Raw genomic sequence first — 57,671 nt, forward strand, 5'->3', positions numbered from 1 at the left:
GCAATTTTTTTGAATAACCACCGTGGCGCCCCGCTGTGCTGGGGAAGGACCTAAAAGAAGCAACCCACAAAACAAGCCGGAACCGACGGGTTACTAAAAATCTTTGGAAAAGCAGCCACCCCGAACATCCGTTTGACAGAATGCTACGCGCCTGCCGGGCCTTAACTTATAATTGAGCGGCATGCACTCCGCCTGCTAAGTTCCTGATAATATCCATTTTTGTCCAATGATTTATCCTGAGGCCGGGAAGGGCGATATTATCCGGAATACTTTGTGACTTAAATCCTGATAACACCTCCTGATAATATTATTTCAAATATATATGTAAGGATGGGCCGGGTAAAGACTCTTACTGGTAGATGAATGATCATAAAAGGAGAGTGGAGGTTAAGATGAAGAATGCAAGAGCACTGAGCATGCTCAGTACCGAGCTGAGGCGGCGCAACTACAGCTATCGTACGGAAAAATCGTATGTGCAGTGGGTTAAACGGTTTTTGCTGTATATTCAGAGGCATAAGGGGAATATCATCAATGAACAAAGTATTACGGCCTATCTTAATTACTTGGCTGTGGAGCGGAGGGTGGCAGGATCTACACAGAACCAGGCCTTGTGTGCGATTATCTTTTATCTTGAAAAAGTACTGCATAAGCAGGTCCCTGAGCTTGTTAATCTGAAGAGAGCCAAAAAGTCTGATCATTTACCGGTCGTCCTCACAAAGGCTGAAGTCAGGCGGGTTTTGGAACTACTGCAAGGGGTAAAACAGCTGGTAGTGCAGTTGCTCTACGGGTCGGGACTCAGAATATCTGAAGCCCTTCGGCTGAGAGTGCAGGACCTGGATTTTTCCTACCGGCAACTATTTGTACGCAATACGAAGGGGCGTAAAGACCGTACCACGATACTGCCGGACCGATTGGTAATGCCCCTGAAAAGACATCTCCGTAAGGTTAAGCGTCTGCATGACAGAGACCTGGACCGGGGATGGGGCGAGGTTATTCTTCCGAAGGCCCTGGACAAAAAGTATCCGAGTGCAAACAGGGAACTGAAATGGCAGTATGTCTTCCCATCCAGGAAGAGGCGCAAGGATCCACGGTCAGGCCGATACCAGCGCTATCACCTTTCTACATCCACGGTGCAGAAGGCGGTACGCAAGGCCGTCCGCAGGGCAAATATACAAAAGCATGCAACATGTCACACCTTCAGGCACAGCTTCGCTACTCATCTATTGGAAAATGGCTATGACATAAGAACGGTTCAGGAATTATTGGGACATAAAAGTGTAAAAACCACGCAGGTGTATACCCATGTCCTCAAGAGGGGAGGGCAGGGGGTCAAAAGTCCCCTGGATGGCTGAGGTACCAAGATGCGGGGAGTACGGTTCGGAATGTTGACTCGTTACATGTTCTGTTGCCTCTATACTTCCGGCAGTTCTTTTTGAGCGTCCTTGAACGCTTTGCGAGGCGTAAGACCCGGGATCTCGACTATCTCTATATCCTCAATGAGGATGCCCAGGGGACAGCACACCTTTATATTTATGACGGTAATTGTTAGGACCATATCAAGTACGTGTAAAATCATTGGCCGTACGGGCACAGCTTCAGGCAGCGTCTGTCAAAAACGGGTGCTGCCGGTGAACCGTGGCGGCCTGGTAGATAAGCTCCTTAAGCGGGCGGTGATAACTACCGGAAATTCCGGCGTTGGTCCAGTCGTTTCGTATTTTTGCCATCACCCATTTTCGTAAGGATCGGTATGGCACAACGCGGTTAAAGCCAGGGGGTGATGAACTGATACTGCAATGCCCATTCCGGGGGCAGGATGGGGCTGGGCGGTATCGGCTGTCTGAAATGTGCTGCGTCTCGCCCAGACTATTGTCAGTCTTGAGCCTTTTTGATTATATTCGAAGGCATGAAACTATTCAGGTATTTAAAAAAATACTATATCAAAGGCGTTGTGCGGGGGCGCCAGCTGTATAAGATTTACCGCAACCGCTTTAAAGGGGTAGAGGTAGAGCTATATGACCTGAATAAAAAACTTCATCCCTACTTCAAGGGGCTCAGCATCTCCCTGATGCTGCTGGCGCTGCTCAGCCTGGTGGCATCGTTTGGGTTTGAGCTTCCGGAGGAATATTTCAGGCTGAACGAATACCTCGAAATTGTGATCATCCTGGGCTTCTTCACACTGTTCCTGAGCCGCATCATCTTTACCTCCCGGCGCGGTGAACTGGTCAGGAGCCATTTCCTGGAAGCCCTGCTCTTCCTGTTGTTGTCGGTGGGCATGGTGCTCTACCTGCTGGGTCTTGAAAGTGTGTTTCGGGTATGGGGCTCCCTGCTGGGCATTGAGGATACGTTCCCGCTGCTGGTGCTGCTCACCAAGGTCTACCTGGTGCTGCTGGTGGTGGCGAAGACCATCCAGGCGGCCCCGCTGCTAATCTCCCTGCAGCGTCACCCTGCACGGATGATTGTGGGCAGCTTCGCCCTGCTCATCCTGTTTGGGGCCCTGCTGCTGATGATGCCCCGTACCACGGTCGACGGGCAGGGTCTGGATTTTGTTAACGCTCTCTTTACCTCCACCAGCGCGGTCTGTGTGACGGGGCTGATCGTGGTGGATACGGCCACCCATTTTACCACCCTGGGGCAGTCGATTATCCTGGTGCTCATTCAGCTGGGGGGACTAGGCATCATCACCTTTGCCACGCTTTTTGCCCTGCTGGTCAGCGACCGCCTGGGGATCGGACAGATGGTCTTTCTGAAGGATGTACTCAGTCAAGACCGGGCCCAGGAAACCTTCCGGACAGTCAAGCGTATCATCGCCCTGACCTTTTCGGTGGAGGCGCTGGGCGTAGCGGGCTACTACCTGAGCTGGACGGGCCTCTTCCCGGATGCCGGCACCCGCCTGTACCACTCGCTGTTTCATGCCATATCCGCTTTTTGCAATGCGGGCTTCTCAACGTTCACCAACAGCCTGGCTGATTCGGGCAACGCCCTGAACAGCGGGGTCAACATTACAACCATGTTGATGATTGTCCTGGGCGGGCTGGGCTTTACCACCCTCTGGGAGCTGGTGCGGGGAAATCCGAGGCGTAAAATACGCAACCGGAAGCTCTCGGTGCATACCCGACTGGTGCTTATTACCACGGCCCTGCTGATCGTGGGCGGCACCATCGCCATTACCGCGCTGGAATGGAACCATACGCTGCAGGGCTTTGCCGCCTCTGACAAGTGGATGATGGGGCTGTTCCAGAGCGTGACCACGCGTACGGCGGGTTTCAATACCATTGATATCGGAGCACTCAGTTCCAGCACAACGGTACTGTTCCTGGTGCTCATGGCGATTGGCGCTTCGCCGGCGTCCACGGGAGGGGGCATCAAGACGACAACCATCGCGGTGCTGCTGCTGACGGTATATGCAACGGTGCGGGGCCACGACCGCGTGGAGTTTTCCCGGAAGACCATCCCACAGGTCACGATCTATACAGCGATAACGGCCTTCACACTGGCAGCCACGAGCCTGTTCGTGTTCACGCTGCTGCTGACCTTCACCGAGGACCTGCCATTTGTGGACCTGCTGTTTGAGGAGTTTTCAGCTTTTGCCACAGTGGGACTGTCGCGGGGTATAACGGCGGATCTCTCAACGGCCGGCAGGATCATTGTCACCGTCTCCATGTTTATCGGCCGGGTGGGGAGTGTAACAATGGCGCTGGCCTTCGCCAAACGCATCCACAAGCGCCAGTACCAGTATCCCAAGGAGAGTGTGATTGTTGCCTGAGTAGCAGGATCTTCATAGACTGAACCTATATTTTAGAATAAAGCGGGTTAACGTTATCCTTAGAAAAAGAGATTAGACTTATGGCCAAGAATGGAAAGGAGCAATTTTGTGTAATCGGACTCGGAAGCTATGGAACCTCGCTGGCCAAATCCCTGTCGGAGCTGGGAGCGTATGTCATGGCGGTGGATCATAATATTGAGCGGGTGGAGGAGGTCCAGCAGTTCGTCTCGGAGGCTATCATGTTTGACGCCACGGACCCGGCGATGCTGGCCGAACACGGGGTCTACGGAGCGGATGTGGTAATCGTGGGTATCGGTGAGGCCTTTGAGCCGGTGGTCCTGATCTGCATGGAGCTGTTGAAGGCGGGGGTGCCGCGCATCATCGCGCGGGCGGGCAGCGACACCCAGCAGTCGATTCTCAACCGTATTGGCATCAAGGAGGTGATCCACCCGGAGCGGGATGAAGGGGCCCGCATGGCAACACAGCTGATGCACTCGTCGGTGAGCAACTATTTTGAGCTCAGCGAGGATATTGCCATCTATGAAATCGATGCGCCCAAGAGCATGCATGATTTTACCCTGGCCGAACTGAAGCTGCGGGAGCGCTACGAGGTAAACCTGTTGACCATAAAACGGCCCCGAAAAAGGAAGGTGACCCTGGAAGAGGGAGTGGAACACGAGGAGCTGGAAGTGCTGGGCGTACTGGACGGGCAGGCGGTAATCCGTCCCAACGACCGGCTGGTTGTCATGGGGCGCCATGAGAATATCAAGAAACTGATGGACACCAACCAGTGATGGGGGAGATGGAACACACGGGAACAGCTTCATTCGAGATCGATGTGCCGTACCGGCTCTTGGAAAGAGGGGCAGGGAGGGAGAAACCGCTGATTATCTACCTCCATGGGTTTGGTCAGCATATGAACAGTTTCCAGAGCCAGGTGGCGCCCCTGACAACACTGTCGGCCTACCATCTTTTTGTTTCCGGACCCTATCCGATCTACGACCGCCGGCGGAAGAAAAAGGTGGATGAATGGGGTCGGGCCTGGTATCTCTACGACGGGGAGCAGGAGCAGTTCGAGCGTTCACTGGAACAAAGTGCAGCCTTCATCGAGGGGGTGCTGGACCAGATCGGGGATGATATTGCGGCGACCCGGATGGCAGTGATGGGCTATTCCATGGGCGGCTACCTGGCAGGCTATTTTGCTCTGTCACGCCCCGGCAGCGTCGATGAGCTGGTTGTGATGGGCAGCCGGATAAAGACGGAGCTGTTTGAAGACCGGCCGGGCAGCTATTCACATCTTAGTGTACTGGCCCTGCATGGACGGAAAGACCGGCGTGTAAAAAGCAATCCTCAGCGTCTGAGCTGCGAGAAGTTGTCCAAATGGGGTGCCACGGTCACATTCAAAACACTGGCCGCGGGTCATAAACTGGATCCACCCTACATTTCAGCCGCTAAAGAGTGGCTGATGGACCACGGCTACGGCTGAGCAGAATACCGACAGGGTCCCTATGCCGGATATTGGCCGCCCTGGATGTATTGCCGGAGGTTGGAAATTTCGCCGCGCTGCCTGGAGATGATCGCCTTGACCAGGTCGCCGATGGAGATCACGCCCACCACTGTGTCGTTCTCCATTACCGGCAGGTGACGAATCTTTTTATTGGTCATGATCGACATGCAGGAATCCACCGTGTCGTCGGGAGATACATTATAGACCTTTCCGGTCATGATGGTGCTTACTTTTGTTTCTTTGGAAGTTCGTCCTTTTAGGATAACTTTGCTGCGGTAGTCGCGCTCACTTAAGATGCCCAGCAGCTGTTCGCCATCCATAACGACCAGGGCCCCGATGTCCAATTCATCCATCTTGGCTATGGCTTCAAATACGGTTTGATTGGCGGAGATGCTGTATACGTCGTATCCCTTGGTTTTTAATATGTCCCTAACGAGCATATTTACCTCCTTTTTTTTATGGAAAAATGAAATGACAAAAAGTATTATAACATTTATCTAAGATTAATACACATTAGCAGATTATTTTTATGGATAATGCCCTCAAAGGAGCAGTGACCGGTCATTTACTGCAATTCATCACCGAAGATCGCCGCCGGCGCATCAATGAGGTGCTTGATCAGCGAAGCCGTTTTCTGTCGGTGGTCCTGGAAGACCTCTATCAGCCGCACAATGCCAGTGCAGTACTTCGCAGCTGCGACTGCTTTGGCGTACAGGATGTTCATATTATTGAAAATGAGAATCGGTTTAATCCCAGCAAAGGGGTCACGATTGGCTCGGATCAGTGGCTTTCGCTGCACAAATACAATGCTTCCGGAGATGGGGAAAACACGCGGCGGTGTTATCGGCAGCTTCGGGAACAGGGGTACCGGCTTGTCGCGACAACTCCCCACGAGGATGATGTGACCATCGACCAAGTGCCGCTGGATCAAAAGACGGCCCTGGTGTTTGGATCAGAGCTGACGGGCCTTTCGGATGTGGCCCTGGAGGAGGCGGATGCCTATGCCCGGATTCCGATGGTGGGATTCAGCGAAAGTTTCAACATATCGGTAAGTGCAGCCCTCTGCCTGTATGAGCTTTCGACCCGGCTGCGCAGGGAGGGCACGGGCTGGGAATTGACGGAGGATGAAAAACGGGACTTGCGGCTGGAATGGGTCCGCAAGTCGGTGCGTGCAGCCGACAAGATTGAAGAGCGGTTCCTGGCTGAAAGGCAGTCATCAGTTGATAACTGAAAGAAAGGGCCGCGAAACCGGCCTTCTGTCTGCGAGCCATAGAGCGTATCTCCGGGTTCGGGTCAGCGCGGCAGTCGTTCCGGCATATCAGCGACCACATACGCCATAACAGCCATGGCGGCAATGCATTTTTTGTATTCCTCGGGGTCCAGCTTGTCGATGGTGTCGGCGGCTGTATGGTGATACCAGAAATAGCGCGAGGAGTCGACCAGAAGGCCCATGCCGGGCACGCCTTCGCGCATGATGGGGCCGATGTCAGCTCCGCCGCCTCCACGGGATATGTTGTCGGCATCGATGGGCTGCAGTAGTTCTCCCACGGCTGAGATCATGGCATAAGCCTCGTCGGAACCGCTGAAACCGAACCCCTGCGGATCAAAAACCCCGGCATCCGACTCAATGGCAAGTACATGGTCGTCGATGGATCCGTCAGCCTGGACGGAATCGCGATAGGCTGTTGCGCCGCGGAGGCCATTTTCTTCATTGGTCCACATGACCACGCGTACAGTGCGCCTGGGCTGAAGTCCCAGTTCTTTCATCAACAGCAGGGCTTCCCACGCCGCGAACGAACCGCCGGCATCATCCATCACGCCCTGGCCAACATCCCAGGAGTCAATATGTCCGCCCATAACCACGATCTCCCCGGGTTTTTCAGAGCCTTTGATTTCAGCTATAACGTTTCGGGAGCGGGCGTCAGGCAGGGTCCGGGCGTTCATCTCCAGGTGCAGGCGGATCGTTTCTCCCCGCTCCTGCATGCGCTGGAGCATGGCGGCGTGTTCGGTAGTGATGGCGGCATGCGGGATCTTCGGAGTGTCTTCCTGGTAGTTGGAGGTGCCGGTATGCGGGGTCTTCATGGAATAGGGGCCGACTGAGCGTATCAGGCTGGCAACCGCCCCTGCCTTGGCTGCTTCGATTGCTCCGTTCATACGGTACTGCACGGTTTCCCCGTAGGTGACGAACGGGACATTATAGAGTACAATTTTGCCGCGTGCCCGGTCCGCTTGGGACTTGAGCTCTTCAAAACTGTTGACGACCAGCACTTCGGCCTGGAGCCCGCCATCCGGCGTGCTGATGCTACCCCCCAGCCCCAGCATCGGCAGATCCATGCGTCGGGGGCGTATAAGGGTGGCCGATTCTTCACCGCGCACCCAGTGGGGCACCATGACGGGATGGGTTGTCACCCGGTCCAGGGGCTGCTCCTGCATGCGTTCCACAATCCAGTCTATTGAATGCTCCAGGCTTTGGGAACCGCTGAGGCGGTGACCAAAAGTATCAGCAAAATAGGTAAGCGTTTGAAATGCTTCGTCATCCTGCAGGGCTGCGTCGATAAGGGTCTCGGCTTCTTCCCGGTATTCCGAGAAATCGTAGGAAGTCGACTGGCCCCTTGCTGTGACGGAGAGTAGAAAAGGTAAGGCAAAACAGAGAATGGGAAATCGTAGGTTGAGCATAAGTGCATAGTTAGAGAACTGGCCATTTTGTGAGGTGGTAGATAGAAAATTATTCTATAAAATAACAGGCCAAATACGGACGGCAGGCAGCAAATGGAAGGAAAGCGGCAGGCTTGTGGGATATGGCGTTACCCCTTGGACCAGCTGCGGAACGGACTGGTGGAGAGTCTGCTAATCCATTGATCTATCACTGGACTCGGCAGCAGCCTTGTACATTTCGTACTCCTCGGGCGAAACATCCACGAAAAGATAGTGCAGGGGATCAACGGCCTCTCCGTCCAGATGGACCTCGTAATGCAGGTGGGGCCCGGAAGACAAGCCGGTGTTGCCGGAATAGCCGATCAGCTGGCCCCGTTTTACCCGTGTTCCGGGCCGGATGTCTTTGGCAAAAGAGGAGAGGTGTGCATAATAGGTTTCATAGCCAAAATCGTGATCGACAATCAGCAGCCGGCCAAAGGTTCCCTTTCGGGCGGCGTGCTTGACGACACCGTCGCCGGTGACGAATACCTTGCTACCCACACTTGCACTGAAATCGAGTCCGTCGTGCTGACGCCGGTACTTCAGGATAGGATGGTACCGCTTGCCAAAACCGCTCACGATACCGCCGCCGGTGGGCTTGATAGCGGGCAGGTGAGCCATTTTTTTCTGGTTTTCATTATATGCCGACTTGATGTCTTCAAAGCTCGACTTCTGGATATCTATACTGCGCTCCAGTCCCTCGAGGTTCTGGGCTGTCTGCTTCAGAATTTCAGCCGTCCCTTCGCTGTACATGTCAAATTCGCTGTATACATCGGCACCACCGGCACCTCCCTGGCGTTCATCCATGGAGATGGTTTCCATGCCCAGGAGCGATCGATACATTTCGTTGTCAACCTCGGCGAGCTCGTCAACCTGCTGGTCAAGATTCTTGATGCTGGTCTGGGTAAGCCGCAGCTGTTCCTTGAGGGCCTTGTTTTCTGCTTTCAGGGCAATTTCGGCAGGTGTCCCAATGGAAAAAGAGAGAATGGAAATGCCAATTCCTGCTAAAACCACACCGCATAACAGCCAGACGGAGGCGGTGTAGACAATGCGCTCTAGCTTATTGTACTTGACGGGTACGAACTCGCAATTCTGCTCGTCGTAGAAATAGTAGTTTTTTAAAGACATGTTAAATGTGCTGGTATCGGAAATCTCTCCGAGGTAACGCTGTGAATATCAGTCTTACGGTAATTAAATGGGCTAATAATACCTATTAAATGGGTGAAATCAAAATAAATCGTTCTTATTCTACATCTCCTTCAAAGTAATCGATGGCCCTGCGCGGCGCCGAGGATCTTCTTTTCTTCTTTTCGGCAATGTGCTTCTTCACCTTGCCCTGGAATGCTTCGGCAGCATCATAGCCGTAGTGGCGCAACAGGTAATTCATGGCAATGACTTCCGCAATGACGGTAATGTTCTTGCCCGGTGTGATGGGCAGGTTGATAAAAGGGATATCGATATCCATGACGGAAGTCGTGTCGCGGTTCAGACCGGTGCGTTCGATATTCTGTGATTCCTCGTCCCACAGGGAGAGTTCGAGTACGACTTCGAGCCGTTTCTGATAGCGAATGGCCCGTACACCGAACATCGACATGATATCGATGATACCGAGTCCCCGTATCTCCATAAAATGCTTGTTCATTTCTGTGGCGGAGGTCATCAACACATTATTCTTCTTGGTGAGAATGACGGCATCATCGGATACAAGCCGGTGACCACGTTCCACCAGGTCAAGGGCCACTTCGCTCTTGCCAATGCCCGATTTTCCCACAATGAGAATGCCCACGCCGTAAACGTCAACCATCGAACCGTGCACAATGGTCTGCAGGGCAAACTGGTCTTCAAGGAATTCGCGCAGCAGCTGCAGAAAGCGCGTGCTTGCATAAGGGGTTCCGTAAACTGGTATGCCTGCCTCTTTGGCCATTTCAAGCAGATGGTTCGGCAGGCCGTTGTTGTTGGTTACAAACAGTACGGGTATCTCAAACTGGACGAGATTCTTAAAGGCTTCTTTCTGCTCGGCAACGGAAAGGTTTTTGAGATAGCGGCTCTCGGTATTGCCGATGATCTGTATGCGCTGGTGCGTAAAAAGCTTGACAAAACCAGCCAACGCCAGACCGGGGCGGTGGAGATCCGCCTCGGTGACGTATCGCTGGGTGTTATCGCATTCGGCCACGAGGACGTTAAGTTCCACATTAACGCGTTCGCGCAGCTTTTCTATAATATAGGCTACGCTTATCTTTTCTTTTTTTGGTATGGATTTATGTGGTCCGAATGACATGAGTCAGTGTGTTACCGCTGATGGAGAGTTATTTTTTTATATTTTTTCAGTTGACGGATAATATTGTCGATAACCATGTTGATGGCTTGTTCATAAGAGGAAGCTTGTTCCTTGGCGTTCAATAATTTCTGAGGTACTTTTACATTCAGCTCAGCCTGCTGGGGGGTGTCATCACTGGCTACCGGCTGCAGGATGATGTCACAGGTAATAATACGATCATAAAATTGATCCAGTTTCTGTACGGCATCTTCAGCGTAGGCATGAAGTTCCGATGATGGATCAAAATGGCGTGCTGTGAATGTAGTTTTCATAATGAGTCCTCTTAGTTAAAGTTTAGGTTTTAGCTCTTGGATGTGCTAACTCGTAAACATTTTTCAAACGTTCAACGGATGTATGAGTATAAACTTGTGTTGCCGAAAGATCCGCATGTCCCAATAATTCCTTAATTACACGGATATCCGCACCATTGTCAAGCAGGTGGGTGGCAAAGCTGTGCCTCAGCACGTGCGGGCTTTTCTGGGTGACTTCGCTGGCACGCTGCAGAAAATCCTTGACCATACGCTGCACAGCCCGGGCATAGATCCGCTGTCCGCCGGCTGCCAGAAATACGGCGCTGCGGGCATCCGCGTCAGTTTTTGGTCCGTAGAGTTCGGCCACGGTGTCCAGGTGCCGTTTCAGGGCTTCCCGGGCCCGGCTGCCGAGGGGCACGATACGCTGCTTGGCCCCTTTTCCCAGCACTTTGATCTGGTTAAGCTTGATATTGACATCCTCCCTGTTGAGCTGCACCAGTTCACTGAGGCGTATGCCGGTACCGTAGAACAACTCCAGTATCGCCCGGTTCTGGGCCGAACGCGGCGTATTGCCGGGAGCAAGCTCCATCAGTCGCTCGATGTCGGCCGGAGAAACCGTTTTGGGCAGTGGGCGATCTTTTTTGGGTATCACGAGCAAGTGTGCCGGGTTTCGTTCTGTAAGTCCTCGTTTATAGCAGTATTTAAAAAAAGAACGTACGGCAGCCACTTTTCGTGCAATTGAACTTTTGGCAAGATCCCGTGCGGATAGCTCACCCAGCCAGAGCCGGATCGTTATGCGCTCAATACGGTTGATATCCGGATCCTCTTCTTCAAAATGGGCCTGGCAGAAGGTAGAAAACTGTCTCAGGTCATTTTCATACGAAGTAACAGTATGCGGGGAGGCATTACGCTCAATCTTCAAGTAGCGGAGATATTTATCTACAGCATTCTTCATCTACCGCAATATGGATACTTTCCGGGTAAAAATAAACACCAAGTTGCAGGGAATCGAGTTTGGAATCCGGCAGCGGCAGCCGTATTGCTGTTGCATAGCCGAGCAGGGAGTCATGAAAAGTCTCAGGTACTACATCGTAAACCTTTCAGAGGGGGCGTCCTTTCCACTCGGGGGCTTCCCGGCTCAAATGATCCCGTAGGACCTGAATACCCAGAAGTTGAAACCAGCCGACCCCCAGTGGGTGGAGCAGTGCATAGTACATCGGCCAGTCAAACCAGCGGTTGATAATCATGCGCTGGAGGAGCATCAGCAGTACCGCCGCAGAAAATAGGAGCAGGAGCTGATCCCGGTCATAGAGGAGGGGAATGGAAAGCACGGGAAGCAGGAAGACGACGGCATGCAGCAGGGCCATGAACATAAAGGAAGGGATATGATGGCTGAAACCGGCCAGGAAATTTTTACGGAGCCCCTGCCAGAGCTCCTGGGCCGTCCGGTACATCCGACAGCTGACAACCCTGCTGCCGTGGTACATGTTCATAGCGAGCCCGGATCGCTTTATATTCTTTGCCAGCGCCACATCTTCCACAATCTCATCCTTGACTGAGCGGTGGCCGCCGACCTGTTCATAGCTCTCTCGTTTGAAGGCCATAAATTGGCCACAGGCTGCTGCAAAGAGAGGTGCCACGGTTTTTCTGAGAAAAGGGGGGATCCACCTGGGCGCCCGGCGTACGTAGCGAACAGGCAGCAGGGTCAACAGGGCCATGTAGATCAGCGGGATGACGTTCTTCTCCCAGAAAGTACCCAGCTCCTGGGAGGGCCAGAGCGTGATAAAATCCAGCACATCCTGTCCCATGGTGCGGACGGTTTTGGACAGTGCCGAGGGCTCCAGCCAGGTGTCGGCATCGATAAAGAGCAGGATCTCTTCGCGGGAAGCTTCGGCCAGTTGATGACAGGCCCACGGTTTGCCCAGCCAGCCATCGGGTTTGGGACGCCCCCGTAGAACCGTCAGCCTGTTTGGAAATTGGTCTTTCAGTCTGGCCAGGATGGTCCCCGTAGCATCGGTGGAGCCGTCATCGAGCACATATACCTGGAAGTCGGGGTACTGCTGGCTGACGGCCGAGCGCACGCAACGCTCCACAGAGGCCTCTTCGTTCCGGGCGGGGATGCAGATACTTGCACTGGGGGCCTGGCGGGCAAAATAGGAGGGAGGCACGGATTCCAGCGGCTTGAAATCACGCCGGTTCATCAGCAGGACGGCGGAGGTTATCAACAGGTATCCCAGGGCTATGTAGGCGACTGTCAGCATGGCTGAAAGTTAGCAGGGAAAAGAGGAAGATCAAACTGATCCGCAAAAGGGATGGCCGCCTACTTTCCAGAGGGGGGAGGGGTACGGTGTGTTTCAAAAAGGCAATGATAAGTTGTGAGATGACCCCCACCGTTGGTAATTTCCGGAAGTCAGGTTCAGAGTTGCAAAACATCCTGTAAAGCTATTTATTAGCGGTCTATGAATATCTTATCGGATCCCAGCCACGATGTCCGAACCCCCGGCCAGCCTTCCGGGGGATATGAATGGTGGTATTTTGATGCCATTTCTACCGACGGCAGACATAGTTTTGTGATCATTTTCTACGAGGGAAATCCTTTTTCAGGGCGTTACATCGATGCGCTCGAGGACGAAACGCACCCTTCGCCGGCCCCTTCGCAGTACCCGGCGGTAAGCATCTCCGTGTACGAGGAGGGGGAACCCGTATACTACAGCTTTACGGAGTTTGATGAAGAAGAGTGTCACTTCGGGGAAAGCGACCCCTCGGTGCAGGCAGGCCCCCACCGGATGGAGAGAAAAGGGGATGGCGGGCTGCAGTACTTGCTTGAAATGAATGAACAACTGCCCAGCGGCGATTGGCTGAAGGCGGAAGTAACATTTGCAAGCGATGACATGACCGGCTCCCTTTTTGAGGAGGAGCATGCGGCATCGGCAGCGGGGCACGACTGGAATCTCGTACAGCCCCGGGCCGAGGTGGAGGGTACGATTGCCATAGGAGTGAGGGGGGAGGCCATGCAGACGATCGCTTTCCGGGGTGTGGGATATCATGATCACAATACCGGCCGTGAACCCATGCGCAATGAGTTTACCGACTGGTACTGGGGGCGTTTCCATTTCGACCATGCGACGCTGGTCTACTACGTGATGAACCGGAAGAACCAGAACCGGAAGCACCGGGCCTGGTTGATTGACCGGTCAAACAGCCGGCTCCTCAGATCATTCGATACCATCGAAACAACTGACAAGAGTTGGTCGATTTTCGGGCTCCGCTCAGCCCGTCAATTGACGTTTCAGGCCGACGGTACTGAAGTACGGGTACAGCAGTCCAATCTCGTGGATAACGGGCCGTTCTATCAGCGTTTTCTGAGTGATGGCTTCCTTCGGATGGCGGGGGAACGGCCCGCTGTTGAGTCGGCGCGGGGAGTAACGGAATATATTTATCCCGCTCGCATTTACAGTCGCCTTTTCTGGCCGCTGGTTCGAATGCGTGTGCGGCAGTCGGGCGGGCGCCCGCACTGGGTGCAGCGTTCCGGGAGGCTGTACCGGTGGACGTGGTGAGGCCCAGCCTGCAAGGAGCGGGTCCGAACAAAGATGGGACTATAGAAAGCGCTCATATATGGAATCATTGAAGCCGGCATGCTGCCTGAGATCAGCAATGATGGTTTCCAGTTCCTGTTCAAAACGATGAGTCCGTTCCTGGGTTGAGAGGGTGGGGGGCGGCTCTACGGGAGATCCTACCTGCAGGTGCAGTTCGGGTTTGTCGCGGCGGATGGTGTGCATATAGATACCGATGGGCACAACATCCACTTGTGGAAGCTGCTGGCTGAGCCAGGCCAGCCCCCCTTCAAATTCAAGCGCAGATCCGGCCGGGGTGATGGTTCCTTCCGGGTAGATAAAAAGACTGGCGCGGGGACGCTCGAAAGAGGCCACGGCATAGCGAAGGGAGCGTATGGCCGACCGCCGGTCGGCACGGTTGATGGAAAAGGCCCCTATTTTCTGGAAGAACCTGTATGCTCGCATCTGTTTGTCTTCCATCAGGGCCCTTGCCTGTTGATGAAAACGGTATTCATTAAGCAGAAAGGGAATAAGTCCGTCCCACCAGGAATGATGGTTCAGGTAGTAAATGGCTTTGGAGCGCCTGCCCGGGGAGTAGCCCTGTTTAAGCCATACGCGGCTGAACCGGCGCTTGAAGAGAAAGCGGGTATAGTACCGGAAGAGGGTAATGAAAAAAGGAGACTCTTTTGCAGGGATGAAATCCACGGATAAAATATTTGTTCGGCATTCGCTACCTGAATATCTTCAAGCTCTGTTAAAGTTCCCAATTTAATATGGTTCTCACGGCCTTGTCGTCCGTGACTGGGGCATGGGAAACAGAATAGAACGACAGCAGAATCATACCCATTCAAAAATTTGTTGCTTATGATAGACAAGTCTGCAGAGGAATATGCCATGGCGCATACCACCGAAGACTCATCCCTCGTCAAGGCCCTTATCAGAGCTTCAGAAGAGGAGCTGGAGTACACCGACATGCTGAGCGGCCGACTGGTGGGGCGGTTGCTGGCGATGCTGATCAAGGTATCCGGGGCCCGTCGGGTACTGGAGGTGGGTACATTTACGGGCTACTCGGCACTGACTATGGCAGAGGCGCTTCCCGACGACGGCATCCTGTTTACCTGTGAATATAATGAGCGGTACGAGGAGCTTGCCCGGAAATTTTTCGAGCAGAGTGAACAGTCGTCCAAGATCAACCTGCTGATGGGCAAGGCGCTGGATACCATTCCCACCATTTCCGGCAGCTTTGATTTCATTTTCCTGGATGCTGACAAGATAAACTACCCGCAATATTATGACCTGCTGCTACCGCGGCTTGTGCCCGGAGGACTCATGCTGATCGACAACGTGCTGTGGGGTGGGGCAGTTACCGATCCACAAACGGACAAGGCGCATGCGATCGACCGGATGAACAAACAGATTGCCGACGATGATGCGGTAGAACAGGTACTGGCGACGGTGCGGGATGGGGTGGTACTGATCCGTAAAAAATAAAAAAGCCTGAACCCGGATCCGGATTCAGGCCTGGTAAAATTCGATTGAGGCTTAGCCTTGCAGCTCAACAAGCTCAATGTCGAAGGTCAAGTCTTTGCCCGCCAGCGGATGGTTGGCATCAAGCTTAACGTAATCATCTTCCACAGCAGTAATCTGGACAGGAATAGCTTGTCCATTTTCCTGTTGCATCTGCAGTTGCATGCCTTCCTCTGGATCGATGTTGTCGGGCAGATCACTTTTTGAAACTTCAAGTTCCAGATCTTCGCGACGCTCGCCATAGGCATCTTCAGAGGTGATATCGATAGTTGTATCGTCACCTTCTTCCATACCGATCACTGCTTCTTCAAAACCGGGGATCAATTGCCCTTCCCCCAGCGTAAACTCAAGCGGTTCACGATCGCGAGAACTGTCAAAAACAGTTCCGTCTTCAGTTAGTTTTCCAGTGTAATGAACTTTTACGGTGTCACCGTCTTTTACTTTTGGCAAAATACTATCAGTTTTTCTTGTTCTTAGAATGTAGGTCAATATAAGGATTTTTGAGGAGAAGTGAGACTTTGATTGCTAATTAAATGATCGGGTGATCAATTGTGACTTGTCAAAGGTGGTGTCATGGACAACTTCAAAGTCAATTTCGCCCAGCACGAGCCCCTCGATGGTGGTTACATTCACCCGCCAGTGGCCCGGTCGTATGTTGGTTTTATAAGTATAGCCCCGGAATCCTCCCCGGCGTCCCCCGATAACCTCGTAACGTATAACATCGCTGGTTTTCCAGCTTTTGCTCTCAGGGTCCAGCCACTGCCACACATGCTGTACAGACTTTTTAAGGTCGGTGGGAGCAAAAATGGAGGTATAGACAAAAACGCTGTCGCCCGGGCTGTAGTTGAAGGTCTGGTTATGCGTCTCCCAGATGCGGTAGAAATTCCGGGGTTTTTCGTAGGTGACCTCAAACGTATGATCCATCTTGCGAACATCGTAGGCCGGGATCCCCGATTGCAGCGACATGGGAACGGGCGGGATAAGGTTAAAATAGTAGCAGCCGTTGATAAAAAGATAGATGGTGATGATAAGGACCGAAATTTTCCATCCTGTAATTTCGGCGCGGGTGGAAGGACTTTTGAAATACAGGTACGAAACGAGTATGATGGTGGAGCTTAGCCCCAGCAGCCCTGAAATGATAAAAATGGTGGTGCTCATCTCGCCGATGACGATAGGGAGAAAAAAGGTGAAAAAGGTAAAGGTGACGAAGAAATAGGCCCCGAACTGTAAGTATTTGTTGGATATCCGGTGTTTCAGCAGCTCGTTGGACAGCAGGAGGACCACCAGGATAAGAAAGAAAATCATGGTCTTGGTCAGGCTGACACTCTGAAAAAAGAAAATCACATAGGCGCTCGAGAGCCCCCCCAGAAAGAATTGAATGGCCAGGGGGGCATACTCTTCATATGGCTTGATGAAGGTATTGTCCCAGTAGTTGTCATCCGCCAGGTTAAAGATAAAGAGGCAGACAGTAAGTCCGATCAAATAGGTGAACAGGACGGTATTGCTGTACCAGCCGTCAATGCGCCCGAGTGTGAGGCTGTCCCAGATAAATCCACCGATAAAAAAAAGAACAGGAGCATATTTTCTGTGACGAAGAAGAAAGGATTTGACTCGTGAGACCATCTACGAAATATTTTTTTAAGGGTGTTCCTGTTCGGGAACGGGATCGGGGAATCCAGAAGATTGTGATATCAGTTGCAGTTAACGGTTGCTGGCCGGCAGTAGTATCGAAGCCTAAAATAAATCAAACCATTTAATTTTCTTAATGATAATACTTCGGATGACAGGAAAGAACTTCTTTTGCAGTTCTCCCCAAGGCTGTTAAATTGTGGCATTGGTCTATGCATCAAACTGAAGCAGGCTGTTAAACAGGAAACAAACGGTTGAATATAAGGTGATGACAAAAAGGATTGGTATTTTGATATGGACGGCGCTGTGGATGGGGACGGTGGCCTGCAGCAGCAAGAAGGCCCCGAAACAACTTTTTAACGGTTCAACCTTGGAGGGCTGGCATATGGATGTTCCAGCCATGGACGAGGATTCCACCCTCGCAGATCCGTTTATCGTCCGGGATGGCATGCTCGTCAGCCTTGGCGAGCCACGGGGACATCTTATAACAGACGAGGTTTACAGGAATTATCGACTGGAAGTTGAATATCGGTTCCCGGGGGAGCCCGGCAACTGCGGAGTGCTGGTGCATGCCTCAACGCCGCGTGCCCTTTACGATATGTTTCCCCAGTCAATTGAGGTGCAGATGATGCATGAACATGCGGGTGACTTCTGGTGTATTGTGGAGGATATCAGTGTTCCGGATATGGAAGAGCGAAGGGGGCCCCGGGACGAATGGGGCATCAGGGAAGGTGAGAAACGCAGGATCCTGAACTTGACGGACGGCTCGGAAAAGCCCCTGGGCGAATGGAACAGGATGGTTGTCGAAGCGGTTGATGATGAAGTCAAGGTTTGGGTAAACGGAGATATGGTCAACCACGGTTATGATGCTACGGCGACCGAGGGACAGATTGCCGTACAGGCGGAAGGGGCGGAAGTGGAGTTTCGGAAGCTGCAGCTGACCCCCATTTCTTCGCTGAGTGAAGGAAATCCATGATTGGGAAAATGCATAAAATTTGAAAATCTGAATGGAATCCGGCCGCGCAGCCGGGGTGCAAAAGAACAGGTGTTACTGGGCATAAATCAGCAAACAGACAAAGATATATTATGGTTACGAATTATTCGGACATTCTCTCAACGGCAAAAACCATAGCTATTATTGGATGCTCTGCAAATAAGTACCGCACCAGCTATCATATTGCCAGCTACCTTAAAGAAAATGGTTATCGTATTATTCCGGTCAATCCGAAATATGAGGAAGTGCTGGGCATACCATGCTACGACGAGATGACCGATATCCCGGAAAAATATACGGTGGATATTGTCAATATATTCCGCAATTCAACGCATACGGCGGATATGGTACGCCAAATTATTGACTGGACCCAGAAAACGGGGCAGGAGCCGGTGATCTGGACCCAGCTGGATGTCTCTTCGGCCGAAGCCGAGGAACTGGCGGAGAAGGCCGGACTTGCCTACGTGAAGAACGAGTGCATGATGGTTCAGCACGAAAGGATAAGCTGAGGTGAGCTCAGGAGGCCTTGTTTATTTTTGCCAGCTTCTCTTTGCGTTCCTCTTCGTGCTCTTTCAGCTTTTTGCCCAGCAGCCGTTCAATGAAAAGGTGATCCTCTTCCGGCACAGCGGTGACAAAGTCGGTCAGGTTGCCCTTGGGCGTCAGGTAATCGATCTGGATCGCCTGCTCATCGTACCAGCGATAGGCCACCACTTCTTGCCAGGGCACCTGTTGGTCAAGGATGAGGATGCCCTTTTGCCGGAATTCCGGAACCACTCTTATGGTCAGTCCCATAATGCCGAAGGCCAGCAGCGACAGTCCGGAGGTGAGGCCGATGCCGGTGAAGGGCCCAAGGGTAAAGAGATGCATGCGATATAGGCCGAAAGCTATGAGCAGGATGCTGATCAGGTTGGGAATAGCTTCGGTCCAGAACGAGCGGTGAGCATATTCCATGGCTCCGCTTTGACGCCGGAGGATGAACTGCTTGAGAGCATAGCCGAAGAAGAAACCGGCGACAGCCGTATATAATCCCATCGTAACGTTTGCAGCTATCTTCTGTGGAAAGTATCCCAGCCGGTGAGCTGCTGTCATAAGGGTGAGGAGGATCATGGCGGCAAGGAGACCGTAAAGCAGTCGCTGCTGGTTTAAATGCTGCAGGCGAAGCAGCCGCTGATATCCCATCCAGAAGGTAACAAGAAAAACAACGGCGAGAAGCAGAACTACCAACAGGTACATGAAGCTGAATTTGGTCTGTTAAAGTGAATATGCAAAGCTACGGAATTATCGGTAAAGTGTTGAGGTATATAATATCTTGGCTTTTGGGGTTCGGGGCGGACGCCCCTTAATTCCGATGTTTTAATGCCTTATATTTAAGTAATATTAACAAATATATGGTTATGAACAACGATTTACGTCCCACAAGTATAGAGGTATCGAACAGCGAAGGGGTTCTGGCTATCGACTGGAATGACGGGCATCATTCAGAATATACCCTGTTTGGCCTTCGCAAAAATTGTCCCTGCGTGATGTGCCGGGGGGGGCATGGCAATATGAACACCTTTGACCGCTCCTATTTCTTTGTTGAACCGCCCCGCCATATTGAAATTGAGGATATCAGGCAGGTGGGAAATCACGCAATTAAAATATTCTGGAACGACGGGCACAACAATGGGATGTACCAGTGGCAGACGCTGCGCGATATGTGTCCCTGCGAGGCATGCTGCCCTCAGCAGGAATGACCCGATAGCGGGGGAGGGCAGGTCCGGCAGCCCCTGCTGAAGAGGGGCGGACGCCCCGCTTCTGGGCATCTTATTTTGGGTTGGTGGCCCAGACACTGGTTTCGGTAATGAAGCCACGGTCAGCCAGGGAAAGCATGCTGCAGATGGTCTGTGCAATATCCTCGGCAATGAGTTTTGTCTCGTTAAACGGTCGTTCAGCCCGCCCCGCATTCTGAGAGAACCGGGTCTGCACTTCGCTGGGATTGATCTGCATCACGCGTATGTTGTGGGGACGAAGTTCAGCTCTCCAGCACTCGGTCATGCCACTTAGCGCAAATTTGCTGGCTACATAGGCCGTCCCGCCTTCAAAGCCCCGTTTCCCGGCCGAAGATGATACATTGATGATGTTTCCATAGTCCTGTTTGATGAAATGTTTGGCCGATTCACGGGCCACCATCATTGCACCGATGGTATTGGTTTTCAGCTGGCTTTCAATGTCCGAGGCCGAGAGATTGACCAGCTTGGAAAATTCGCCGTAGCCCGCATTGTTGATGAGGACATTGTAGTCGTCAAATTCTTCAACGGTCTGTTCAACCAGGTCAATGACTTCATTTTCGTGGCGCACGTCGCAGGTGACGGGGATGGCGCCAACTTCTTCGGCTGCCGAATGAAGCCGTTCTTTATTGCGGGCTGCGATGATGGCCCGGCCGCCGGCCTCCACAATGGCCTTGGCCGTGGCTTTCCCAATTCCAGAACTTCCGCCGGTGATTAATGCATTGATATCAGAAAGGTCCATAGGTAGATCGTATTTAAATTAAACAGAAAGTAAATTCGACTTGTATGTATTCAAGGTGTTTGAGGACAAATAAGTTTCCTAGTCCGGGCATGAATTCTGGGATATCCCCGGCAGTGCTGGGAACAGGAAATCAGATTAAGTCGCCGGCCGTTTCTTTGATAAGTGTCCAGGCCTGGTCGATATGGCGCTGTTCCAGATTTGTGTTGCCCGGGACGATCCGAATGGTGTATCGGTCCTGCAGCCTGGTATGCGTCAGAAACAGTTTTCCACTTTCCTGGATCCTGCTAAGCAGCATCTCATTGAGTTCGTCAAGCTTTTCTTCGTCATCAATATGATCGGGGTGAAAACGAAAACAGATGGTATTCAGGGGTATCGGGGCGAGCATTTCAAAGTCGCGGTGCTGCTTTATGGTTTCAGCAAGCTGTCGGGCCATTGCGATGTGCCGGCGGATTTTTTGCTGCAGGCCTTCTATGCCAAAGCTCCGCAGTACGAACCAGAGTTTAAGGGCCCGGAAGCGCCGTCCCAGCGGGATCCCCCAATCCCGGTAGTTTTTAACCCGTTGATCTTCGGGCGTCTTCAGGTATTCCGGGGTGATCTCGAAGGTGCGCACCAGCAGGGCTTCATCCTGCACATAAAATGCCGAGCAGTCAAAGTTGGTAAACATCCATTTGTGGGGATTGAATACGAAGGAGTTGGCCTGCTCGATCCCCCGGCTCATCCAGCGCATTTCGGGCAGCAGCAGCGCCGTGCCGGCGTAGGCAGCATCCACATGTAGAAAAATATCGTAGCGGGTACAGATGTTGCCGATCTGCTGCAGTGGATCAATGGCTGTAGAGCCGGTCGTTCCGATGGTTGCCACCACGGCGGCGGGCTTGTATCCGTGTTCAAGGTCTTCCCGGATCGCCTGTTCCAGGGCTTCAGGCTGCATTGCATAGTCATCATCTACCGGAACCTTGCGCAGATGTTGCCGGCCGAAGCCGGCGATCTTTACATCCTTTTCGATGGAAGAGTGCGTCTCGGACGAGCAGTAGACGGTAAAGGTCTCCTCCTTGGGGAAGCCGGACTCATTGACGCCAAAACCGGTGATACGCTCGCGGGCCATCAGCAGGGCACAGAGGGTTGAGGTGGAGGCAGTGCCCTGGATGACACCGGTGAAAAGCTCCGGCAGCCCGATGGCCTTGCGCAGCCATATCATCACTTGTTCCTCAAGCTCGGTGGCCGCGGGAGAGGTCAGCCAGCTCATGCACTGGGCCCCGAGTGTGGCTGTCAGCATTTCGGCCAGTACCGAGGGATAGCTCTTGTTGGCGGGGAAGTACCCCATGAAGTTGGGGCTCTCCCAGTGCGTGATGCCCGGCATGATCACGGTTTTAAAATCTTCGAAAAGCGCCTCGAAAGATTCTGCCTGGTCCGGGGCTTTATCCGGCAGCTGCCTGAGTATGTCACCGGGCTGAACGTCCGGTTTTACGGGGTAGTCTTCCACCTCTTCAAAGTAGTCGGCCATCCAGTCGATGAGCCGATGGGCGTGTTTGCGGAATTCATGAACATCCATAGGAGTTGATTACATTGTCAATATGAGGTTAAGTCCCGAAAGCAATCCGATGCTCCACATGAGGTACGATATGTCCTGCAGGTGGCCGGTTGCCAGTTTTATGAGGATAAAAGAGAGAAACCCAAAGGTAAGACCCATGCTGATGCTGTAGGTCAGCGGCATCAGGATGATGGTCAGAAAAGCCGGAACGGCATCCTCAAGGTTTTTGAGATCTATATTACGCAGATTTTGAAACATGAAAAGGCCCACAATGATAAGAGCGGGGGCGGTGGCGTAGCCGGGTATTATGTTAATGACGGGAGTAAAGACAAGGGCCACCAGAAAGAGCAGAGCCACCACTACAGCCGTAAGTCCCGTACGACCACCCTGTTCAATACCGGAAGCCGATTCAATGTAGGTTGTAGTTGTGCTGGTACCGAGCAGGGCTCCACAGGTGGTGGCGATGGCATCACTGCCGAGCATCTTGCTGATGTTATGGATGGATCCGTCCTCCTCGACCAGCTCTGCTTCGTAGGAACAGGCGATAATGGTTCCCACTGAGTCAAATAAATCCACAAACATGAAAGAGAAGATAGCGCCCACGAGACCCCATTGCAGTGCTGAGAGGATGTCGAGCTGAAAGGCAACGGGTGCTATGGAGGGAGGGGGGGATACGAGGGACCGGGGAAGATCCACATCTCCCAGGAGAATACCCAGTCCCGTGGTAAAAAGGATGCCGATAAGGATAGCTCCCTTCCATTCCCGGACCTCCAGTATAACCATCACGGCCAGGCCCAGCAGTCCCAGTACCACCGGTAGTCCAACGGAGCCCAGGCCCACCAGGGTGGCCTCATTATAAACAACAAGTCCCATATTCTGCATGCCGATGAATGTAATGAAGAGCCCTATGCCACCGGGAATGGCGATGCGCAGCGAACGGGGGATGGCAGATACGATTTTACGTCGAAAGCCGAAAAAGGAAAGGATCAGGAAACAAAGGCCGGAGATAAAGACCACGCCCAGTGCCGTTTGCCAGCTTATGCCCTGACCGATAACCAGGGTATAGGCAAAAAAAGCATTGAGTCCCATGCCGGGAGCCATGGCAAGAGGCACATTGATCCAGAGCCCCATCAGCAGGGTGCCGAATACCGCCTTAAGGGCGGTAACGGTAATCAACGCTCCTTTATCCATCCCGGTTTCGGCCAGAATATTGGGATGGACCGCGATGATATAGGCCATGGTCAGGAAGGTGGTGAGGCCGGCAATAAGCTCCCGGCGGACGGTAGTGTCATGGTCACCCAGTTTGAAAAATTGATCGAGCATGGAAACAGATGATTTTGTAATTCATGGCAAGATGTGTAATCTGGGGAACAACAACAATATCATTACCAGACTGCTTTTACCGTTTTATGAGGATCGAGGATTATAAGACCATTGCACCGGAGGATGCCGTACAGCTTCAGCGTTCACTCAGAGCCTGCATTTCAATAACGGCACTTGGCCGGGAGGTAGCAACAGTGGGCGGGGCCGATATCTCCTACAACCGGGGGTCGGGCCTGATGCATGCCGCCATGGTAGTGCTGGAGCTGCCCGGCCTTCGGCCGGTGGCGTATTCACTGGCATCGGATGAGACGTCCTTCCCCTACATCCCGGGACTGCTGGCGTTCAGGGAGATGCCGGCACTGATGAAGGCATGGAGCCAGCTCCGGGCCAAACCTGATGTATTGATGCTGGACGGGCATGGACTGGCGCACCCCCGGAGAATGGGCATTGCCACGCATTTCGGGATTGAAGCCGATCAGCCCACCATCGGCTGTGCCAAGAACATACTGACCGGTACCCACGGGGAACTGGGGGTCCGTAAAGGCGAACAAGCCGACCTGATGGATGGGGAGGAGAAAGTGGGCATTGCATTGCGTAGCCGTACGAATGTAAACCCGGTTTATGTGTCGCCGGGGCACCGCTGCTCCTTTGAGGATGCCTACCGTATCGTGATGCAGTCACTCACAAAATATAAACTGCCGAGGACCACACGGCTGGCACACCGGTGGGCCAATATGCTGCGCAGGGGCGAGGCTGAGCCGGGGTATACGGAGGTATAGCCGTTCCCAGAACTGACAGCCTCTGCTAAAAATCACGGCGTAATACAGACTCAGCCGCATGATAGCCGCACATGCCGTGCACCCCGCCGCCGGGAGGCGTGGATGAGGAGGCGATATACATATTGCTTTTGGGAATGTGATAGGGATCAAAAAGTCCCGCCGGACGCGTGAACAGCTGGCTGATGTCTGCCCGCCCGCCATTGATATCACCGCCGATATAATTCGGATTGTAGGCCTGCATCTCCTGCGCATTCGTGCGGTGCATATTGATGATACAGTCCCGGAATCCGGGGGCAAAACGCTCAATCTGGGTTATGATGGGTTCGGTCATGTCTTCAGCAGCCCCATTGGGTACGTGACAGTAGGCCCAGCCGGTATGGTTGCCGGAGGGCGCACGACTCTTATCGCCCAGGCTCTGCTGGGCTACCAGCACATAGGGCTTCTCTGGAAGTTGCCCGCTGGCGGACTGCTTTTCTGATCGGGCGATTTCCTCCAGCGTGCCGCCGACATGCACGGTTCCCGCTTTGCGGCACAGCTTGTCGCTCCATGGAATGGGGTCGCTGAGGGCGAAGTCGAGCTTGAAAACGCCCTGACCGTATTGGTATTTGCGCAGCTTCTGGATGTAGGACAAGGGAAGCTTGTTACCGGTGATATCCAAGATCTGCCGGGGGGTCGTATTGAACAGAATGACACCGGCATGCCCAAAATCATCAACGGAGGTGATTGTAACGCCGGTTTCTATGGTTCCGCCCAGTGATTTGAAATAGGTCCCCATCGCCTGGGTAATGGCGTGGGATCCGCCTTTGGGATAGGGCCAGCCGACCGTGTGGGCCGCTATGCCGAGCACCAGTCCGATGGCGGCAGTGGCCGGGGCATCAAAGGGCATGATGCCGTGGGCCGCGATACCGGCAAATACGGCACGTGCTTTTTCGGTTTGATAGCGCTTGGCGAAGCCGCCGGCCGACCGCAGGGCCTTGAGTCCGAAGCGTGCCATCAGCACCGGATTATAGGGAATAGGCGAAAAGGGGGCCAGGATATCCTTGAGCAACTCATCCCAGCTGTCAATAAAAGGGCTGACCCATCGCCGGTAGGTGTGGCCGTCTTTTCCAAAACGATCTACGGTCCTGTCCAGCGATCGGAAGAGGGCCCCGGCCGGCTGGTCGTCCAGGGGATGGGCAACGGGCACCTCCGGGTGAATCCATTCAAGTCCGTATTCTTCGAGCGGAAGGCGGCTCAGAAAAGGTGAGGCCTTGGCCATCGGGTGAATGGCCGAGCAGATATCGTGACGAAAGCCCGGGGCTGTTAGTTCCAGGGTACGCGTGCCCCCGCCGATGGTTGGCTCTTTTTCAAAAATTTTGACGGATAGTCCTTCCTCCGCCAGGCGAATGCCGGCGGCGAGGCCATTGGGTCCGGAACCGATGATAATAGCGTCGGGCATGTAACAATTTATTCAAAATTAATGGTGATGATTGGATAGCGCATCAGCGATTCTTATGACAACATTCCAATAAGAGAATGATACAAGTTAATATCCCCCGGATGAAACAAAAAAACCAAGCATTTTTTGATAGTGTATGGGATCCCGTATCTTAGGGAAAACAACAACAAAATAGGACGTTGTGGATAAAACTGTTCGTATCGCCTCCGGCCAGGGATTCTGGGGAGATTTGCCAAACGCACCCGTCAAGCTGGTCCGCCAGGGACCAATAGACTATTTGGTGATGGATTATCTTGCCGAGGTCACCATGTCGATCATGCAGAAATTGAAGATGCGCGATGAAAATCACGGCTATGCCCGTGACTTTGTGGAAGTCGTTCGTGAAATATTACCCGATATCTCCCAGAAGGGGATCAGGGTGGTCTCCAATGCCGGGGGAATCAATCCCGAGGCATGCAAGGACCGGATTTTGGAAGTGATGGAGGAAGAGGAGATTGATGATCTCACAGTAGCGGTTGTTGACGGAGATGATATTCTCGGGCAGATGGATGAACTTATAGCCAGAGGCCATCGACTGGAGAACATGGATACCGGCCGCCCGATTACCGATATAAAAGATCGTCTGCTCAGTGCCAATGCCTACCTGGGATGCCAGCCGATTGTCGAGGCCCTGGAAAAGGGGGCGGATATCGTCATCACCGGGAGGGTTATTGACGCCGGTTTGACCCTGGCTCCCCTGGTGCATGAATTTGGCTGGTCGTTTGAGGACTATGACAGGATGGCGACCGGGATCATCGCGGGTCATCTCATCGAATGCGGGGCCCAGGTGTCGGGAGGCAATTTTACGGATTGGCACAAAGTGGAAGATTTTGTGAATATCGGCTTTCCCATTGTCGAGGCGCATGCGGATGGCAGCTTTTATGTCACCAAGCACGCAGGCACCGGGGGACTGGTTAGTGAACAGACTGTTAAAGAACAGCTTGTCTACGAGATTGGCGACCCCTCGGCCTATCTCACCCCCGACTGTATAGCTGATTTTACCTCGGTTAATATCGAAAAGGCGGGTCCCGACCGGGTGCGTGTTTCCGGCATAGCGGGACGTCCTCCCACCTCGACATATAAAGTATCCGCCAGTTACAAGGATGGATACAAGCTTTCCTCCACACTGGTTTATTCATGGCCGCAGGCACTGGAAAAGGCCCGGAAAGCCGGCGCGATACTCCGGGGCCGGGCGGAGGCGCTGAATCTGAACTATGACCGTTTCCGGGTGGAGTATATCGGGGTCAACGGCTGCAGCGAAGAGCCGGTGACAGAAAAGATGCTGGCGGGCGATCATAATGAAGTTCAGCTGCGCGTGGCGCTTGCGGGCCAGTCCAGGGAGGATCTTAATCGCTTTGGCCGGGAGGTGGTACCGCTCATCCTCACCGGTCCCGGCGGGGTCACTGCTTATGCCGGGGGACGTCCGAAGGCCAGTGCGGTTGCCGCCTACTGGCCGGCCCTGATCCAGAAAGAGGCTGTTAGGCCCCGTGTGCGTATGTTCCCGGGCAAAAGAGGAGGATAAGTACGGGCCGGGGAGCCGGCTTTTAAAGAATAGAATTGATCTTAGAAATTTGGCAGAAAATTTCGGATTTTCCGTAACAAAATATTAACGACTTAATTTTACCACTTCAGAAATGGTTATAGGAATAATTGGGGCAAGCTTTTCAGGACTCATCGCAGGTTCACGGTTGGCAAAGGCCGGTCATGATGTAACAATAATTGAGCGGAACCGCTCCGTGGGCGGACGTCTGGCATCGGTTGAACTGGATGATATGATACTGGATTACGGCGTATCCCATTTTTCGGCGCAGACCAGTACTTTCAGGGCATTCCTGGAAGAGCTGAGTCAAAAAGAAGAAGTACGTGAATGGGCCGAAGAATTCAGCATGTTTGACGGCGATCAGTTTCACGTCGAGGATCCCAATGCATCGCCGCTGACGAAGTACGCGCTAACCAACGGCATGCGGGCCATTGCAAAGTATTTGAGCCGCTGGGTGGATATAAAATCCCAGGAAAAGGCGGGAGGGCTCACCTATATAGGACCGGATCGCAGCAAGAAACGATCCTGGATGATCAATCTGACGGATATTAATGTCTTCGAATGTGACGCCGTTCTCATTGCTGCCCCGGCTCCGGAGGCTTATGGGGTCCTTCAGACGGCCCAGGATGAAACGGCCGCTCGGAAAATTATCCGCGTCATTGATGAGGTGTATTATGATGATTGCATCTCCCTGGCTGCGACCTATAACCGGGAAGCACCCAACTGGAAAGGAATTGAATGCGAGCGAAGCGCACTCAAATGGATAGGCAACGAATCGTCAAAAAGGGGCATCCGGGATCAAACCGGTTTGGCCCTTCATTCCTCGCATCCTTTTGCCCGGGAAAATGAAAGAAAGGATGACGAGGAGGTGACACGACAGCTGCTGGAGGAAGCATCCACCATCACGGGATCGTGGGTACTGCAGCCTGCGTCCACTTATCTGCACCGGTGGAAATTCTTCAGGGCACGAAATCCCATCGATGAATATTTCATGGAATTGGAAATGATTGATGCTCCGCTTGCGTTAATAGGGAACTACTTCGGTGGTCAATCTCTTGAGAATGCCTTTCTGTCAGGCTATAACCTGGCCGAATATTGGATCAATAAATATAGCGACGTCACCGTAACATAACGTACTTCCGGAAGACGAAAAGGTAACCCTTAAATCCTGGATCATTGGGTTCGCTGCGTAAATTAAATAGTTATTTTAAAAAATATAAAGGTACGATTGTTCTGGGGTCCTTGTTTTTGACGGCTTCGAACTTTTTCCTGGTCTGGATTCCCGTATACCTGCGGCGAACGGTGGACCAAGTGTCGGCCATCGAGCTCGACCGATCTCCCGACAGTTTCAGCAGTATTCTGGAGGTTCTCTTCGGCAGCGATGCCAGCTGGGCTCTGGCAAAGAATGCCTTGTTGCTGGTGGGGGCTGTGCTATTGTCAGGTATCCTTCTCTTTGCTACACGGCAGACCCTTATCGTAGCCTCGCGCAAAATTGAATTTGACCTGCGCAACGATATTTTTGACAAGCTTCTGAAACTGCCGCAGCGCTTTTACAGCAAATATAAATCCGGCGAGATTTATGTGCGGGCAACAGAAGATGTTTCCAAGGTGAGGGAATACTTCGGCCCGGCCTACATGTATACGATCAATACCTTCACCCGGGCGGGTTTCATCATCACGATGATGGTGATTGTGAGTCCGGAGCTGACCTTCTGGGCCCTGCTGCCCCTGCCGTTCCTGTCGGCCTTTGCCTACTGGGTGAGCGGCTATATCAATGATTATTCACGTATCATCCAGGAGCAGTATTCCACCATCGCCGGCCGTGCCCAGGAATCTTTTACAAGCATCAGGCTTATCAAGGCCTATAACCGGGAAGGCTATGAGCGCAAACAGTTTGAACATGAGAGCGAGCGCTACCGGAAAAAGAAATTGCGACTGGATCTGGTTGAATCCCTTTTTCACCCAACACTGAATTTGCTGATCGGACTCTCGGTAGTGATTGTAGTCTGGAAAGCCGGGCAGCTGGTTATTGAAGGCACGCTCACGGTGGGTAATATCATGGAATATATTATCTACGTTGCCTACCTGACCTGGCCGGTAGCCTCGCTGGGATATACCGTGAACCGGTTCCAGCAGGCGATGGCCTCGTGGAAACGCATTGATGAGATGCTGACCGAAGAAGTGGGCATTGCCGATAAAGCGGGCACCAACTACGAAATTGACAGCATCAAGGGGGATATCGAATTCAAGAACGTCTCCTTCAAATACCCCGGTGCCAAAGAATATGCGCTCCGGGATATCAACCTGAAGATCAAAGCCGGGCAGAATGCGGCGATTGTCGGCCGTACCGGCAGTGGGAAAACGACCCTTGTGGAGCTGATTCCCCGGCTGTTCGAAGTGACGGAGGGAGAAATTCTTATTGATGGAACGAATATTCAGTCAATTCCCTTGGAGCTATTAAGGCAGCATATCGGTCTTGTTCCCCAAGATACGTTTCTCTTCTCTGATACCATCGGTGAAAATATTGCCTTTGGCACGGAAGGTGCTACTCAGCAGGATATTGAAGATGCTGCGGAGAAAGCGCAGGTGCGGGATAATATTTTGGATTTTGAGAAGAAATTTGAGACTATATTAGGAGAACGGGGAATAACACTTTCCGGTGGACAAAAGCAGCGTACGGCCATTGCACGGGCCCTGATTCGTGATCCAGAAATTATTATATTGGATGATTCATTGAGTGCTGTCGATACCAAAACGGAAGAATCCATTCTTCGACATCTTAGGCAGGAGCTGAAGGGAAGAACAACCGTGATGATCAGTCATCGGATTTCCACCATAAAAGATGCAGATATTATATACTATATCGAAGATGGAACAGTTGTAGAAAAGGGCACGCACGAAACATTGTTAGAAGCAGAAGGTCGTTATTCAGTGATGTATAATAAACAACTCATAGAAGAAGAGTTGGCAGAAATATAATTACTAATAGTAATATTCAATTTACAAGATCAGTTGCTTGACCGCAGCATGATTTAAAAAAAATAGGAATAGATCATGATTATTGTACCATTAGGTGTTGCATCTGCAACGCCAACAGCTACCCGGCATTTATCATCTGTAGCCGTTTGGAGGGAAGGGAGTGTCTTTCTGTTCGACTGTGGAGAAAATGCGCAGATGCGTATGTTGCAGGGCGGACTTAAGCGTTCTCAAATAGACTATATCTTTATCTCTCATTTTGATACCGATCATTATGCAGGGTTAATTGGATTACTTTCGACCCTGCAGCTGCAGCGGCGCGATCGGAAAATCACGCTTGTAGGTCCCGAGGGGCTAAGTGAGTTCATAGAATGGAACTTTGAGTTTTCAAACATCAAGCTAAACTATGAGATTGAGTATGTAGAGCTTTCCGACGATTTTGAACATGAGCGGGTGGTAGATACCGACGACTATTATGTGGAAGCGCGTCCCCTGAACCATTCCAAGTTTTGTATTGGCTACCGTCTGCAGGAGAAAGATCTGCCCGGCAAGGTAGATGCCGAAAAGGCCCAGGAACAGGGAATCAGCGAAGACTGGCAGTACAAGGATCTGAAGGCCGGCAAGGATGTGGAGCTGGACGATGGAACCGTGGTAAAATCGGCGGATATTGTCGGGCACCCGCGTCCGGGCGACAGCTTCGCCTATATTACCGATACCAAATATTGTCCCAACTCGGTAAAGCTGGCTAAAAATACAAACGTTCTCCTGCACGAGGCTACGTTCAGCGAAAGCCTGTCCGACAAGGCCGAGGAAACCGGTCATTCCACTGCCAAGGATGCAGCACGGGTAGCCAACGAAGCCAAGACCAAGCTCTTGGTGATCACCCATTTCTCCGCACGCTATACCAATGAGTATGTATTGCTGCGCGAAGCGCGAGACGATTTCTTCCCAACCTGGGTTGCTACAGAGCTGCGACCCATCTTTACCGACCCGGCTCATGAAAAAGGTATTATCAAGCCGAAGGTTTATATGAAAGAAATCAACCGGGACAACAATAACAAGGGCGGCAAGAACAAGAAGAACTCAAAGCGCAAAAAACGGGTGAAGAGCAAGAAGAAGCGCCGGATGCGCAAACGCAAGAATTCGCCCGGCAAAAAACGTCGCAGCAGGAAAAGTCGCAGCAGCAGCCAGTCCCGGGGATCAAACGGGAATAAGAGCAGGGGAGGAGACAACGGGGGCAGTGAACGAAAACCCAAACAGATCACTCCACGCACCCCCTTCGACGATTTCGATCGATTCTAAACCATTCTCAGCGTGAGCAACAAGCAGAACGATAATGCCGTCGATACCCATTTACTTCGGCGGCTTTATCAATTTATAAAACCGTACCGCTGGTATGTCGCTCTGGGCATAGCCCTTACGCTTGCCGCTTCCTTTTTGGGCACGATCCGCCCGAAGCTGACCCAGGTTGCGGTCGACGATTATATCCGCAATAACGATTTCGAGGGGTTACTGTGGATTGTTGTTCTGTTGATTGGTGCGCTGGTGGGAGAATTCATCCTGCTGGTTATCAATACCTACCTGACGCGCTGGTTCGGACAGGGTACGCTCTTCAATATGCGGAATGCGGTCTTCAAGAAGATCCAGTCGCTGCATGTGCAGTTCTTTGACAAGAATCCCATCGGCCGCCTGATAACGCGTACCACCAGTGATATTGAAGCGCTTAGCGACTTGCTCAGTGATGGTGTCGTTAATATAATCGGCGATATGTTCCGGATTTTCTTTATCCTGTATTTCATGTTCAGCATGAGCTGGGAACTCTCGCTGGTAGCCATATCGGTACTGCCGCTGTTATTTTATGCGACTTTTTTATTCAAGGCGAAGGTCCGCGTCTCCTTCCTGAACGTGCGCGACCAGATTGCCCGACTGAATTCTTTTGTCCAGGAGCTTATCAACGGAATGGCTGTTGTACAGCTGTTCAACAAGGAAGATCGCCAGCGCGGCAAGTTCCGCGCTATCAACGACAGCTATAAGGGGGCCTACCTCGACACTATCTTCTATTTCGCCATCTTCTGGCCTGCTGTTGAGATTATTGCAAGTCTGGCCATGGCGCTGGTGATCTGGTACGGCGGTGGCCGGGCCATCATGGATCAGGTGACCTTCGGGATACTGCTGGCCTTTGTACAGTATGTACGCGATTTTTTCCGTCCCATCCGGGGACTTTCGGAGAAGTTTAATACGCTGCAGTCGGCGCTGGCATCATCAGAACGTATTTTTGATGTGCTGGATACGCCCAACGAAGTTACCGACCCTGAAACGCCCCGGCACATCGATCAGCCCCGGGGACATATTCGCTTTGATGAAGTGTCGTTTGGCTATAACGAGCAGGAGACGGTGCTTGACGATGTCTCCTTCGAGGCCCAACCGGGCGAAACCATAGCTATTGTGGGAGCGACGGGGGCGGGTAAATCGACGATTATCAACCTGCTGATGCGATTTTATGATATTGACAAGGGCAAAATTTTCCTGGACGGGGTCGACATCCGGGAGCTCACCCTGGAAGAGCTGCGATCCAATTTTGCACTTGTTCTACAGGAAAATGCGCTTTTTTCGGGCACAATCATGGATAACATTACCCTTGGCAATCCGGAGATATCGGAGGAGAAAGTCATAAAGACCGCACGGAGTGTGGAGGCCGATCGTTTCATCAACAAGCTGCCCGGCGGATTCAATTTTGAGCTGAGCGAGCGCGGCGCCTCCCTGTCAATGGGACAGCGGCAGCTGATCTGTTTTATCCGGGCCATGGTTTATGATCCGACCATCCTGGTGCTGGATGAAGCGACTTCAAACATCGATTCGGAGACCGAGGATATTGTCAACAGGGTTTGTGACCAGCTGATGGAGGATCGCACGTCCATCGTCATTGCCCACCGGCTCTCCACCATACATGAAGCTGATCAGATTCTGGTGATGCACAAAGGAAAGATTCGTGAAAAAGGCACCCATGGAGAGCTGCTGCAGAAGGAGAAGGGCATCTACCGGAAGCTCTACGAACTGCAGTACAAAGAAGAGCTTATCCCAACCTCGAAATCGGCCTGACCGTGAATGAATACGGTTCTTTTTTTCAGTGCCCAACCAAGGAAGGATTGGCAGGTTAGGCCAATCCTTCCGGTTGAACATCTGTGCTGCTCTCTCTTATTGAATAGTCCGTAACAGGACTTAGGTATTGTCTCTTTTTCTCTCTTCTCTCTCTTAAGCCTCCCCCAGTTAGTTGCTTACGCCTTGACTGCGTCTCCAGCCCTTCCACAGGGGATATCCTTCCCGGTTTCTGAGCTGAAGCGTCATCTGGTTGCGCACTATTTGTGAAGCAATGATGGCCTGATCGTTGTTAAAGGTAATCCTGGAGCCGGTTACTGTTATGGTATCGCCCTTGTTAAATGGCTCCTGACGGTCGATGAACCAGGCGGGACCAAGGTGAACAGGGACGGTTTCCTCCCCGGTTTGCAGCAGGAGGTGAACCCCCGTTGTAATGGCTTTTCTGTTCTTTGCGGTATAGGTGACCTCCATAACCTCTCCGCTGATCGTTTCAACGGTGGTCGTATCGAAGGGGCGCGTATAGGATTGCATGGCGTCCTGGCCCCGTCCCATACCCCGCTGCGCCCACAGGGTGGGTACGGTTATCAGGCAAATTATAAGCGTCAAACTGAAAGAGGTAAATAATGGTTTCATGGCAAGTGATTGTAAATGGGTTCATGAAGAATGTATCTGCTAAAATCTGATGTTCCAGCCAAGTCCCATGGAGAAGTCGGAGGATGATTCACTTAATCCCCAGCTGAGGGTGCTGTTAAGCGACACATGCTGGGAAGCAAAATAGCCGATGCCCAGGTTGAGATTTCGGGGAGGATCATAGGTATCGATAACCTCCGTATATCCCGTGAACGTGCCGTTGATAAGCCAGCTTCCGCCCCCCAGTGACCGACCGATTCCAAAGCTGTAGGTCAACGGATTCTGAAGTTCCAGATCCGGCAGATCGCCGAACCACCATTTCATGATGTTTGCCATGAAATAATAGCTGCTGATGCTCCGGGAGGCCGACACGCCGATCCCGTAATCCCATTCGCCGGTACCGAAACCGCTGCTGGGATCGGCCAGTGGAAATTTGAGAGCCGAATTTAGCCGGATGGCTGTTGCGCCCGAAAGGGAGGAATACAGCTTCAGGTTGGCATAGAGTGTAGGATCACCGAAACTGCTTTGGGTATAGGAACTGGTATCCGGAAGTACCACATCAGTCCCACTTTCGGCCTGGTAGCCGATGTCGCTGCCTGTAGCATTCATTATATGCTTTCCTCCGCCTCCACCACTTCCATCGCCGTCTTTCCCCCCATTACCGCCTGGACCGGGCCCCCGACCTGAAGAGTCACGGACCACTTTGTGTTCCGGACCGCCGGTCGGGATATACCCGGCTCCTCCATAGGAAATCCAGGGAGAATTCTGCACGATAAAAGGGACGGAAAAGGAAACCGACAGGTTCTCGCCCGCTATCCCAAATCCATTGGAGAAGGAAAAGCTAGCAGTGCTTTCATCAAAGAAATAGGAACCGGTTGAAAACTGAAGACTTCCCGAATAGGAAAGATCCTGTGCCCGGGACCGGCCGGCTGTGAGCATAAAGCCGGCACTCATCATCAGTATGAACCAACCCCGCTTGGAATGTAAAAGATCCATGTTACGGCCCCCTTCATTAGTTACCAGTCAGTGATCCGTTAGTTGTTGATTTGATCGCGGTCCTGGAGTTGGTCGCGGTCCTGATCCTGATCAGGGTCCTGCATTTGATCCTGGTCGTGGAGCCGCAGCCGGATGCGATCCATCGTCTCCACCGCATCTTCAGCCTGGTCAGTCATCTCATGGAGGCGCTGGCGAAGCTGATCCATATCGCGCTGCATATCCTGGTCGCGAACCATGTCGCGGTTCTGTAACATCTGGTCACACCGTTCGGCGGCATTTTTCATATTGCCGAGGGTGAGTCCCAGCTGTTCGCCGAAGCGATGCATATTCTGATACTGGTTCCGCATCTGCTCGTTCTGAGCCTGCTCCATGCTTTGATTCATTTGCTGATTCATCGTGTGCGTTCGCTCCTGGAGCTGGTTCATTCGCTGCATCATTTGCTGCATCTGCTGGTGATGCTGCTGCATTTGCTGCTGCATCTGTTGTTGCTGTTGCATCTGCTGTTGCTGCTGCTGTTGTTGGCCTTTTTGCTGGGCAAAAGCGGCTGTGGTAAGCATTAGAAACATCAAAAATGCAGAGCTGATTACGTTGATTGTCCTTTTCATAATAGTCTCCTCAATAAGTATCTGTTAGGTAATTATAGATTCTGGTACTCTTGTACAGGGATAGTATATACATCGCCCTGACAGGGGAATGAGTAGGTATTCCCGAATGGCATGTAGTTTATTGGCCCGGCCGCCTATAGGATAAAATACTACAACATGGAGCGGTTACGGCGCTTCGTGCAGTATCTGCCAATGCACTTAAACAATGCACTTAAAGTACCGGGCGTTTTCAGTGCATGGGAACAAGGAGGGTGCCTGCGTCGGCTTTGCATGCCTGAAGTTGTAAGTGACTGCACGGTAATAAACTGCTGCAATGGAATTCCACGGCATCATTATATACCCACAGTATGGTGCTCTAAAGCCCTACAGCTTCGATCATAATAACCCGCATGGGGTTACAGTATTTACAGCACAGTGCAGGTGTGGCCGGGGGCAGTACCTTATGTATGAAGAAGCAGGAGGTGCTTTTTTAGCACACCTAATAAAAATAAAAACTTAGTAATTAAGAGGTATAGGGATGAAAAAACACAGGATTCATCTATCGGTAATATTAATTTCGATGCTGGTTTTCTGGTCGTGTGAGGATCAACTCACGACCTCCAGCGAGGAAGCCGGTTTGACGATTGACCCCGTCGAAATGGCAAAGCCCGGGGATACGGGAGAACAATACGGCAATAACCTGTCCTTCCCAGTTATCTGGTCAGACGGAGTACAAAAGACATTGAGAGGTACAGAATTAACGAGCCAATTTGGCGGAGAGTTTTTTACTGCTGATGGGTTTGACTGGCATGTACAGAATGATCCGGTTAACGAATGGCAGGCCGAAAATGTGAATGCGGTGACGGAAGGTGGCTTTGAAACACCTCTTGTGGTTTCCAGTATTGACTGGGGCGACAACCTGGAAGCCCGGGCCTGGCCGTTCGGGGCCCAGGTACGTGTAGAAACCGTGTTGTTTAAAACATTGAGTACCCCCCTTAGCGGCTATACGATGCAGATTGAAGATCCAACCCAGTCGGGCCTCAGTGAAGTATGGGGAACCAATGGGGTGATTTATCCCAGCAGTGAAGCTACGGTCTATTCGGGTACGGCCAAACTGGTGATACAGCAGCTGCTGAAAGACCGGGATGATCCCACGCTGAGTACGACCTGGGATCCGGTTAATGCCAAGTGGACAGGAGATGTGGGCGAACCGCTCTTTGAAGGCGGTGTCTGGGATGCCGTTGACGGCCCCGGGGGCTATTCGGCCGAAATTAACGTTCAGGGCAAGGTTATTTACGGATATAACTGGGTAACCCGGAAAACGGCTGCGGGTCCCGGCGACTACCGTATTACATTTGTACTGGACTCAAACAGCCCGGTAACCTACAATACTGATTTTACCAGTGGCACCAGCATTGTACCTCGCGAAGAAGAGGAAGAAGTAGTGGTGGCTGAAGAGCCAGAATTAGGCGGTGGCGTAGCGCATGTAGTTGCCGATAACAACCTGACCTATATTGATGTTCGCCTTACTCTTAAAAATGGCAACAGCAAGCCAGGTGGCGGCCAGGGTGGGGGCCAAGGCGGCGGCGGTGGCGGAGGAAAGCCCGACAACGCCGGTAGCGGTGGCGGACAGGGACAAGGTCCCGGCGGACGCTAAAACCGTTTGAATTTATTTAAAATAAAATCTCCTGTCGGCCGGTCTTTGTACATCGGCCGACAGGCTATAAATCTGAGGTGTTACCATGAAATGGGCGATGATTTTAAGTATTGTACTGGCTGCTGGAATGCTGGCAGGATGTGATTCTCCCCTGGATTACGAAGATTCCGCTTCGGAGCAGAGCCTGCTCCTTGAACTGGAAAAGGAAAGGGAACGCCCCTGGTCCGGCCTTATGGCGACCGGCGAATTTTCGGCAATCTGGCAGGGATGTGAGGACGGAGAACACGAAGAACCGGGAGACCACGAAGAAGGGGACTGCGGGGGCGACCATGAGACTCACGACGGCGAGGTGGAGACAGATGACAGTTGTAGCGATGATCATGTTGATGACGGCCATAACGACGACGAGCACACCGGCGGCGAGGGCTGCAGCGGCAATCGGCCCGCCCGCGATTTTTATGTCCAGTTTAATGCTCAGGCCAAAAAGATGACCCGGGGCGACGTTACCTTTGCCGGGCTGGGAACCTACGAAGGCATTGATTTCAATGGTTCCGTCACATGGGTGGAGCCCGGAAGGGAACCCCATGAGTTGTTCTTCGGCGGCGAGGTAACCGGCGGCACCGTTGACCGCGGATGCTTCCTGTTTTCCATACAAGACAACGGGGAAGGCAACAATGCCGAGGCCGATCGCCTGCAGTACCGGCTATATGGCTCGGGCATGGCGCCGTGCCACATTCCGGACCATTTCCCCAAAGGCTATCCCATCGCTGTCTATGAAGGAAACCTGCAGGTCCATCAGGCAAAATAATCGGCTGCCTGCCGGGTACATTGGTATAAAGAAAGCCTGTCTTCTATCTATAGGATAAGACAGGCTTTTTGATTTGACATTTCCCGTTTGTGTTTGCCGGAATAATGAATGGTCAGGCGCCGATGGTACTTACAGAGATGTACGGGAAAAGGTAATAAAGGGAAAACATTCGGGGATATGGGAATCCCACACGCCGTGGGAGCTCCAGGTCCATCCGCCCGAGTCGCTGGCAGGCGGGGCTTCCTTGTAGGGGTTGAACCTGGAAAAATCAATGCGCCATGTGTCGCCGTCTTCGGGCGGCAGCGCCCGCTGATCCGCTTTGGCCAGCCATTTCATGCCGTGCCAGGGGAAGGCCAGTTCCACCGTCCAGCCCCGGTCCCGGTCGCTGTTGTCATTCAGTGTACCGTCGACGAAGACGCCGCTTTTCAGTCCCGGAAAGTGGAAATCCCAGGACCCCAGCCGCATTCCGCGGGGATGGCTGTTGAAGCCCACCCCGTTAAATTCTCTGACCAGGGGATTGGATCGCCGGAAGGACGGATGAGCATCGAACCCCCCGCTTTCGTAGGCTTCCTCCCATATGAAGAACGCCTCGTAGCGGGTGCCCAGTGCATTAATTTCAAATTCGTAGTATGCATCCCGCCCGGCAATAAACACTTCCGAGTTGTTCTCGTTGTACAGGGGGGCATTCCGTTCAGTCAGGGAGCCCTGCACAAAGGGCTCTTCGTGCCAGAACGCCACGTAGAGGTTCTTATCGTCCCAGAGTACCGCCGCGCGGGTATCATGGATGGTTTGGCCGCCGGTAATGAGATCCACGAATTTGGGCGATCGGTCGGTTTGCTGCCATACCTTTTCGTCCAGCCGCCCGTCAATCTCCGGGGCCGCAGAGATATGGCGGGCCGTGTACCGCTTAATGGAATCACGGGGACACGGGAAAGGCCAGTCGCCGGCGACGTTGCTTGTGTCGGCTACGGGAAAAACGAGAGCCCGAGGAGGATGCTCCGGGTCTTCCTTGCTGAGGCTGCCTTCCGGGGACAGGGAGATCCCCATCAACAACAGCAGGAGCAGGGGAAAAAGCTGAAAATAGTTCATCTCAGATATTGAAATGTGTATTTGCAGTGAACGGATTGGGCTAGCCTGCAGGCAGCTACGGTTAAAAGCCGGGATTATTTCCGCAGCCGTGCACCTGCAGATGACTGGAATTTGCCGTGCGGGAAGCCCCGGTCAAAGCTTAGTAATCCAGCTTTTAGCCTACCAGCCGGTTATCATAAAAGGTCGGAACCACCAGCAGGCTGTCGCGGGGAATATAGCCAATGTCAGCGGCATTGATGCTGTCGGCACTGGTATCGAGGAGGGGCTGTGTTTGCTGCATATCGCTGTTGATGAAATAGACTTCGCCCGACCAGCTGGATACGAGAAAATGTCCTCCCTCCAGGGCTATAATGCCATCCGCCTGCCCCAGGCCTTCCGGCACAAGGGTCGAAAGGGTACTGGTTTTGAGGTCGAGGGAGAGCAGGCTGCCGCTGCCGGACGAGGCGATGAGGAGCTGGTTGCCCTGCACGTGAACCCCGTTGGGCGTATTGAGTTTTTCGTCTTCCAGTATGAGTTCCGCTTCGCCCTCCGGAGTTACCCTGAAGATTTTATTGCCGTCAGAATCAGCGGTGTAGATGGTTCCATCGCCGGCAATATCGATACCATTCAGGTCAGAAGCCCCTTCAATTGTGATCCGGTTGCTTACCGCTCCGGTTTTCCTGTCAATTTGAACAATTTGTCCGTTGTCACTGACATACAGGTAGTCGCCATGGAAATCATTGCCCAGCGGGGAACCCAGCCCATCGGTCCAGTGTGCGTTTTCTATGGTTCCGTCAGCATTGACGATCGAAATATAGCCGTCATCCTCGGTATTGTTGTCCCGGTTCAGGTTGGAGATATAGAATACATTTTGCTCAGGATCAAAGGTGGCACATTCCGGGGTGATGAGCTCCGTCCGTCCGGTGGTCCAGACCTCGCTGAGTGAAGCGGTGATGCCTTTCGCTTCGGCAGACTGCCCGGGCCTTTCCTCCTGTTGTTCGTCCTGCCCTGAACTGCATGCGCTGATGACAAGTAACGGTGCTGCGAGTATGATAAATAGAATCTGTTTCATAATATTGAATTGATTGCCCTGTGGTTATTTTTGGTATCCCTGTTATCTAACAGGAAGTAAATTACTTTAGACAATTAAAGCAAAAAGAGACTTCGCGACGGGAAATATACAACAGAGTGATCCGCGAAGCCGAAACATTGCCGATCAGGGGCATTTTTCTCATAACTGAAGGAAAGAGTGATTTTTCATTTAATTTATTTTAAATATATGGGTTGTTCGCATTACCTTAATTTTAAGTACATTCTGTTGAGCGAGCCGCTGCCGGAATTTTTGATCGGTGATCGTTATCAGCTTTAAAAAAGATTCCGTAACCACAGACGAATATATATTCATGGGATTTGATCAGTTGTTAATTTTTGGGGTATTGTTGTTTGCCTTTGTGGGACTGGCCGTGGATCTGTGGAGTCCGGATGCCGTTTTGCTTACGGCACTGGCTGTAGTGACCGTTAGTGGCGTCATAAGCCTGGAGCAGGCGGCGGAGGGCTTTGGTAATACCACCCTTATAGCACTGGGCAGCCTGTATGTGGTGGCCGCGGCCCTGAGAGAGAGCGGGGCACTCGACCGGGCCAGCGAGTTTATACTCGGCAAGAAGACCCGGAATATTCAGAAGATTTTGCTCCGTCTCTGCCCGAGTGTCGCCACCTACTCGGCCTTCCTGAACAACACCCCCATTGTAGCCATGGGGATTCCGGCTATTCGAAGCTGGGCCCAGAAAAATCAGATCCCGGTATCCAAATTGCTGATGCCGCTGTCGTTTGCAGCCATTCTGGGAGGACTCTGCACCCTCATCGGAACCAGTACGAACCTGATTACCCATGGCATGCTGCAGAATCATGGCTATGAGGGGTTTGCATTTTTTGAGCTGGCTTGGCTGGGGATCCCGTGTGCCGCGGTGGGCCTGACCTACCTGATTTTTATTTCTCCCAGCATGACACCGGCCCGGCGTGATATCCGTTATGAAGAAGAACGCAAGCGCGAACTGCTGGTAGAGATTGAAATAGAAGAAGGGGCCGGGGTGGCGGGTAAAACCGTGGAGGAGGTGGGGCTGGACCTGTTTCCCGGTTTTTATCTTTCGCGTATCAATCGCAATGGCCGTGAGATTGCCCCTGTGCCGGAAGGAGAACGCTTGCGGGCCGGAGACCATCTTTTCTATGCGGCCCAGGGCGGCATAGCAGCCCAAATGCCGTCGCTGACCGACTATCCGGGTCTCCGTCTTGCCCTGCAACCGCCACGGGAGATTCGGCAGGAACAGCGAAAGGACCGGGAGCTCCACCAGGTGGTAATTAAGGAGGGGTCGCGGCTCGTAGGTTCTACAATTGAGGAAGCACACCTGCTGGAACGGTTCGGGGCCGCGGTAACAGGCGTTCGCCGCCGCGGAAAACGTATTGATCAGCCCCTGGGAGAGTTTGTCTTGCATCCCGGGGATGTATTGCTGCTGGATACCGGGCGGGGCTTCCACGGCGCTTATGAAGATGCGGAAGATTTCTTCCTGACCAGCGAGGCGGGGGGCGAGGGACCGGGGGAAACGGCCGATATCAAGGAGCAGCGGCCGGGTGGAAGGGATCTTTACGTCTCGGTCGGGGTGCTGGTGGGAATCGTGGGGCTGGTAGCAGCTGGTATCCTGCATATTGCATTGGCGGGGATTCTGGGTGTGGCGGTATTGTTGACTTTTAATGTTATTGAAGCCGGTGAAGCCCGTAAATCGGTTGACTGGACGGTGTTGATCGTTATCGGGGCGGCCCTGGGCCTCGGCAGGGCGATGGAGGTCAGCGGCGCAGCACAGATGATCGGCGGCTGGATGGTCGACCTCACCAGTGCCTATGGTCCGAGGGCGGTACTGGCGGGCATGGTGATTGTAACAGCCATTTTGACGGAGATCATTACCAACAACGGGGCTGTGGCCCTCATGTTTCCGATTGTGTTATCGGTGGCCGAAAGCCAAGGGTTTGAAGCCCGCGGGCTGTTCATCGGCATTACCCTCGTTGCTTCGATGTCACTGCTGACGCCCATCGGCTACCAGACCAACCTGATGGTGTATGGGCCCGGGAATTACCGGTTTACTGATTTTTTCAAGGTGGGTTTTCCGTTGCAGCTTGTACTGTGGACGGTCATTATTATTCTGACCCCGATCATCTGGCCGATGCAATAACTGCTGGGGCAGAGGGAGGGTGGCCGTTAGTCTTCCGTGGCTCTGGAAACCATTCTGCCGGCTGTCGGGATATCGACTACGGGTACATTGGGAATAGTCTGTGGATGCTTCCGCGAATGGTTGCTTATTTTTGCTATAACCAGACTGGAAAGACCCGGTTACCAAATCCAGCGGGCTGAAATGTAATTTGCGGTGAGAAAATCGGAGCGAGGACAACTATGCGGCAGCCCTCCACCAAAGCTACATCGGAAAAGTTAGAACAAACCCTTGGCATCGACGCCCGGGGAAACAGAAGCACCTCAAGAGGGCGCAAGCTATTTTATGTATTATTAACAGCCGGCCTGTTGCTTGCGGTGTGGTGGGGGTGGATGTATCTGTCAGAGCCCGGGCAGCCTCCGTATGTTATGGATGAAGCAAGTCGCGGGGAGCTGACGCTGGTAGTTTCAGCTACCGGGGATTTGCAGACTGTAAATACGGTGGAGGTTGGCAGTGAAATATCGGGCCTGATCGAATCGGTGTATGTGGATTATAACGACCGGGTAACAGCCGGACAGCTGTTGGCAAAAATTGACACCGACCGACTGGAAGCCGAAGTGGCCCAGGGAGAGGCGGGATTGCAGGCTTCGGAAGCGTCGCTGGCGCAGGCACGGGCCAGCCTGGAAGAACAGCAAAGCAAGACCGAACGGGCGGAACGTCTGGCTGGACAGGCACTGCTATCCGAGCAGGAACTGGAGACGGCCCGGGCGGCACTGACCCGGGCAGAGGCAGCAGTATCCAGTGCCGATGCCCAGATTGTCGTAAACCGTGCTGCGCTGAATATGGCCCGGACCAACCTTTCAAAGGCATCCATCCGATCGCCGGTCAACGGCGTGGTATTGACCAGCGATATTAAGCCGGGACAGGCGGTGGCCGCTTCCTTCCAGACGCCCGTCCTGTTTACACTGGCTGAGGATCTGAGGCGGATGGAACTGCATGTGGATGTGGATGAGGCCGATATCAGCCGGGTGCGGGAAGGCCAGGAAGCAACGTTTACAGTGGATGCCTACCCAGACACTACCTTTCCCGCCGCAATTACAAAAGTGTATTTCGCGCCACAGACAGCGTCAGGAGTGGTTACCTATGAGGCGATCCTGGATGTGGATAACACCGATATGCTGCTGCGTCCGGGGATGACAGCTACGACAGAAATCGTTACCCGCCGGCTGGAAGGAGCACTGCTGGTCCCCAACAGCGCTCTCCGGTTCACGCCGCCGGGAAAAAGCAGGGATCCGGCTCAAACCGTTGTATGGACCCTCAGGAACGACACACTCGAGGCGATTCCGATAGCGCCGGGGATCAGTGACGGTCGGCATACCCAGGTCCTGGCGGGGGAGGTAGAGCCGGGGCAGTCTCTTCTGGTCAACATCAGGAGCGGGGAATAATGGACAGGAACGCGGCATCGGCACCCGACGGCATTATAAAAAAATACCCTTCCCGGAACAACGGCAGGCTGCCATTGGTATCTTTTTCCGGTATAACAAAAATCTACGGGGAGGGCCCCGCCCGGGTGTGGGCCCTGCGTGAAGTAAGCCTGCGGATCTACCAGGGGGAGTTTGTGGCCATCATGGGTCCCAGCGGGTCGGGTAAATCAACCTGTCTGAATATGATCGGCTGCCTGGATACTCCCACTGCTGGATCCTACCGGTTCCGGGAGGTAGAGGTAGGTCATCTAGACCGTAACCAGCGGGCCCTGCTGAGGCGTCACTACTTCGGTTTTGTCTTCCAGGGGTACAACCTGCTAAAACGGACCACCGCCCTGGAAAATGTGGAGATGCCGTTGATCTACCGCGGCTTCAGTAAGTCCTCCAGGATGGACCGCGCCATGCAGGCGCTGGCAGCAGTTAGCCTGAAAGGGCGTGAGCATCACACACCTGCCGAGCTTTCCGGGGGCGAGCAGCAACGGGTGGCTATTGCACGGGCCCTCGTTACCGACCCGGAGCTGCTGCTTGCCGACGAACCGACCGGCAACCTGGACTCACGGTCAGCAGTGGAAATCATGGAACTTCTGCTGCAGCTGAATCGCGATGAGGGGCTGACGATTGCGATGGTTACCCATGAACCGGATATGGCCGCCTATGCTGATCGCACTATTCACTTCCTGGATGGACAAATCCTGAATGACCAGCAAAGGGAGGGGGCAAAGCGATGATTTGGAATACCATAAAGCTCGCCATCACTGCCATCGGGCGGAATCTTCTGCGGTCGACTCTGACCATCCTGGGTATCGTGATAGGGGTAACAGCGGTTATCAGCATGGTGACCCTCGGCGGGGGTGCAACATCGCAGATTACGCGTGAAATTACCAGTTTGGGCAGCGACCTGCTTATTTTACGTCCCGGAATCCGGGGCAGGCACGGGGGGATCCCGAGGGATGCCGAACCTTTTAAACGTGCGGATGCAAAGGCTATCAACGAGGAGGTTGGCGGCATTGCGGGTGCCACACCGGTATCGTCCAGTGCAACTACAGCAGTATATGGCAATGAAAACTGGTCAACGAGCATCATGGGTTCCGACAATAGCTACCTGTCTGCACGATCGTGGGAGCTTGAATCGGGACGGGAATTTACGGAAGCCGAACTGGTGGGGGGACGGCTTTCCTGCATACTGGGAGCCACTGTCAAGGAGAAGCTGTTCGGCTACCAGGATCCGCTCGATGCCAGGATCAGGGTGGGAACCGCAAGCTGTACCGTCATCGGGGTACTGAAAAGCAAAGGGGGTCAACATTCGGAATGGACCAGGATGATTTTATCCTGATGCCCATCAAGGCGCTTCAGCGGCGGATACTGGGCAATACAGATGTGGGTACCATCTATATATCCCTGCAGAGCGGGGCGAACTCACAGCAGATACAGACGGAAGTTACAGAACTTATGCGTCAGCGCAGGCGTATCAGGGCAGGGGAGGAAGATGACTTTGAGTTGGATGACATGGCCCAGATAGCCAGCACGGTGGCCAGTACCACCGGTACATTGACGGCCTTCCTGGGGGCTATTGCGGCCATCAGCCTGCTGGTGGGCGGCATAGGGATCATGAATATCATGCTGGTATCGGTTACCGAGCGAACCCGTGAAATCGGTATCCGCCTGGCCATTGGGGCCCTCGGGCGCGAGGTCCTGCTCCAGTTTTTGATTGAGGCGATCATACTGTCGCTGTTCGGGGGAATTATCGGCATCGTGCTGGGTCTGGGCCTGGCGGCTTTCGTAGCACCTGTGCTGGGCGTACCTTTTGTCTTTAATCTGAATATTGTTGTTATCGCCTTTCTTTTTTCCGGCATTGTCGGGGTGGTCTTCGGTTTTTTTCCGGCACGGCGGGCCGCTCTCATGGATCCAATTGATGCCCTGCGCTACGAATAGCCTGCCCCCTTTGCCTGATGGAAATACCGCTTTCATAAATTTGACTTGAATTTAATATTGACGGATAGTATCATTTTATATAATTAGTAATAAATATTATATATGGAATATCCATCACTGACGACGAAGCAACAGGATTTTTTTAATTTTCTGGTTGAGTATGCCCGGGAGTATGACCAGTGGCCTTCGCATCAGGAGCTGATGGATGCGTTTGGGTTTAAGTCGCCCCGGAGTGTGACCCAGCTGTATGAAGCGCTGATAAAAAAACACTACCTGGTCAAGGCAGAATGGGGGGAGTACGATTTTCATCCGGTCCAGAAGTTTAACCTGCTGGAAGATGAGGATAGCGAGGAATACGGGATTCCCATCGTTGGGCTGATTACGGCCGGCGGGATGCAGGAAGCCGTTGAAGAGGACCTGGGGCGGGTTACGCTTAAATCAATCCTTCCGAATTACAGGAAGATGAAAGCTGTGGTTGTTTCGGGACAGAGCATGAAGGAGGCGGGTATCAACAACGGGGACATTGTATTGCTTGCCCAGACGGATATTTTTGACGGAGACATTGGCGCCGTCCGCTACCGCGGGGAAACCAGCCTGAAACGTATTTACAGTACCCCCACCGGGATGAAACTAAAACCCGCCAATGAGGATTTTGAGCCCATCATGATTGAGCCCGGTGAATTTGAAGAGGTCAATATTATCGGAAAGTATGTGGGACACATCAATGAAAAGGGATTGCACAAAGTATAGCTATCCCGGTTTTTCAATCATCATCTGATCATCCAGCTCATACAGGACCCGCCATTCCACCGACCTTACATCGTACATGAGGTCAAAGTACCGGTCTTCGGTCGTCCGAACGACATAGTGGATCTGGGTGGTACCCTCGGGGCCTGTTCCTTTCCGGTGGGGACGGGTGGCCCGCAACTCCGCAATTTGGTGTTCCCTGCCTTTTTTGCGCCAGAAACGAAGAGGCATCATTTTGCGCTGCCCGACCAGTGAACGGATCCCGAATGTTCGTTCGTCCGCAAAGCTTTTGTAGGCCACCTGCACGTTAATACGTTCATTGATAGGGGTTTTGTTGTCACTCATAACACTCCTGTAAATTATATATTTTTAGTATTATTTTATATATAAATAGTGGTATAAGTCAAGCCCTAATATGATGATTGGAATTGAGCCCGGCACCTATGATGTTCACGAAGATGTTCACAAGATTACGGATTACCGGTGTGTCAGCCGTGACATGCAGCACACCTCCATGGAGCCGAGATTATACCTTCATGTGGACATGAATTGTTTCTATGCCCAGGTTGAACAGCTGTGCTATAACCTGTACGGGATGCCGCTGTATGTGGGAGGATGGTACAAACCGGACGGAACGCCCCGGGGCATCGTCGCCACTTCCAGCTACGAGGCCCGGGCTTTTGGGGTGAAGACCGGCATGAGTGCCTATGAGGCCGAAAAGATATGTCCTTACCTGGTAGGGGTGCAGGCCGACTACAAGAAATACGAGGGGATGAGCCGCCTGGTCCGGGAGGTACTCCAGGGGTTTGCCATGGATGTTGAAAAATACAGCATGGATGAATATTTCATTGACATCAACTTTCTGAAGGATGCATCGCGGGCAGTGCTGGAAGATTATGCCCATCGGCTTAAGCATAAGCTCTATGATGAGCTGCACCTGGTTTGTTCCATAGGCATTGCCCGCTCCAAGACGTATGCCAAACTGGCCAGTGATCTCCGAAAGCCCAGGGGAATTACCATTGTGTATGATGAAGAAGATGCAGCAGAGCTGATTTACCCGCTGCCGCTGGATGAGGTCTGGGGGATCGGGAACAGGCGGTATGCGAAGCTCAGGAAGGAGGGGCTCATTACCATCGCCGACGGGCTGGAGCGCGGCTATCCCCTGTTCCAGAAACAGTTCGGGGAATATTTTGGAAAAATCGTCTATGAGATGATTGCCGGCAAAGATCGGGCAAGAGTGCTTACCGAGGAATCGCCGCCTCCTGAACTGCTGAATTACATGCACACCTTCAGCGACTGGACGAAGAATCCGGACAAGGTGGAGGGAGAGATTATGAAGGGCATACAGCAGCTGTGCTACCGCATGCGGGGATACGGGGTGAAAGCGGACAAGTATTTTTGTTATCTGCGGGTGCAGGATCAAAAATGGTCAGGCGATAAATTTCGGTTTAATACCGCCGGCAGGACCAACTTGGATGATTATATCTACCGGGCGTGCATGAAGCAGGCCCGCCCGAGGATGGCCCGTCTGCTGGCCAATGGGTTTGCCCTGCGGGGGGTCGGACTCGGGACGCTGGAGCTGGACCGCTCCCATCAGCAGGAACTGTTTTTCAGCGAGAATAAGAAGATGCGGCAGTTCTACCTGGCTCAAGATGCAATCAATAATGAATACGGCAAGGGAACCATCCAGAAAGCCAGCATGAAGTATGGGGTGGAAGGGAAGACCCACTTTTTAGAAAGGAGCTGATTCGAAACCGGGCGGAAATCGATCGGCTGTGGAGTGGATGGGATAAAGAAGGTGCAGAGAGATCCTTGTTGCTATTTATAAATAATAACCGAAATAGTTAGCTTCAGCTGATAATGGTGGGTGCTGTTCGCATGCCCCCCCCGGTTGCGGGAAGAGATCATTACTATAAATAATACCGTCCTATGACATCCTTTTTTGAGGCAGAAAATCCACTGGAGGAACGGCTGGGCAAAGCCTTTTTTGAAAAGCTTCCGACCGCGCCGGGGATCTACAAGATGTTTGGGCGGGGAGACCATCTCCTGTACATAGGCAAGGCTAAAAACCTGCGCAGCCGCCTGTTCACCTATCGGCGGGCCAGCGGTGCCAACTGCAGCCGAAAGGTCTGGAAACTTGTACGCATGGTGCAGCATATCACCCTCGAGCAACTCTCCTCGGAAGAGGAGGCCCTGCTGAGGGAGAATGAACTGATTCGCAGGCACCGGCCGCCTTTCAACCATGCAAAGAAGGCCCCGGAAACCTATTACTATATATCGGCGGTGCCGGAGCGGGAGGAAATCGTTTTTGACCTGAACATGGATCTACGCGAGAAAGCGCGCGGGCATACCTACGGGGCCTTCAAGGGGCACCGTCGGGTTCGTCGTGCGCTGGGTGCACTGCTGAGGCAGCTGTATATCATGGAACGGCTTGTTGGTACTCCTTTTGACCTTCCGGTGCAGCTGACCCGCAGCCTCACGCCCGTCCACTACCGCCTGGAGGTGGCACGGCCCCGGCACCCCCTGCTTCATGATTATTTTTACGGGAGCTCTGATCGGCTTTTATACCGGATCATTGAGGATCACCTGGATAACAGCCGGCTGGAAAAATTTATTGGTAAACTTATTTTAAAGGATATGGAAGCCCTGCGGTGGTTTTATGACCGAGCCGCCCGGCGAAATTTTAAAATAAGGGAGATGCTGGGACTGGGCAATAGCCTGATTCCACAGGAGAAACTTGATGATTACCTGGTGATGCTGGCCTTTGAAGACTAAGTGGTACAGGGGCTTTCGAAATATAATAGCTGTTGCCCCCGGGCAACAGAATAATTTATATATCGATTCTGCATTCCGGTGGCAAAGGGCTGGATCCGGCGTTTTCTGGGAATAGATCTGGTTTTGGAATTGGAAAGAAACAACTGATTGTTATATATAAGGTATCCTCCGCATGTTATGATGAACTTGGGAACCTGCCATAGGATTCATGACAGGTTTGTGTGGTGGTACCACCGGTCTCAGACGTTAGTAGGGGTCCGAAGATGGATGAAAAGAAGGGGACGAATATCCTGGGGACAAGGTTTCAATGTCAGGGCCAAGTGAATCCCCTGCTGGCCGGATAGCGGGCCAGCGGTGTTGCGATATCCCGGCAATTACTTATTTGGAACCCGGGACAGGCGCCTGGTCAGAGAAACCGGGGATGTTCTTCGGCAAATGGGATTCACCGGAGACGATGATCTGTATTGATTATTTTGATTTATATGAGAAAGATATTTTTAATGTGGGATATTATGCGTTTGAACTTTTGCAGGGGCAGATCTTTTTTGGTGGTACATAAAGAGAGTCTCATATTTTTGAGTTTCCTGGTGCTTCTGTTGACATGTTCGGGCTGCCGATCGCATAAAAATTCCGAACGTGCCCCCCTGTTTACAAGCCTTTCACCTGATTCCACGGGAATTAAATTTTCGAATGAGATAACGGTTGATGAAGCATTCAATTCCACCGACTTCTCCTATATCTACAACGGCGGGGGCGTAGCGGCTGGGGATATTAATAACGACGGCTTGCCGGATCTGTATTTTACCGGCAATATGGTGTCCAGTCGCCTGTATCTGAACAAGGGGGATTTTGAATTTGAGGATATCACCAGGTATTCCGGAACGGCTACGAATCAGTGGGCCGGCGGAGCATCGATGGTGGATATCAATCATGACGGATACCTGGATATCTACGTGTCAATGAGTGGCCCGGAATACTCCACTGCTGAGGAGCGGAAAAATCGGCTATTTATCAACAACGGAGACAACACCTTTACCGAATCCGCGGATCAATATGGCCTTGCGGATACAGGCTATACCACCCATACCGCTTTTTTTGATTACGACCTGGATGGAGACCTGGATGCTTTTGCAATGAATAATTTTGCAGGATCTTTTTCGCGGGACAGCCGCACCGGCCTGCGTTCGGAAGTGAATGACGGTACGTCCAGAAGCACGGATGCGCTTTACCGCAACAACGGTGACGGCACGTTCAGTGATGTTTCCCGGGAGGCTGGAATAAGGAAGGAGGGGTTTAGCCTGGGCATCGCTGTTGCTGACATCAACAAGGACGGCTTCCCGGATGTCTACATCTCTAACGATATTCAAACAGACGATTTGCTGTATATCAACAATGGAGACGGAACATTTACGGACAAGTCGGCCGCCTATTTCAAGCATACCAGCTATGCCGGGATGGGGGCGGATATTGCGGACTTCAATAACGACAGCTGGCCCGATATTCTACAGGTTGATATGTTGCCTCCCTCGCTGGAAGAACAACAGCAGGTTACAGGTGCAGTCAGCTACGATTATGTACAACGGTTAAAACAGAAAGGGTACCAGCGGCAGTACACCCTGAATACCCTGCAGTTGAGCAATGGCCGGGACAGGAAGGGCAACGTTGTGTTCAGTGACATCGGGCGCCTGGCCGGCATCCATGCTACTGACTGGAGTTGGTCAGGTCTTTTCGGGGATTATGATAATGATGGTTTTAAAGACATCATGATTACCAATGGTTATCCGAAAGCATTAAACAACTTTGACTATTTGATGGATTTAAACCGTACCTCCATGTTTGGCAGCGATAGTTCACGAAAGAGGCGGGCATACGAGATGATGGATCAGCTCAAAGGCTACAGGGCGCACAATTACTTTTATCGGAATGATGGGGATCTCACCTTTACCGATGTTTCTGAAGAATGGGGATTCCGGCAGCCGTCCTTTTCCTATGGCGCTGCACAGGCTGACCTTGATAATGATGGAGATATGGATGTTGCCGTTAACAATATGAATGCCAGGGCAGGGGTCTACCGTAATGAAACCGACAGCCTGCAGTCCAGCCACTCCCTGTCTATTCGATTTCGCGGCCACGATGCCAATACCTTTGGGATAGGGGCCCGGGCAATGCTATATGTTGAAGGGGAAACCCTCTATTCCAGGCTTTCCCCTTATCGGGGGTACCAGTCTTCGATGGCACCGGAGCTGCATTTTGGACTGGGGAAGCGGGCCACTGTAGATTCACTTATGGTTTTCTGGCCTGATGGCCGCTGTCAGTTGTTGAAAAATATTGCAGCTGACCAGCTGCTGACAGTGAACTACAGTGAGGCTGAATCAAACGTTGCACAAGAGCAAGATTCGGCGCCCCTGTTTACAGAAATGACTTCCTCCGGTATTGATTATGTTCACCGGGAGAATGCCTATGTAGATTTTAAGAGGGAGCCGTTGCTCCCCCGCATGCTTTCGAGACTGGGACCGGCCGTCGCCACGGGAGATGTCAATGGGGATGGGCTTGACGATGTTTACATGGGCGGGGCGTCCGGATATGAGGGAAAACTATTCATACAGGACGAAGACCGGACCTTTGCCGTGTCGGAACATATTCAGCCCTGGAAAAGTGACAAGGCCTACGAGGACACCGATGCGGTATTTTTTGATGCCAATGGAGACCGCCGGCCAGATTTATATGTGGTTAGCGGGGGCAGCAGCCACTCTCCTGCAGCAGCACAGTTTCAAGACCGCCTGTACTTGAATGCTGGAAAAGGGCAGTTTGTCAAGCTGGAAAATGCGTTGCCCCGAATGTACACGAGCGGTTCTGCTGTAAAGCCTGCGGACTTCGACCGGGATGGGGACATGGACCTGTTTGTAGCCGGGCGTCTTGTTCCGGGCCAGTATCCGCGCACTCCCAGAAGTTACCTCCTGCGCAATGAAGGAGACAGTTTTGAGGATGTAACCGCGACAGTGGCACCGGATTTGACCGATCCGGGGATGATAACCGATGCCGCGTGGGCCGACTTCAATAATGACGGTATTGCCGACCTGGTAACGACGGGAGTATGGATGCCTGTACGGTTTTTTGAAAATCGGGGAGGAAGGTTCACGGATGTAACCGCTTCCTCCGGCCTGGAGGATCAGCCGGGCTGGTGGCAAAGTATTGAAAAAGCAGATCTTGACGGGGATGGTGATATTGATTTTGTAGCCGGGAATGCCGGTATGAATAATGGATATGGCAAGAATGCATTACATCTTCTTACAGGAGACTTCGATCATAATTCCCAGTTTGACGCTGTGTTGGCCCGGGAGAAATCCGGGCAGTTTTTCCCGATTCATGGCATGCGAAGCATGACCCTTCAGTTTCCTTCACTCAGAAGGATTCAGAGTTACCAGAAGTATGCCGAGGCCAGTATGCAGAGGCTGTTCCAGGAAGAACGGTCAACTGCGGCCAACCACCGGGTCGCCCATAACTTCGGAAGCTCGATAATCTTGAATAAAGAGGAGGAAGGGTTTGTCATGGAGCCTCTGCCCAATGAGGCTCAGATATCGTCTATTAATGATCTGGTGATTCTGGATGTCAATGGAGACCAGAATCCGGATCTGGTGGCAGCGGGTAATACCTATCATACCAATCCCGGGATTCCCAGGAATGATGCTGGTAACGGACTGGTCTTGCTGGGGGATGGCAAGGGGGCATTCAGGCCGGTCTCGCCACGCAGAACCGGTTTTATTGTTCCCGGCAACGTGAAACGGTTATCAGCCCTTTCTATAGGCGGTGACCTGGCGATCCTGGTGGCCAATAATGATGATACGGTCCAGGTCTTTCAAGTGGCAGGCAACTTGCAAAAGAATAGGGACAGGTGATCGTTGATGGCACAGGAAACCACGGGGCCTTGGCATACCCTCAAGGGGCTTCATCAATGCTGGTAAAAAGCTATTTAATAAAATAAAAAATATTCTTTTTCCTGTCGTGGAGTTCCGCATCACAAACGTATAGATAATAGAATATGGATAAGTCCATAGAACAAAGGGGAAATCAACCATAGCAGTATCGTTGATACGGGTCTTGCGAGAAGGGCTTATTGCATCTGGTGTGAGGGGAAAGTTCGTAGCAAGCCTTTCGTAAAGATCTCATTGGAAGTTCACTTAATAAATAAATGGAGGGTGTATGATGAGTAAATACAGATCTGTAACTGTATTGCTAATTTTTTGGGGTTTCATGTATAGTTCCGGGGCCCTGGCACAACATTCTGTTTCATTTGCCGAATCCGGATATTTCAACCATAAGCCAGTGGAAACACAGCCGGCATATATGGAAGAAAAAATAAACCTTGACGTTGACGGCAAACCGTTACGAACCGTGCTCAGTATGTTGGAGCATAAGCTGCCGGTACAGTTTTCGTATCAGGAACGGGTGATTGATAACCAGCAGCGTTTTTCTGGAAATTTTGAAAGGTTGACGCTTGATCAGATCTTATCCGAAATTTTCAAAGAAACTGATATCACATACGTAGTTGTACCGGGGGGATATGTGGTTCTTAAAAAAAGACCCGTTAATGAGGGGATTGTACAAACTGTAATAACCGGTATCATAACCGATGGCAATACGGGAGAGCCGCTGCCGGGGGCGAATGTGTCTATTGCCGGTACCACTCGCGGCTCTTCGACTGATGCTGAGGGACGTTACAGAATTACGGGTATGGAACCGGGAACCCATACCCTGGTTGTAACCTTTATCGGCTATGAGGAAACGAGCCGGGAAATTACCATCAGCGAGGGACAGGAAACCATTACGGAGGACTTTACCCTTCAGCCGGCTGCAACGGCGATGGAAGAGATGGTGGTAATTGGCTATGGTGAGCAGGAAAGATCGGAAATCACGGGTTCGATATCTTCCGTTGACGGAGAGCAGATTACCAGTGGACAGAGTACAGATGGGGTTCAAAAAGCACTTCAGGGCCGTATAGCTGGTGTCAACGTGTCTCAAAAATCGGGGCAGCCGGGGAGTGCGGCTGATGTGAATATTCGCGGTGTGGCATCCTTTGGCAATAATAATCCGCTGTACGTGATTGATGGTGTACCGGTATTTAGTGGAGACAACCCCAATCGAAATCCTCTTGCCACGTTAAATCCCGGCAATATTGAATCTGTGGAGGTTTTGAAAGATGCGTCTGCGGCGGCCATATATGGTGCGCGTGCTGCAAATGGCGTGATCATCATAACTACGAAATCCGGACGGGCGGGGGAAATTGACCTGCAGGTTGATCTGTCTGGAGGGGTATCGGTGGTCACGGATTATTTGTCGATGATGAATTCAGAACAGTATGTGCAATATTCCAGTGAGGCATACGAGAATGCCGGGGTGGCACTTCCTCTTTCGCTAACAGAACCCCACCTGTCTGAGAACCTGAAAACAGATACGGATTGGGGCAGGGAAGGATTCAAATCCGGATATAGCCAGGATTTTTCCCTGTCATTGTCCGGGGGTAATGAACAGGCTACCTATGCCTTCAGTACGGGCTATCTGAATGAAAAAGGCAATATTCCTTCAAGTGGCTTCAGAAGGTATTCTGCCAGGATTAACAGCGATTTTAACATCGGAGACAATTTCAGAGTCGGAGAGTCTGTAGAGTTTAGCCGGGCAGAATGGACCGGGGTTGTTAGCCCGTCTTCCACCAACTTTAAGGAACTTCTGCAACAGGCACCCACGGTTCCCATTCGGTGCCCCGAAAACCTGGGCGGTTTTTGCGGTCCAACCGTCGAACGATCTCCGCAGGACAGAAACAATGCCATTGGCATATGGACACTGACAGACCAGGAGAATATCGATAACAGAATACTCGGGAACATCTATGCCGAATACGATATTCTTTCAACCCTCACCTATCGCGTAAATTTAAATGGGGATTTTACTTTTGGCCATGACAATACCTTTACGCCCCAATATGAGATGGGGAACCGAAGCAATCCTACGGCCGACTTAAGCGTCGTTAAATCCAACACCGACAATTACATTGTGGAGAGCACGCTGACCTATCAAAATGTTTTTAATGACCTCCACGATGTGACCGCTCTTGTGGGTTATTCGCAGCAGAAATCCTGGTATGAATATATCAGCGGGAATACGACAGAGTTTCCCAATAACAATGTTCCCACCATTGCGGCTTCTTTCGGGCAGTCAAGTTTGAATGGAAGTGAGACCGGATGGGCTCTCCGTTCATTTATCGGGCGGATGAATTACGGGTATGACGACAAGTACAATTTGATGGCGACCATCAGGCGGGATGGATCATCACGGTTTGGAGAAAATAATCGTTATGGCATTTTCCCCTCTGTATCGGCGAACTGGGTAGTGACCAATGAATCTTTTATGGATGATACGGATGCTGTTTCCAATTTAACAGTCAGGGCCAGCTGGGGGCAGGTGGGAAGCCAGGAAATCGATAATTTTGCCTCCATTGCCACCATCTCACCGTATGCCAGGTATATATTTGGAGAAAGCCAGGCGGTTTCTCCCGGTGCGGTTTATTTGCAGCTGGGGAATAATAACCTGCAATGGGAGACAACGACACAGAAAAATATCGGACTGGATATCTCTTTTCTTGATCACAAGCTTTCGCTGGCTATGGATTACTATATAAAAGATACGGAGGGGGTCCTGCTGCGGGTGCCTATACCAACCACTTCCGGACTTCGAAGGGGCAACGGGGCTTTTCAAAATGCCGGAGGCTTACACAACGAAGGGCTGGAGTTCAGCGCCGACTACAATAATAACTGGGGTGAATTGCAGTATGCCATTTCCGGTAATATTTCAGCCAACAAGAATGAAGTTACCTCGCTGGGTAACGGTGAACCCATTATATCAGAGATGACAAATGATCCCAACCAGGTGCTGACGATGACCCGCGAGGGCGATGAAATCGGGGCTTTTTACGGCTGGGTGATGGAGGGTGTCTTTGTTGATCAGGCTGATTTGGACAACCATGCCACCCAGCCGGGCGCGGCACCGGGCGATGTCAAGTTTAAAGATCTGGATGGGAATGGCGTTATCAATGCCGACGATCGAAAAGTCATTGGCAGTCCCTTTCCCGACTTCTCCTACGGCCTGAACTTCAATGTGCAATATAAAAGGTTCGACGCCTCGATTTTCCTGCAGGGAAAACAGGGCCATCAAATTTATAATTTGATCTGGGCAGGTTTGTCCCAGGGTAAGGGAAGTGGTGATAATAATGCCTTGACCGTAATGCTCGATCGCTGGCAGCAGCCTGGCGATGTCACCAATGTGCCACGGGTCATCCGGGGCGATCCCAACCAGAATGTACGACCTTCAACCCGTTTTATTGAAGATGGCTCATATCTGAGACTTCAGAACGTACAGATTGGGTATGACTTGGGCGAAGTGTTTCACCTGCCGGCTTTTCGCATCTATGTATCAGGATCAAATCTCTTCACGCTGACAGGTTACCGGGGACTTAATCCTGAAGTCGGAACACTGACCTCGGGTAATCAAAGTTCACTGATACGGGGAGTGGATTTCGGGCAGTATCCCATTCCTAAAACGGTGAGAGCAGGTATTCAGGTTGATTTTAACTGAGTAAATAAATGTGAGGAATCTTAATACTAAGCGGGATAAGATTATGAATAAAGGAAAAATAATAATTTTAGTATTGTTGGCAGCACTGGTGTACACGAGTTGTAAAGACGGGTTTTTGGATATAAAGCCAACCAGCTCATTGACTACGGATACATTTTATGAATCGGCGGAGGATGCCCAGTCAGCAGTTAATGCCGCTTATGCCTCTTTACAATTAAATGACATGTACAGCGATGACTATCCGAAAATTGTCGATGGGCCTTCGGATGATGTAGAGGTAAATAATACCGGGGGGTTGGAATTCAATACCTGGAGCTTCAGTCCTTCGATACAATTTATAGATGATGTCTGGCAAGTTTGTTACGAAGGGGTCTTCCGGTCAAATCTTGTGCTTCAACATGTACCTGAGATTGATATGGACGAGTCACTGAAAGCTCGTTTTATCGCAGAAGCACAATTTCTGCGTGCTCTCTATTACTGGCATCTTACGTCCCTGTTTGGAGATGTCCCCTTAATAAAGGAGGCAAACCCCAATGATCTTTCCAATGCAACGGTTGGAAAAACATCAAAGGCAGATATCTATGATTTTATGATTTCTGATTTGCAGGCAGCGGTAGAGGTGTTGCCTGTAAAATCCGAATATAGCAGTGAGAACCTGGGAAGAGTTACAAAAGGAGCCGCTCAGGCCCTGCTGGGCAAGA

The 57,671-nt window shown here is 52.1% G+C and carries 51 protein-coding genes and 1 pseudogene (1 of these 52 running past the window's edge); 29 read left to right on the plus strand and 23 right to left on the minus strand.

Going from position 1 to position 57,671, the window contains the following annotated elements:
* Positions 1–392: 392 nt before the first annotated feature.
* Positions 393–1,352 (plus strand): integron integrase, encoded by a 960-nt coding sequence (locus FN808_RS13840; protein WP_142715209.1) that lies wholly within the window; start codon positions 393–395, stop codon positions 1,350–1,352.
* A gap of 59 nt (positions 1,353–1,411) precedes the next feature.
* Here FN808_RS13840 and FN808_RS18950 read toward each other — a convergent pair whose 3' ends face one another.
* Complete coding sequence (locus tag FN808_RS18950) at positions 1,412–1,555, minus strand: hypothetical protein (RefSeq protein ID WP_185958413.1); 144 nt, start codon at positions 1,553–1,555, stop codon at positions 1,412–1,414.
* Between the two features lie 40 nt (positions 1,556–1,595).
* Positions 1,596–1,724 carry a hypothetical protein gene (locus tag FN808_RS19355; protein WP_281280779.1) on the minus strand — a complete coding sequence of 43 codons (129 nt, stop codon included), beginning with the start codon at positions 1,722–1,724 and terminating at the stop codon, positions 1,596–1,598.
* Between the two features lie 179 nt (positions 1,725–1,903).
* On the opposite strand from FN808_RS19355, the gene FN808_RS13845 reads away from it, so the two are divergent.
* From FN808_RS13845 to FN808_RS13855, 3 genes are all read left to right on the plus strand, one after another.
* Complete coding sequence (locus FN808_RS13845) at positions 1,904–3,763, plus strand: TrkH family potassium uptake protein (RefSeq protein ID WP_142715210.1); 1,860 nt, start codon at positions 1,904–1,906, stop codon at positions 3,761–3,763.
* 80 nt (positions 3,764–3,843) lie between these two features.
* A complete protein-coding gene (locus FN808_RS13850; RefSeq protein WP_142715211.1) occupies positions 3,844–4,557 on the plus strand; it encodes a potassium channel family protein in 714 nt (237 codons plus the stop codon).
* An 8-nt stretch (positions 4,558–4,565) separates the two neighbouring features.
* On the plus strand, positions 4,566–5,249 hold the full coding sequence (locus tag FN808_RS13855) for an alpha/beta hydrolase (RefSeq protein ID WP_185958414.1): 684 nt from the start codon (positions 4,566–4,568) through the stop codon (positions 5,247–5,249).
* A gap of 20 nt (positions 5,250–5,269) precedes the next feature.
* Here the strand turns inward: FN808_RS13855 and FN808_RS13860 are convergent, their stop codons facing one another.
* Positions 5,270–5,710, minus strand: a complete 441-nt coding sequence (locus FN808_RS13860; RefSeq protein ID WP_142715213.1) for a CBS domain-containing protein — start codon at positions 5,708–5,710, stop codon at positions 5,270–5,272.
* A gap of 89 nt (positions 5,711–5,799) precedes the next feature.
* Here FN808_RS13860 and FN808_RS13865 point away from each other — a divergent pair, with 89 nt between their 5' ends.
* The gene (locus FN808_RS13865; protein WP_142715214.1) at positions 5,800–6,501 is read left to right on the plus strand and encodes a TrmH family RNA methyltransferase; all 702 of its coding nucleotides are present in this window, start codon (positions 5,800–5,802) and stop codon (positions 6,499–6,501) included.
* A 62-nt stretch (positions 6,502–6,563) separates the two neighbouring features.
* Here the strand turns inward: FN808_RS13865 and FN808_RS13870 are convergent, their stop codons facing one another.
* The 6 genes from FN808_RS13870 to FN808_RS13895 form a co-directional block, all read right to left on the minus strand.
* Positions 6,564–7,946 (minus strand): M28 family metallopeptidase, encoded by a 1,383-nt coding sequence (locus tag FN808_RS13870; protein ID WP_142715215.1) that lies wholly within the window; start codon positions 7,944–7,946, stop codon positions 6,564–6,566.
* 171 nt (positions 7,947–8,117) lie between these two features.
* Positions 8,118–9,092 (minus strand): M23 family metallopeptidase, encoded by a 975-nt coding sequence (locus tag FN808_RS13875; RefSeq protein ID WP_142715216.1) that lies wholly within the window; start codon positions 9,090–9,092, stop codon positions 8,118–8,120.
* Between the two features lie 115 nt (positions 9,093–9,207).
* Positions 9,208–10,242 (minus strand): HPr(Ser) kinase/phosphatase, encoded by a 1,035-nt coding sequence (hprK, locus tag FN808_RS13880; protein WP_142715217.1) that lies wholly within the window; start codon positions 10,240–10,242, stop codon positions 9,208–9,210.
* A gap of 11 nt (positions 10,243–10,253) precedes the next feature.
* Positions 10,254–10,553, minus strand: a complete 300-nt coding sequence (hpf, locus tag FN808_RS13885) for a ribosome hibernation-promoting factor, HPF/YfiA family (RefSeq protein WP_142715218.1) — start codon at positions 10,551–10,553, stop codon at positions 10,254–10,256.
* A gap of 22 nt (positions 10,554–10,575) precedes the next feature.
* Positions 10,576–11,487, minus strand: coding sequence for a tyrosine recombinase XerC (locus FN808_RS13890; protein ID WP_142715219.1), 912 nt, complete (start codon positions 11,485–11,487; stop codon positions 10,576–10,578).
* Between the two features lie 145 nt (positions 11,488–11,632).
* Entirely contained in the window at positions 11,633–12,793 is a 1,161-nt protein-coding gene (locus FN808_RS13895; RefSeq protein ID WP_142715220.1) for a glycosyltransferase family 2 protein, read from the minus strand.
* Between the two features lie 198 nt (positions 12,794–12,991).
* Between FN808_RS13895 and FN808_RS13900 the strand changes: the two genes are divergently transcribed.
* Positions 12,992–14,089 (plus strand): hypothetical protein, encoded by a 1,098-nt coding sequence (locus FN808_RS13900; RefSeq protein WP_142715221.1) that lies wholly within the window; start codon positions 12,992–12,994, stop codon positions 14,087–14,089.
* Between the two features lie 39 nt (positions 14,090–14,128).
* Here FN808_RS13900 and FN808_RS13905 read toward each other — a convergent pair whose 3' ends face one another.
* On the minus strand, positions 14,129–14,791 hold the full coding sequence (locus FN808_RS13905; RefSeq protein WP_142715222.1) for a lysophospholipid acyltransferase family protein: 663 nt from the start codon (positions 14,789–14,791) through the stop codon (positions 14,129–14,131).
* A gap of 159 nt (positions 14,792–14,950) precedes the next feature.
* Here FN808_RS13905 and FN808_RS13910 point away from each other — a divergent pair, with 159 nt between their 5' ends.
* Entirely contained in the window at positions 14,951–15,577 is a 627-nt protein-coding gene (locus tag FN808_RS13910) for an O-methyltransferase (RefSeq protein WP_142715223.1), read from the plus strand.
* A gap of 51 nt (positions 15,578–15,628) precedes the next feature.
* On the opposite strand, the gene FN808_RS13915 is transcribed toward FN808_RS13910, so the two are convergent.
* A complete protein-coding gene (locus FN808_RS13915) occupies positions 15,629–16,063 on the minus strand; it encodes an FKBP-type peptidyl-prolyl cis-trans isomerase (protein WP_142715224.1) in 435 nt (144 codons plus the stop codon).
* A 75-nt stretch (positions 16,064–16,138) separates the two neighbouring features.
* The gene (locus tag FN808_RS13920) at positions 16,139–17,236 is read right to left on the minus strand and encodes a DUF2914 domain-containing protein (protein ID WP_142715225.1); all 1,098 of its coding nucleotides are present in this window, start codon (positions 17,234–17,236) and stop codon (positions 16,139–16,141) included.
* A gap of 316 nt (positions 17,237–17,552) precedes the next feature.
* Here FN808_RS13920 and FN808_RS13925 point away from each other — a divergent pair, with 316 nt between their 5' ends.
* Positions 17,553–18,218, plus strand: coding sequence for a 3-keto-disaccharide hydrolase (locus tag FN808_RS13925; protein ID WP_350354191.1), 666 nt, complete (start codon positions 17,553–17,555; stop codon positions 18,216–18,218).
* A 110-nt stretch (positions 18,219–18,328) separates the two neighbouring features.
* Positions 18,329–18,745, plus strand: coding sequence for a CoA-binding protein (locus tag FN808_RS13930; protein ID WP_142715227.1), 417 nt, complete (start codon positions 18,329–18,331; stop codon positions 18,743–18,745).
* A gap of 7 nt (positions 18,746–18,752) precedes the next feature.
* Here the strand turns inward: FN808_RS13930 and FN808_RS13935 are convergent, their stop codons facing one another.
* Positions 18,753–19,469, minus strand: coding sequence for a DUF5673 domain-containing protein (locus tag FN808_RS13935; protein ID WP_142715228.1), 717 nt, complete (start codon positions 19,467–19,469; stop codon positions 18,753–18,755).
* Between the two features lie 161 nt (positions 19,470–19,630).
* Between FN808_RS13935 and FN808_RS13940 the strand changes: the two genes are divergently transcribed.
* A complete protein-coding gene (locus tag FN808_RS13940; protein WP_142715229.1) occupies positions 19,631–19,972 on the plus strand; it encodes a gamma-butyrobetaine hydroxylase-like domain-containing protein in 342 nt (113 codons plus the stop codon).
* A gap of 70 nt (positions 19,973–20,042) precedes the next feature.
* Here FN808_RS13940 and FN808_RS13945 read toward each other — a convergent pair whose 3' ends face one another.
* From FN808_RS13945 to FN808_RS13955, 3 genes are all read right to left on the minus strand, one after another.
* Positions 20,043–20,747 carry an SDR family oxidoreductase gene (locus FN808_RS13945; protein WP_142715230.1) on the minus strand — a complete coding sequence of 235 codons (705 nt, stop codon included), beginning with the start codon at positions 20,745–20,747 and terminating at the stop codon, positions 20,043–20,045.
* 130 nt (positions 20,748–20,877) lie between these two features.
* Entirely contained in the window at positions 20,878–22,296 is a 1,419-nt protein-coding gene (locus tag FN808_RS13950; RefSeq protein WP_142715231.1) for a pyridoxal phosphate-dependent decarboxylase family protein, read from the minus strand.
* Positions 22,297–22,305: 9 nt separating this feature from the next.
* Positions 22,306–23,598: an NCS2 family permease gene (locus FN808_RS13955; RefSeq protein ID WP_142715232.1), complete on the minus strand. Its 1,293-nt coding sequence runs from the start codon at positions 23,596–23,598 to the stop codon at positions 22,306–22,308.
* 86 nt (positions 23,599–23,684) lie between these two features.
* Here FN808_RS13955 and nfi point away from each other — a divergent pair, with 86 nt between their 5' ends.
* Entirely contained in the window at positions 23,685–24,377 is a 693-nt protein-coding gene (nfi, locus tag FN808_RS13960; RefSeq protein WP_185958415.1) for a deoxyribonuclease V, read from the plus strand.
* 25 nt (positions 24,378–24,402) lie between these two features.
* Here nfi and FN808_RS13965 read toward each other — a convergent pair whose 3' ends face one another.
* Positions 24,403–25,815, minus strand: a complete 1,413-nt coding sequence (locus FN808_RS13965) for a phytoene desaturase family protein (protein ID WP_142715234.1) — start codon at positions 25,813–25,815, stop codon at positions 24,403–24,405.
* Positions 25,816–25,996: 181 nt separating this feature from the next.
* Between FN808_RS13965 and FN808_RS13970 the strand changes: the two genes are divergently transcribed.
* The 5 genes from FN808_RS13970 to FN808_RS13990 all read left to right on the plus strand — a co-directional run bounded on the left by FN808_RS13970 (position 25,997) and on the right by FN808_RS13990 (position 33,469).
* On the plus strand, positions 25,997–27,376 hold the full coding sequence (locus tag FN808_RS13970; protein ID WP_142715235.1) for an acyclic terpene utilization AtuA family protein: 1,380 nt from the start codon (positions 25,997–25,999) through the stop codon (positions 27,374–27,376).
* 112 nt (positions 27,377–27,488) lie between these two features.
* Entirely contained in the window at positions 27,489–28,526 is a 1,038-nt protein-coding gene (locus FN808_RS13975) for an NAD(P)/FAD-dependent oxidoreductase (protein WP_142715236.1), read from the plus strand.
* A gap of 116 nt (positions 28,527–28,642) precedes the next feature.
* Positions 28,643–30,373, plus strand: coding sequence for an ABC transporter ATP-binding protein (locus FN808_RS13980; protein ID WP_246068365.1), 1,731 nt, complete (start codon positions 28,643–28,645; stop codon positions 30,371–30,373).
* A 75-nt stretch (positions 30,374–30,448) separates the two neighbouring features.
* On the plus strand, positions 30,449–31,672 hold the full coding sequence (rnz, locus tag FN808_RS13985; protein ID WP_142715237.1) for a ribonuclease Z: 1,224 nt from the start codon (positions 30,449–30,451) through the stop codon (positions 31,670–31,672).
* Positions 31,673–31,684: 12 nt separating this feature from the next.
* The gene (locus FN808_RS13990; protein WP_142715238.1) at positions 31,685–33,469 is read left to right on the plus strand and encodes an ABC transporter ATP-binding protein; all 1,785 of its coding nucleotides are present in this window, start codon (positions 31,685–31,687) and stop codon (positions 33,467–33,469) included.
* Positions 33,470–33,637: 168 nt separating this feature from the next.
* Here the strand turns inward: FN808_RS13990 and FN808_RS13995 are convergent, their stop codons facing one another.
* From FN808_RS13995 to FN808_RS14005, 3 genes are read right to left on the minus strand one after another with little or no spacing between them, the layout of a single operon-like run.
* Positions 33,638–34,099, minus strand: coding sequence for a MamS/MamX family magnetosome protein (locus FN808_RS13995; RefSeq protein ID WP_142715239.1), 462 nt, complete (start codon positions 34,097–34,099; stop codon positions 33,638–33,640).
* A gap of 39 nt (positions 34,100–34,138) precedes the next feature.
* The gene (locus FN808_RS14000) at positions 34,139–35,092 is read right to left on the minus strand and encodes a transporter family protein (RefSeq protein WP_142715240.1); all 954 of its coding nucleotides are present in this window, start codon (positions 35,090–35,092) and stop codon (positions 34,139–34,141) included.
* 38 nt (positions 35,093–35,130) lie between these two features.
* Entirely contained in the window at positions 35,131–35,697 is a 567-nt protein-coding gene (locus FN808_RS14005) for a hypothetical protein (RefSeq protein ID WP_185958426.1), read from the minus strand.
* A gap of 517 nt (positions 35,698–36,214) precedes the next feature.
* Between FN808_RS14005 and FN808_RS14010 the strand changes: the two genes are divergently transcribed.
* Entirely contained in the window at positions 36,215–37,333 is a 1,119-nt protein-coding gene (locus FN808_RS14010; protein WP_142715241.1) for a hypothetical protein, read from the plus strand.
* An 85-nt stretch (positions 37,334–37,418) separates the two neighbouring features.
* Positions 37,419–38,141: a hypothetical protein gene (locus FN808_RS14015; RefSeq protein WP_142715242.1), complete on the plus strand. Its 723-nt coding sequence runs from the start codon at positions 37,419–37,421 to the stop codon at positions 38,139–38,141.
* A gap of 129 nt (positions 38,142–38,270) precedes the next feature.
* On the opposite strand, the gene FN808_RS14020 is transcribed toward FN808_RS14015, so the two are convergent.
* Entirely contained in the window at positions 38,271–39,230 is a 960-nt protein-coding gene (locus FN808_RS14020; protein WP_221930057.1) for a carbohydrate-binding family 9-like protein, read from the minus strand.
* Between the two features lie 154 nt (positions 39,231–39,384).
* Positions 39,385–40,281, minus strand: a complete 897-nt coding sequence (locus FN808_RS14025) for an SMP-30/gluconolactonase/LRE family protein (RefSeq protein WP_142715243.1) — start codon at positions 40,279–40,281, stop codon at positions 39,385–39,387.
* A 331-nt stretch (positions 40,282–40,612) separates the two neighbouring features.
* On the opposite strand from FN808_RS14025, the gene FN808_RS14030 reads away from it, so the two are divergent.
* The 6 genes and pseudogenes from FN808_RS14030 (at position 40,613) to FN808_RS14050 (ending at position 46,572) form a co-directional block, all read left to right on the plus strand.
* Positions 40,613–42,430, plus strand: coding sequence for an SLC13 family permease (locus tag FN808_RS14030; RefSeq protein ID WP_142715244.1), 1,818 nt, complete (start codon positions 40,613–40,615; stop codon positions 42,428–42,430).
* A 218-nt stretch (positions 42,431–42,648) separates the two neighbouring features.
* Positions 42,649–43,851 (plus strand): efflux RND transporter periplasmic adaptor subunit, encoded by a 1,203-nt coding sequence (locus tag FN808_RS14035; RefSeq protein ID WP_142715245.1) that lies wholly within the window; start codon positions 42,649–42,651, stop codon positions 43,849–43,851.
* Positions 43,851–44,447, plus strand: a pseudogene (locus FN808_RS14040) (ABC transporter ATP-binding protein); the annotation flags it as partial. The gene FN808_RS14035 and the pseudogene FN808_RS14040, both read left to right, overlap by 1 nt.
* A 167-nt stretch (positions 44,448–44,614) precedes the next feature.
* Entirely contained in the window at positions 44,615–45,223 is a 609-nt protein-coding gene (locus tag FN808_RS19125; RefSeq protein WP_221930058.1) for an ABC transporter permease, read from the plus strand.
* Positions 45,199–45,822, plus strand: coding sequence for an ABC transporter permease (locus FN808_RS19130; protein WP_221930059.1), 624 nt, complete (start codon positions 45,199–45,201; stop codon positions 45,820–45,822). Before FN808_RS19125 ends, FN808_RS19130 begins: the two co-directional genes overlap by 25 nt.
* Positions 45,823–45,924: 102 nt before the next feature.
* Complete coding sequence (locus FN808_RS14050) at positions 45,925–46,572, plus strand: LexA family protein (RefSeq protein WP_142715247.1); 648 nt, start codon at positions 45,925–45,927, stop codon at positions 46,570–46,572.
* On the opposite strand, the gene FN808_RS14055 is transcribed toward FN808_RS14050, so the two are convergent.
* Complete coding sequence (locus tag FN808_RS14055; protein WP_142715248.1) at positions 46,573–46,914, minus strand: hypothetical protein; 342 nt, start codon at positions 46,912–46,914, stop codon at positions 46,573–46,575.
* Between the two features lie 70 nt (positions 46,915–46,984).
* On the opposite strand from FN808_RS14055, the gene FN808_RS14060 reads away from it, so the two are divergent.
* From FN808_RS14060 to FN808_RS14080, 5 genes are all read left to right on the plus strand, one after another.
* Entirely contained in the window at positions 46,985–48,316 is a 1,332-nt protein-coding gene (locus tag FN808_RS14060) for a DNA polymerase Y family protein (RefSeq protein ID WP_142715249.1), read from the plus strand.
* A gap of 182 nt (positions 48,317–48,498) precedes the next feature.
* Entirely contained in the window at positions 48,499–49,344 is an 846-nt protein-coding gene (locus FN808_RS14065) for a nucleotide excision repair endonuclease (RefSeq protein WP_142715250.1), read from the plus strand.
* Between the two features lie 575 nt (positions 49,345–49,919).
* On the plus strand, positions 49,920–53,240 hold the full coding sequence (locus FN808_RS14070) for a VCBS repeat-containing protein (protein ID WP_185958416.1): 3,321 nt from the start codon (positions 49,920–49,922) through the stop codon (positions 53,238–53,240).
* Between the two features lie 448 nt (positions 53,241–53,688).
* The gene (locus FN808_RS14075) at positions 53,689–56,970 is read left to right on the plus strand and encodes a SusC/RagA family TonB-linked outer membrane protein (protein WP_185958417.1); all 3,282 of its coding nucleotides are present in this window, start codon (positions 53,689–53,691) and stop codon (positions 56,968–56,970) included.
* Positions 56,971–57,013: 43 nt separating this feature from the next.
* Positions 57,014–57,671, plus strand: partial view of a RagB/SusD family nutrient uptake outer membrane protein gene (locus tag FN808_RS14080; RefSeq protein ID WP_142715253.1) — the 5' portion only. It continues 830 nt past the right edge of the window; the window shows 658 of its 1,488 coding nt (coding positions 1–658); it begins with the start codon at positions 57,014–57,016; the stop codon falls past the right edge of the window.

Origin of the sequence: Fodinibius sediminis (genome assembly GCF_900182555.1) — a bacterium.
Classification (GTDB): Bacteria; Bacteroidota; Rhodothermia; order Balneolales; family Balneolaceae; genus Fodinibius; species Fodinibius sediminis.

What these genes read in the sequence shown, in the direction of transcription:
- FN808_RS14010 (WP_142715241.1), top strand. Translation starts at nt 36,215, where the DNA reads ATGAAAAAACACAGGATTCATCTATCGGTAATATTAATTTCGATGCTG.
- FN808_RS13935 (WP_142715228.1), bottom strand. Translation starts at nt 19,469, where the DNA reads ATGTACCTGTTGGTAGTTCTGCTTCTCGCCGTTGTTTTTCTTGTTACC.
- nfi (WP_185958415.1), top strand. Translation starts at nt 23,685, where the DNA reads ATGAGGATCGAGGATTATAAGACCATTGCACCGGAGGATGCCGTACAG.
- FN808_RS14075 (WP_185958417.1), top strand. Translation starts at nt 53,689, where the DNA reads ATGGAAGAAAAAATAAACCTTGACGTTGACGGCAAACCGTTACGAACC.
- FN808_RS13995 (WP_142715239.1), bottom strand. Translation starts at nt 34,099, where the DNA reads ATGAAACCATTATTTACCTCTTTCAGTTTGACGCTTATAATTTGCCTG.
- FN808_RS14060 (WP_142715249.1), top strand. Translation starts at nt 46,985, where the DNA reads ATGATGATTGGAATTGAGCCCGGCACCTATGATGTTCACGAAGATGTT.
- FN808_RS14025 (WP_142715243.1), bottom strand. Translation starts at nt 40,281, where the DNA reads ATGAAACAGATTCTATTTATCATACTCGCAGCACCGTTACTTGTCATC.
- FN808_RS13950 (WP_142715231.1), bottom strand. Translation starts at nt 22,296, where the DNA reads ATGGATGTTCATGAATTCCGCAAACACGCCCATCGGCTCATCGACTGG.
- FN808_RS19125 (WP_221930058.1), top strand. Translation starts at nt 44,615, where the DNA reads ATGATTTGGAATACCATAAAGCTCGCCATCACTGCCATCGGGCGGAAT.
- FN808_RS19130 (WP_221930059.1), top strand. Translation starts at nt 45,199, where the DNA reads ATGGACCAGGATGATTTTATCCTGATGCCCATCAAGGCGCTTCAGCGG.
- hpf (WP_142715218.1), bottom strand. Translation starts at nt 10,553, where the DNA reads ATGAAAACTACATTCACAGCACGCCATTTTGATCCATCATCGGAACTT.
- FN808_RS13875 (WP_142715216.1), bottom strand. Translation starts at nt 9,092, where the DNA reads ATGTCTTTAAAAAACTACTATTTCTACGACGAGCAGAATTGCGAGTTC.
- FN808_RS13840 (WP_142715209.1), top strand. Translation starts at nt 393, where the DNA reads ATGAAGAATGCAAGAGCACTGAGCATGCTCAGTACCGAGCTGAGGCGG.
- FN808_RS13850 (WP_142715211.1), top strand. Translation starts at nt 3,844, where the DNA reads ATGGCCAAGAATGGAAAGGAGCAATTTTGTGTAATCGGACTCGGAAGC.
- FN808_RS14000 (WP_142715240.1), bottom strand. Translation starts at nt 35,092, where the DNA reads ATGGATCTTTTACATTCCAAGCGGGGTTGGTTCATACTGATGATGAGT.
- FN808_RS13890 (WP_142715219.1), bottom strand. Translation starts at nt 11,487, where the DNA reads ATGAAGAATGCTGTAGATAAATATCTCCGCTACTTGAAGATTGAGCGT.
- FN808_RS13955 (WP_142715232.1), bottom strand. Translation starts at nt 23,598, where the DNA reads ATGCTCGATCAATTTTTCAAACTGGGTGACCATGACACTACCGTCCGC.
- FN808_RS13945 (WP_142715230.1), bottom strand. Translation starts at nt 20,747, where the DNA reads ATGGACCTTTCTGATATCAATGCATTAATCACCGGCGGAAGTTCTGGA.
- rnz (WP_142715237.1), top strand. Translation starts at nt 30,449, where the DNA reads ATGATTATTGTACCATTAGGTGTTGCATCTGCAACGCCAACAGCTACC.
- FN808_RS13900 (WP_142715221.1), top strand. Translation starts at nt 12,992, where the DNA reads ATGAATATCTTATCGGATCCCAGCCACGATGTCCGAACCCCCGGCCAG.
- FN808_RS13910 (WP_142715223.1), top strand. Translation starts at nt 14,951, where the DNA reads ATGATAGACAAGTCTGCAGAGGAATATGCCATGGCGCATACCACCGAA.
- FN808_RS13925 (WP_350354191.1), top strand. Translation starts at nt 17,553, where the DNA reads ATGGGGACGGTGGCCTGCAGCAGCAAGAAGGCCCCGAAACAACTTTTT.
- FN808_RS14065 (WP_142715250.1), top strand. Translation starts at nt 48,499, where the DNA reads ATGACATCCTTTTTTGAGGCAGAAAATCCACTGGAGGAACGGCTGGGC.
- FN808_RS13870 (WP_142715215.1), bottom strand. Translation starts at nt 7,946, where the DNA reads ATGCTCAACCTACGATTTCCCATTCTCTGTTTTGCCTTACCTTTTCTA.
- FN808_RS13845 (WP_142715210.1), top strand. Translation starts at nt 1,904, where the DNA reads ATGAAACTATTCAGGTATTTAAAAAAATACTATATCAAAGGCGTTGTG.
- FN808_RS14015 (WP_142715242.1), top strand. Translation starts at nt 37,419, where the DNA reads ATGAAATGGGCGATGATTTTAAGTATTGTACTGGCTGCTGGAATGCTG.
- FN808_RS14055 (WP_142715248.1), bottom strand. Translation starts at nt 46,914, where the DNA reads ATGAGTGACAACAAAACCCCTATCAATGAACGTATTAACGTGCAGGTG.
- FN808_RS14020 (WP_221930057.1), bottom strand. Translation starts at nt 39,230, where the DNA reads ATGAACTATTTTCAGCTTTTTCCCCTGCTCCTGCTGTTGTTGATGGGG.
- FN808_RS14005 (WP_185958426.1), bottom strand. Translation starts at nt 35,697, where the DNA reads ATGAAAAGGACAATCAACGTAATCAGCTCTGCATTTTTGATGTTTCTA.
- FN808_RS14030 (WP_142715244.1), top strand. Translation starts at nt 40,613, where the DNA reads ATGGGATTTGATCAGTTGTTAATTTTTGGGGTATTGTTGTTTGCCTTT.
- FN808_RS13975 (WP_142715236.1), top strand. Translation starts at nt 27,489, where the DNA reads ATGGTTATAGGAATAATTGGGGCAAGCTTTTCAGGACTCATCGCAGGT.
- FN808_RS13865 (WP_142715214.1), top strand. Translation starts at nt 5,800, where the DNA reads ATGGATAATGCCCTCAAAGGAGCAGTGACCGGTCATTTACTGCAATTC.
- FN808_RS13895 (WP_142715220.1), bottom strand. Translation starts at nt 12,793, where the DNA reads ATGCTGACAGTCGCCTACATAGCCCTGGGATACCTGTTGATAACCTCC.
- FN808_RS13920 (WP_142715225.1), bottom strand. Translation starts at nt 17,236, where the DNA reads ATGGTCTCACGAGTCAAATCCTTTCTTCTTCGTCACAGAAAATATGCT.
- FN808_RS13940 (WP_142715229.1), top strand. Translation starts at nt 19,631, where the DNA reads ATGAACAACGATTTACGTCCCACAAGTATAGAGGTATCGAACAGCGAA.
- FN808_RS14050 (WP_142715247.1), top strand. Translation starts at nt 45,925, where the DNA reads ATGGAATATCCATCACTGACGACGAAGCAACAGGATTTTTTTAATTTT.
- FN808_RS13860 (WP_142715213.1), bottom strand. Translation starts at nt 5,710, where the DNA reads ATGCTCGTTAGGGACATATTAAAAACCAAGGGATACGACGTATACAGC.
- FN808_RS18950 (WP_185958413.1), bottom strand. Translation starts at nt 1,555, where the DNA reads ATGGTCCTAACAATTACCGTCATAAATATAAAGGTGTGCTGTCCCCTG.
- FN808_RS14035 (WP_142715245.1), top strand. Translation starts at nt 42,649, where the DNA reads ATGCGGCAGCCCTCCACCAAAGCTACATCGGAAAAGTTAGAACAAACC.
- FN808_RS19355 (WP_281280779.1), bottom strand. Translation starts at nt 1,724, where the DNA reads ATGGCAAAAATACGAAACGACTGGACCAACGCCGGAATTTCCGGTAGT.
- FN808_RS13930 (WP_142715227.1), top strand. Translation starts at nt 18,329, where the DNA reads ATGGTTACGAATTATTCGGACATTCTCTCAACGGCAAAAACCATAGCT.
- FN808_RS13965 (WP_142715234.1), bottom strand. Translation starts at nt 25,815, where the DNA reads ATGCCCGACGCTATTATCATCGGTTCCGGACCCAATGGCCTCGCCGCC.
- hprK (WP_142715217.1), bottom strand. Translation starts at nt 10,242, where the DNA reads ATGTCATTCGGACCACATAAATCCATACCAAAAAAAGAAAAGATAAGC.
- FN808_RS13855 (WP_185958414.1), top strand. Translation starts at nt 4,566, where the DNA reads ATGGAACACACGGGAACAGCTTCATTCGAGATCGATGTGCCGTACCGG.